Source organism: Marinobacter manganoxydans MnI7-9 (genome assembly GCF_000235625.1).
Lineage (GTDB): Bacteria > Pseudomonadota > Gammaproteobacteria > Pseudomonadales > Oleiphilaceae > Marinobacter > Marinobacter manganoxydans.
In genome coordinates, this window is sequence record NZ_AGTR01000014.1 from 1 (window position 1) to 57,532 (window position 57,532).

The following is a 57,532-nucleotide window of genomic DNA, read 5'->3' on the forward strand; positions in this document are numbered from 1 at the left end:
AGTATGGGGAAGTATTAGTCAATAAACCGGCAAGCTAGCTTCAATGAGTGGCATTTGTGTTACGAAAAATTGCAGTTTTACCTAAAGCCAATTTGTTTTAATACCAAAAAGGATAATAAAAAATGAAACCTAAAATAATTAGTAAAGTCTCGTTAGTGGCGTTCCTTTTACTTTCACTTGCTGCGAGCCTGGCCAACGCTCAATCTGAGCCGGTTTACAGTAGAGGCGACTGGGTGGTTGGGCTGAATGCCACTAGAGTTCTAACCGATGAAGATTTGCGATCAGCCTCTGCGGGGAGTGCCCCCGTTCCAAATTCCAACCTGTCTATTAACAACGATACGACCGTATCATTCGACGTGTCGTATTTTCTGAGTAATCAGCTGGCATTTAACATTTTTGGCGGCATTCCCGCTAGTGCGGACCTCCAGGGCGAAGAGTCTCTCTCCGGTCTTTTTCTTGGTCAAACAGATTATGGTCCGGTAATTCTTTCGCTTCAGTATCATGTTTTGACGGGTAGCAACTTCTCTCCGTACTTTGGAGCGGGTGTAGGACGGATTCTCTTTTTAGATGAGAAGGATCGCGCACTAACCGACTTCGACGTCGAAGATACATGGGCCCCTGCGGTTCAGGCTGGTTTTCGCTGGAGGATACACAATAACTGGTCGGCAAATTTTGACGTTAGATATGCACCCTTCGAGGCGGATATCACCGGTAACCTGGGCCCGGCCCCTGTTCAGGCAAAAGTGGAAGTGGACCCCACTATCGTGAGCATCGGTGTTGCATATCGCTTTTAAATGCCAAGTATACCAACCGTCTGCATTTGCTGGTCGCTTTCAGCAACCTGCTGATTGATAAAAAACCTGCAGCGTAAGACCAATGCGCCCCTTTTCCGCCAAGATTGCGGAAAAGGGGCAAAAACCAGCGGTTATTCAGATCTTCCTTAGGTATATAGCCCCAGCCTTATGCATCATTTAAAGGTCTCGTATCGTTTAGTCGAGTAGTATATAGCCATCAGGACCGGCACGTCCTTACTATAGAAAACCTTTTCAGTAGTCCCGCAAGTTTCATTTAATCGAGCAAGTGTCTTAACATTAATACCGCTCGTAACTATCGGTTCTTGATGTCCACCATCAATAAGCCGGAATCTTACTGTGTTTGATTTACACACCGCTTGAAGCTTGCAGTCTGAAAAGCCCTGTCTTGGCTGCCACCACCCATCCGCATGAAAAAGCATATGCTCAGATGAACCAAAACAAGAGGTCGACACCGAATGGGCGATGTTGCTTATGAAGGATTGAGTGATCGGAACCTCTACCCATAATGGCCGATAGAGACTTCGCTTTTTCTTTGTGGGTAAAATCAAGTTCATATTTTCGTCGGTAATTGCAAGGTGAGGTTATTAGTGGGACATATAGAGAATTATTTCACCTACATGGACTCCCCCTGCGGTCAAGCAACGCCATTTGAATCCGAAGCGGTTTGAGACTGCGGCTCTACATTCGGCCTCTTTGTGGGCGTTTTTGCCCGGGCCAGGATGATGATGCGTGTGAGCGGGGACCTTATTCGTTAGTCGGCTTCGCTGAGCCGCAGAAATAAACAGGTTCTCCCACTCTCGGTCTGACCGTTCCGTCATCGCTTGCCGTTGCAAGACTCTTCTGGCAGGCTTGTTCTGCCTGTCGTTGGTGCTCGGTTTTAGCCCTCCACAGGCTGTGTCTTAAACTCGGTTTGATTCATGAGTAGTGCCCATATAATCCGGGCGTTCTTGGCCGCCATCGCAACGGCGGCCCGCTTGTATCCACGTCGTTCCACCAGGTCTTTGGCCCAGTCACTGAGTCGATCATTCTTATCCGGTAATTTTGCAATCACTGCCCGGGTGCCATGGATCAGCAGCGTTCGCAGGTATTTGTCCCCGCGCTTGGTGATTCGGCCAAGTCGCACCTTGCCACCGGTCGAGTATTGTCGGGGCACCAGACCCAACCATGCGGCAAAGTGTCGCCCACTTTTGAACTGTCTGGGGTCAGGCGCACTGGCCAGCAGGGCTGTTGCGGTCTGTGGTCCGATACCCGGTATGGCCATAAGGCGCTTGGCCTGCTCATCGCTCCGGGCCATCGCTTCGACCTCCCGATCGTAAGCCAGGATTTCTTCATCGAGCTGTCGAATGCGTTGGTTGATGTTGTTGATTAAGCGGCGAGCGAGCATGGGTAAGTCGTTTTCGGCATCCTCCAGGATTTCGGGAACCCGGCGCCGTGCGGCGTAACGGCCCTGGGGAATGATCAGTCCGAACTCGGCCAGCAGCCCACGAATCTGATTGATCTGCGCGGTGCGTTCTTTGGTCAGTCCACGGCGAATACGATGCAGGCACAGTACGGCTTGCTGGTCTTCGGTCTTGATTGGAACAAACCGCATATTCGGCCGACCTACTGCCTCACAGATGGCCTCGGCATCGTTGTCGTCGTTCTTGCTGCTCTTGCGATAGGGCGCGACAAACCGGGGTGCAATGATTCGGACATCGTGGCCGAGTTTGGTCATTTCCCGAGCCCAATGGTGGGCACCCGAGCAGGCTTCCATGCCAATCAGGCAGGGTGGGAGCTGAGCGATATAAGGCAACAGCTTGGGCCGGTTCAGTCGTTTGCGAACCACGACCTTGCCGTGTTGATCGGTGCCATGAATACTGAACACAGTTTTCGCCAGATCGATGCCAATGGTTGTAACATTCATGATGACTCCTCCTGCTTTTGATTGAAGATGTCAGACACCTTCAATGTGGCACATCGATGCCGTGGGAGCAGGGGGAGTCCATATCATTCGCTATGGTGCTCTCGGTTTACCAGAGCAACAGTAATGTGTCTGGCTACGGGAAATTCCGCCGGTTGTGGCTCACGCATCCTTTGCGCTCACTGAAAGCTGTCGGTCGTAGGATATGATATCCATAGGCCGTATGAGTTGTGCATTGCTTTCGCAATTTTGGGCAAACTAAGGGCACAGCTCTACTCGGTCGTCAATTTCAATTTATGGACTGACCGCTCACCAAGGACTTCAGTTCAATATCCGGATCCTTCAACATTTCAGGATTGACCTGCCTGCGTTGTTGAACGAGGGTCTTGCCGACCATAAAAGCGATGGGCAGGTTGACCGCATCAACAGCAATGACACAGCCATCGCGGAGATAGAACACCGCAAATCCCTTGTCTTCCGGGCTTCCGCGCAGCACACGCTGATCATGATGTTGCGACAACCCCACCATCTGCAGACGCACGTCATATTGGTTCGACCAGAACCATGGAGCGCTGTTATAGGGTTTCTCCTCGCCCATCAGGGTTGCCGCCGCTGTCCGGGCCTGATCAACCGCGTTGGCGACAGATTCAAGGCGCTGCATCTTCTCGAAGAAAAGATTCCGGTGGCGGGTACAGTCGCCGATCGCCAGGATGGCGGGATCTTCTGTGCGGGTAAACTCGTCAACAATAATGCCGTCATCACAGGGCAGGCCGGCGGCCTCAGCCAGGGCGGTTTCCGGCACAACACCCACTGAAACGAGCACGATGTCGGCCGGTACAGTGCCGCCGCTCGCCAAGGTCACGCCAGCCACATGCCCCTGATCGCCCGCTTCGAAACCGGTTACCGCCGTGTTCAGCCGCAGATCCACGCCGGCGCTGCTGTGTTTGGTGTAAAAAAACTCTGAGATTTCCGGGCCTGTTACACGCTGCATAAGACGCTCGGCCGCTTCCAGTACTGTGACATTAACGCCTTTTTTGGTGGCACTGGCTGCCACCTCAAGTCCAATGTAACCACCACCCACGATGACCAGGCGCTTCCCCGGGAGCAATTCTTCACGCAGGGCATCCGAGTCAGCTATGTCGTGCAGATAATAAATGCCCTCCAGGTCAGCCCCGGGTGCGTTCAGGCTTCGGACGTGGGACCCCGTGGCCAGAACCAGTCGATCGTATTTCAATGTGCTCTGGTCCGACAGGCTGATGGTCCTGTTGTCCCGATCAATCTGTTCGGCACGCACACCAAGCCGCAACTGATGGCCGGCGTTCTCGTACACCGAGCGCGGCTTCAGGTACAGCGACGCCTGATCAACCTCTCCTGCCAGATAGTTCTTGGACAGGGGCGGCCGCTGATAGGGTGGATGTGGTTCTTCGCCCACCAGAATCACTTCCTGTTGATATTTTTTTTGCAGCAGGGTTGTCAGGAGCGCACCCGCTGCGTGCCCGCCGCCAACGATGACTGTCGTCTCTTTCTGTTGGTTTGCCATAGTCTGTCTCTGCCTGTTGTTCTCTGGGATCAGATTGATCAGAAGTCCGGATGCCAGCTGTGCGCCGGGATGCCCCCCGCAGCGCTAGCCGACCGTCTCCCCGGCATCCTCAAGTATCATCGCGGCGCCTTTCTCGCCGATCATGGTTGCCGGCTGATTGGTGTTTCCGCCGACCAGCGTCGGCATGATGGAGGCATCGACCACCCGCAGGCATTGCAGGCCATGCACGCGCAGGCGCGGATCGACCACCGCCATCGGATCAACACCCATCTTGCAGGTGCCAACCGGGTGGTACGCTGATTCACCGCTGCGCCGTACCCATGCGGCGAGATCGTCGTCATTCTGGAGCGCCGGCCCGGGCGAGACCTCAACCTCGTGGTGCGGGGCAAAGGCCGCCTGCGCCAGGATTCTGCGCACCAGATGTACCCCGCGTACCAGTCGCTCGACATCGGCGGACTCGGCCATGTAGTTGGGGTCGATCAGCGGCGCCGCAAACGGGTCGGCACTGTGCAGACCGACGCGCCCGCGCGACGATGGCCTGAGCCCGTAGATCATCACCGCGTAGCCATAACCGCTCATCGCGGTCTTCAGGTCTCGCCCGTGATCGTCGTACAGCATTGGCGCGAAGTGCAGCTGCAGGTCGGGTATCGGCTCCTCGGGCCGGGAGCGGATGAACCCGCCGGCCTCGGCGCCGTTGCTCGACAGCACGCCCCGCCGGCCGCTCAGATACGTCAGAGCGCCCCACAGCCCCTTGAGCCAGTAGCTCGGATGCATCGAGATGCTTTGGCGGCTGCGGGCGCTGACGCGCACGAACACGTCGATATGATCCTGGAGATTCTGCCCGACGCCCTCCAACGCATGGCGCAGTTCTATGCCATGCCGGGACAGTTCCTCCCGCGGACCGACCCCGGACAGCATCAGCAGTTGCGGCGAGTTGAACGCGCCGCCGCAGAGCACAACTTCGCGCCTGGCACGAACCTGCGTCTGCCCCGTTGTATCGCGGTATTCGACACCGGTGGCGCGGGTGCCTTCGAGTAGCACCCGGGTGACATGCGCGCCGCTGCAAACCGTCAGGTTGGAGCGCCCCGCAGCGGGTTCCAGATACGCCCGCGCATTGCTACAGCGTGTGCCGTCTTTCTGGTAGGCGTAGTAGAAGCCCACGCCCTCCTGCTCACTGCCGTTGAAATCTGTATTGAGCCGGTACTTCGCCTGGGTTGCCGCCTCGACAAACGCAATGCTCAGCGGATTGGTATAGCGCCGCTCGGCAACGTTCAGCGGACCACCCTGACCATGAAATTCTGCCTCATTCAGCGTAAGTTTGGGCTCGAAATGTTCCGATCGGCGGAAGTAGGGCAACACCTCGGCGTATGACCACCCGTTGCACCCCAGCCGTGCCCACTCGTCGTAGTCCCGGGCATGCCCGCGAATATAGACCTGCGCGTTCATGGCGCTGGAACCGCCAAGCATCTTGCCCCGCGGCTGAAAAAGCGCCCGGTCGTGCATGTGACGCTGCGGTTCGGTATTGAACTGCCAGTTGTAGCGGCGGCTGAACATCAGCTGCAGGAAACCCAGCGGCATGTTCACGAAAGGGTTGCGGCGGCTCTCCGGACCGGCTTCAAGCAGCAGCACAGAATGGCGACCGCTCTCCGACAGGCGGCTGGCGACAGCACATCCGGCCGAGCCCGCGCCAACCACGACATAGTCAAATTGTTCGGTCGTCATCCTGGTCAGCCTGTTCATTAACTTTTTGGTGTCAGCTGGACCATCAGCTCCGAATAGCCCCGCACGAAGTTGGACTGCACGCGCTCCGGCTCGCCGACGACTTCGATCTTGTCAAAGCGTTTGAGAATCTCTTCCCATAGGATACGCAGTTGCAATTCCGCCAGGCGGTTGCCCATGCAACGGTGAACACCGTAGCCAAATGACATATGGTTTCGTGCGTCCTTGCGATCGATAATGAAGTGATCGGGGTCCTCGAACTTGCGCTCGTCACGGTTGCCCGAGGCGTACCACATCACAACGCGATCGCCCTTTTTGATGGTCTGGCCGCCCAGCTCAACATCTTGCTTGGCGACTCGGCGCATATAGGCCAGCGGCGTTTGCCAGCGGATGATTTCCGACACCATGTTCGGAATCAGTTCCGGTTTTGCCTTCAGTTTTTCGAGCTCCTTTGGGAATTCGTTCATGGCCACCAGGCCACCACTCATTGAGTTGCGAGTGGTATCATTGCCGCCAACGATAAGCAGCGTCAGATTGCCGATAAACTCCATCGGGCGATTGATCAGATCTTTGGTGTCGTCGTTGCTCTGTAGCAGGCTGATCAAATCGAAACCGGGCTCTTCGCCCGCCGCGCGGCGCGCTTCTTTATCCCTCCAAAGCTTGGAGAAAGACCAGGCCATGTCTGCTGCGTCGTCAAACATGATCTCTTCATCGGCAAACTCGCCGCCGGTCGCCGAGGCTGCACCGGCCATTCGATCCGACCACTCCACCAGCTTGTGACGTTCCTCGTAAGGAAAATCCAGAAGGGTTGCGAGCATGCGACCGGTGAGTTCCTTCGATACAGTGGGCACCCAGTTGAAGGGCTGGCCCAGAGGCAGGCTGTCAAGCACATCGCCGGTACGCGATCGGATCAGCTCCTCCATTTCCTTCAGGTTCTTCGGTGCCACCACGCCCTGTACCGAGCTGCGCTGCACATCGTGTTTTGGCGGATCCATCGCTATGAACATTTCCACCGACAGTCCCTCTGGAGGGTCACCCAGAATGATTTGCGGCTCGGCGGAAAACAGGTCGTGACTCTTATCCACGAACATGATGTCTTCAAAGCGAGTCACCGACCAGAAGGGGCCGAAGGGGCTGTTCTTCTGGTAATGGACCGGAGCCTCATCACGCAACCGTTTGAAATAGGCGCGCCACTGATCCTGCCGATATAAAAACGGATTGCTGACATCGATGTCCTCAAGGGCCAGCGTGTTAACGTCCGGGATGGCTGATTCAACAAATTCGGGCACGGGCCGGCGTGGGCCGAAGGCCTTCTTCTTGGCGCCCATTAACAGTTTCAGCCCCTGGATCTGCCTGTGCATCGGCACCACCCTGGAGGTAGCATTAATCACTCGGGACTGAATGTCGTCAAATGTTTTGGACAGTGTTGGCATGCGTCCTCCTATGTTCACATCTGGAACTCGGGTAAATGCACGGTCATGCCGTCCATTTCATCAGTAATGACCACCTGGCAGCCCAGGCGCGAAGTGCTTGCCCGCTCCGGGGTCATTGACAGCATTTGCTCTTCCTCACCACCAGGCGTACCTGTCTTTCTGAACCAATCGTCCGAGACGATGACGTGGCAGGTACCACAGGCACACTCTCCCCCACAATCCCCGTCAATACCGGGAATCAGATTGTCAACGGCGATTTGCATTACCGAGGAACCAGCTTTGAATTCAGCGACATGTTCAGTTTGATCATGTTCTATAAAAGTAATCTTGCCCAATATTGTTCTCCTGCCAGTAGTTTTCAGTAATAGATATTGTCTGTCTAACGACACTCCTGTCAGGTCATTTCTTGACAAGCTGAGGTCATTTAAAGACAAAATGACGTTCATTCAGGACGGGGAAGATCAATGATGACGACGCAGAAGACGGGTGATTTGCAAAAACCCGGTCCCGGCATTCCATCGAATTACTCACGGCTCATTGCACGTGAGCTCGATTTAACAGCCAAACAACTGCCACGTCTGCTGCTCGGCACCGGGCTTGGTGTGACGCAATTCCTGAGCGAGGAAAGCCTGCTTACCGCAGCGCAGCAGGTGCGGATTCTGCGCAACGCACTGGATCTGTCCGGCCAGCCGGAATTAGGGTTATGGCTAGGCAAGCGACTGACCCCGGCAACCCATGGTGCGATGGGATTCGTGGCCTACAGCAGCCCCGACTTTCTCACTGCGCTGCAAGCGATTCATACTTTTCTGCCCACGCGCGCGAGCTTCATCCAACTGCATTTGCGGCAAGTCAACGAGCGCCTGGAATGTATTCTGGACTACCAGGAGTCGCTGGACGATGACATACAGCGGTGCCTGTCGGATGCGATGGTTAAGGCCCTTTTTGAATTTGGCGAGTTTATAATTGGTCGCCCTTTGCATGAGGCTGAAATATGCTTCGCTCATCCTGAACCCCCGTATCAGGCAATGTATGCCGATTTTTTGCCCGGGCAGATTCGCTTTGATTGCGACCAGTTAAAACTTACGTTGCCGATGTCGTTGTGTCGGGAACCGAATGCCTCCGCCAATCACGAAAACTATCGTCTGGCCTTGCAACAGTGTGAATCGATGCTTGCGCAACTTCAGTCGGATAAACCGAGCTATCAGACCCAGCTGAAGATGATGATGTTGTCCCGACCGCCCGGAACGCTCAGTGAAGACGAAGCAGCGGCCTCGTTGTTCATGAGCAAACGCACCCTGGCACGCAAACTCAAACAGGAACGCAGCGGTTTTCGGAAAGTTCGCGACGAGATTCTGTCCCAGCAGGCAGCGACCTACTTGCGTGACAGCCAGCTGTCAATCGAGGCCATTGCCGCGTTGATGAACTATCACGACAGTGCCAATTTCAGACGCGCCTTCAAGCGCTGGTTTGACCAGTCGCCTGAGCAATTCAGGCAAAATGTCAGATCACAAACCGTGCATCCGCATGATTAGCGATCATAAACAGAGGCTACTTGCGTTTGTGAAGCCAGAACCTATGCCTGACCCCCTTTATTGATCACACCGTCCATAGCGATCTGCCAGATCAAGTCGCCAATGGCGTCGAGTGAATGAGCCCCGTTCGGGTCGAACCAGGTTGCAACCCAGTTGAGCGCCCCAAGGCCGATCAGGCGGAGCAAACGGCCGTCAACATTCTTCCGGATCACGCCCTGTTCAATCATTGTTTCGAGGATCTCAGCCCACAGGGACTCGTATTGGTCACGCAGTTCGATGATTTCCTCGCGAGCCTCCGGGCCCAGCGCTCGCCATTCAAACAGCAGCACGTAAACCGCGTCCGAATCTACCAACAGGGCTCGCAGATGCGCTTTGATACAAAGACGCAACCGTTCAACCGGGTCATCCGAACTGGCGTAAGCCGACTCGACCTCTGCGGTAACCAGGTCCACCCCCCGGCGCATCAGCTCGACAAGCAGCGCTTCCTTGCTGTTGTAACGATAATACAGACTTCCGGGCAGCATATTGCAGGCCTCGGCAATCTCCTTGAGCGACGTCCTTTCAAAGCCTTTCTCACGAAAAAGCCGGGCTGCGTTAGACAAAACGTCGCCCTGGTCGCCCAGTTTGCTTGCAGGAGTCATCTGTCTGTTAACCATCGCTTAAGTATCTCCTCAGCAAGCCAGTTCGTTATTCATCAGAGCGGCCACCACCTGACTTGTTACACTGATCGTACGCCATTGCACGGGTGGCGTGCCATTTGCCTCAACAGATTCTTGACTTTTGGTTGGTTAACCAACCAAAATCCAGCAACAATGTTATTCGGAAGAAACTGACATGGCAATGACCTATGACAATCAGCTGTTTCCCGCCACTTCCACCCCTGCGCGAAATGCAAACCGGGGTGGGCATATCTGATGACGGAGTCGAACAGAGCTCAGCACAGTGACGCTGTGACGACGGCGTGGCAGTTTACCGAACAGGTTCCCCACGGCAGGGATCTGGGTATGCAGGTTGTCTCTGTGAACGGAAACCAGGTCTGCATGCGCCTGACCCCACAGCCGTGGATGTTCGCCGAAGAGGATACACAAGAAATCTGCACCAGCGTGCTCTACTCGCTGGCCGACTCCGCCGGAGGCTTGGCGGTATTCGCGGGGGCCCTGGAGTTGATGCCCATTGCCACGCTGGATCTGCGCATGGATTATCTGCGGCCCGCCATCGGCGACCGTGCCCTCTTGGCGGTGGCCACCTGTCGTCATTTAACGGACGAGGTCGCGTTCATCCATTGCGACATCCTCAGCGAGAGCGATAGTGCACTGTTAGCGACGGCAAACGCCACCTTCATGCGCAACACCCAGGGCCAGCGATTCCAGGCCGGTGGACGAAAAAAGGAGGGCGCATGAGCACGACTGGCGATTCGGCACAACCCATCTCAGGCCCTACCGAAAGCGGGAAAGAATGTTCCGACTGGCAGGCTCTGCTGGAGCGCATTCCCTACGCACGGCACCTTGGGCTTGAGGTTCAACGCGACGATGTAGGTCTAGTGGTTCATATGCCGTGTCGTGAAGCGCTCATTGGCAACTTTATGCTACCCGCCCTCCATGGCGGCGTGCTTGGCGCCCTGATCGAACTCACCGCGCGGGTCGCTGCGCAAAGCCAGGATACCGACAAACGTTGCCCACGCATTCTCGACAGCCACATTAACTACCTCCGCTCCGCGCAGGCCCGATCGACGTTCGCCAGCGCCGAAATTGTCCGGCAAGGCAGGCGGAGCAGCCTGGTCCGGGTGACTTGCTGGCAGGGCGATAAGCGCAAACCGATCGCCAGCGGTCAGGTTCAGTTGTTGCTCCCGACAATGGCGGCCAAAGAAGCAGATCTTCATGAACAATAAGCACAACAACCCTGAACGCGACCAATTCCAGGCGCCGGATGGCGCGGAGATCGCACTGTGGCGTTGGCCGCAATCCAAAGCGCGCCCCACGGTGCACTGGGCCCATGCAACGGGTTTCCATGGCCGCCTGTACCGCCCCCTCCTTGATGAGCTTGCCACGGACGTCAATGTCCTGGCCTGGGACATGCGGGGGCACGGGGCCAGCGCCGGTGCGGCGAACTTTTCGACATTCCGGGGCTGGGAAACCTACTATCGCGACATGATCGCTCTGCTGGATAGCCTGGACGAGCCGGTCTGGCTCGCCGGCCATTCCATCGGTGCCACCACCAGCATCATGGCCGCTGCCCGACGGCCAGACAAAGTGCTGGGCCTGATTCTGGCGGAACCGGTGATCATGGATCCGGGGCAGGGCCTGAAGCTGTGGCTGGCCAAGCTGCTACGCCAGTCACATCGGTTGTCACTGGCCGCCGGAGCCGCACGTCGGCGCCGGGTATTCGACTCGCACGCTGCTGCGCTGGACAACTATCGTGGCCGCGGTGGCTTCAAGACCTGGCCCGATGCATGGCTGGAGGCCTACATCCAACACGCTTTTCTGCCGCAGGACGATCAAGTTCGCCTGGCGTGTGCGCCGGAGTGGGAGAGCACCACCTTTGCCCATACCGAACACAACCCCTGGCCCGGTATTCGTCAGTTGCGGTGCCCGGTTATCGCGCTGGCGGCGGAGCGCGGGTCAACCTTCTCGCCGGCGGCGCGAAAACGCCTGCAGACCCTGCTGCCCCGGGCTGACGTCATGGTTCTTGAAGGTACGACCCACTTCCTGCCCATGGAGCAGAACGAAACCGTTCGCGATGCCATCCTGCAACTTGCGTTGTCCGGACACCGCGAGAACTGATACCCACACCTTGATTTTGCTAATCGGGACACCTGCCATGCGCTGTATGCTGACACTGTTTATCTCGCTGCTCATTCTGTCTGGTTGTCAGCAGTCTTCGGAACCGCCCCCACAGGCCCGCGCCCCTATCCCCTGGGTAAAAACAGTTGAACTAAAGGACGCCGGCCCAACAGCGCACAGATTTTCAGGAACCCTGCGAGGCCGCCACGAAGTTCCTCAGGCCTTTCAGATCGCCGGTCGGATTCAACATCGTTACATTGATGCCGGTCAACGCGTGGAAAAAGGCGACTTACTGTTCAAACTCGATACACGAGACCTTGTAGCAACGGCGGAGGGAGCCGCGGCGGATCTGAAGCGTGCAGAAGCGGCCCTGGCAATTACCACCAATGAGCTCCAGCGCCAGCAGCAACTTGTGGGGCGTCAGTTTGTCAGCGAACAAACCCTGCAACGCCTTGAGTTGGCAGAGCGTGAGGCGCGCAGCCAGGTGCAAACGGCTTCTGCACGCAATCAGCAGGCTCAGAATGCCTTGGGGTATGCGGAACTGAAAGCCGCCCATGCAGGCGTGGTCACTGAGGTCATCGTTGAACCCGGCCAGGTTGTGGGTGTCGGTCAAACCCTTGCCGTTCTGGCCGAAGATCAATCGCTGGAAGTCGAGGTTTTTTTACCAGAGGGCAGTAACCCGCCCAGGCGCGGTTATGTTCCTTTGCCCACTGGCGAACAGCTTGCTGTGAGCCTGAGAGAGATTGCCGGGGCTGCCGACCCCGCAAGCCGGAGCTGGCGTGCCCGATACAGCCTGGAGGGGCCCTACCCCTCGTCTTTAACTCTGGGTTCGGTGGTGAGTGTCCGGTTAGCACAGAAGCAAACCGCGCCCAGCCATCGCGTACCGCTGGGTGCCCTCGATGAGAGAGGGCAAACGCCACAGGTCTGGTTGGTCTCCGATGGCACGGTGAAGCCCCTTGCGGTCGAGGTGATCGATCTGGGTGAAGAGTATGCGCAGATCAAGGCCGATATCAACGCGGGAACGCCCATCGTCGCGTTGGGGACACACCTGCTCACGCCTGGCATGGCGGTGCAGGAGCTGGCTCAATGAGCTTACCGAATCTTTCCGCGCTGGCAGTGCGCGAGCGTTCGGTCACCCTCTTTTTTCTTTTGCTGTCCGTTGTTGCCGGTTTCTACGCGTTCTCCTCCCTTGGTCGGGCGGAAGACCCTGCGTTCACCGTCCGGGCGATGGTGGTTTCTGTCGTCTGGCCAGGAGCAACCCCCGAGGTGCTGCAGAATCAGGTCGTGGATCGTCTGGAAAAGCAAATTCAGGAGGTGGCGTATACCGATACCATTGAAACAACCATTCGGCCCGGGCAGGCCGCCATGGTTATCCGATTCCAGGATTCGACGCCCAGCGAAAAAGTGCCTGATCTCTTTTATCAGGTCCGCAAACGCATGCTCGATGAGCAATCCAACCTGCCCCGGGGGGTGATCGGCCCCATCGTCAACGACGATTTCGCGGATGTGTATTTCTCCCTGCTTGCCCTGACGGCACCTGGGCTGCCGATGCGTGAACTGACCCGCGAGGCAGAATCGATACGGGATCGCCTGCAACGGCTGCCCGGCTTGCAAAAAGCACAGCTCCTGGCGGAGCGTCCTGAGCGGGTGTATCTCGAATTTGATCAGGACCGGCTCAACAACCTCGGTTTGTCGGCAGAAGAGGTGTTGCAGGCGATAGAGGCCAACAACCGTCTTCAGCCTCTTGGCTTTGTTGATCTTGCCGGCCCGCGGGTTTATGTCCGCAGCAACATCGACCTGTCTGACCTTGAGCGCCTCACCTCAGTACCTCTGCGTATCGGAGACCAGCTTATCACCGTGTCTGATCTGGCCGAGGTGCGTTTAGGTTATGAAGATCCTTTGAGCTACATCGTCCGCTCCAACGGTGAGGATGCGATCCTGTTAGGTGTCGTCATGCGCGCGGGTGAAAATGGCCTGGAGTTTGGTGAGCGGCTGCGCGAGTTTGTCAGTGCCGAACAGGGCAGGCTGCCGCTGGGAATGTCAATACAGACCCTGACCGATCAGGCGGAAGCCATCACTCAGGCGGTTGATCTTTTTCAGGTCAAGTTTCTGGTTGCGTTGGTCGTCGTGATGGGGGTCAGCATACTGGCGATCGGTCTGCGCGCGGGTTTGGTGGTGGGCATTGCGATTCCTGTGACCCTCGGCCTGACTTTCTTGTTGATGAAAATGGCGGGCATAAACCTGGACCGCATCACCCTGGGTGCGTTGATTATCGCACTGGGTCTGTTAGTGGACGATGCGATCATCGCCATTGAAATGATGATCGTGAAGATGGAGAGCGGCTGGGACCGGGTACGGGCAGCCAGTCATGCCTGGAGCGTAACCGCCGCGCCCATGCTGTTCGGTACGCTGGTGACGGTGGCCGGATTTGTCCCCATCGGATTTGCCCAGTCCGGAGTGGGAGAATACACCGGCAACATCTTCTGGGTGCTGGCTTTTTCGTTGTTGATTTCCTGGGTGGTGGCGGTAACTTTTACGCCTTATCTGGGCGTCAAGCTCTTGCCCGATTACACCGGGCATATGGGCCAGGACCTTTACCAAAGCGCGTTTTATCAGCGGTTGCGTGGGGTGATCACAGCGTGTGTTCAGTACCGGAAAACCGTCGTTTTTATCACAGTGGGTTTGCTGGCGATCAGTGCTTTCGGGATGGCAACCCAGGTGCAGAAGCAATTTTTTCCCAGTTCTGATCGCCCTGAAGTTCTGATCAGTGTCTATGCTCCGCAGGGGAGCGCTATTGCCACCACGGATCAAAGTGTCAGACGCCTGGAAGCAATTCTGATGGACATGCCGGAGGTGAAAAGCCTTTCCGCTTACATCGGAGCCGGTGCACCGCGATTCTTCGTATCGGCCAACCCCGAGCAGCCGGACCCGGCATTTGCCAAGTTGATTGCCATTGGGGAGGACGTTGAAGGGCGCGATCGCATCATCTCGGCATTGGAAGCCAGAATCGCGGCGGGTGAATTTCCGGAGGCACGAGTGCGTGTAACGCGTTTGCTGTACGGTCCGCCGGTGGTCTGGCCGGTCAGTTTTCGTGTGCTGGGTCCGGAAGCCGATCAGCTCAGAGAGATCGCGCACCAGATCCGGACTCTCATGACCGGGCATCCGAACATCGTCATGCCGCATCTCGAATGGGACGAGCGCGTACCCACGCTCTATCTTGATATGGACCCGGAAAATCTGGGTTGGATGGGCCTGACCCCGGCAGAGGTTGCCCGGCAACTCCAGTTCCAACTTCGCGGAGTGGCCGTCACCGAACTGCGCCAGGGCATAAGGAGCGTTCAACTGGTGGCGCGTAATGCACGTGGCGAAGTGATCATGCCGGAAGATCTTGAGATCAAAACCCGCGACGGCCGCAAACTTTCCGTACAGCAACTGGGCAAGTGGCAGGTTCGTTACGAGGACCCCGTCATAAAGCGTTACAACCGTGACCCCTTCCTGGCCGTTCAGGCCGATGTAGAAGGTGCCCAGCCACCGGATGTCACCAAGGAAATCTGGAGTGCGATGACAGCCCTGCGTGAACAGTTGCCGGAGGGTTACCGTATTGAAATTGGCGGTACGGTGGAACAATCAGCCAAAGCCAATGCTTCAATCCAGACATTACAACCGGTGATGTTGGCGTTGATGCTGATCTTTATCATGCTTCAGATGCGTTCATTTATCGGCACATTGACTGTTCTTGCCACCGCGCCACTGGGGCTGATTGGGGCTGTGCTGGCTCTGCTGCTGTTTAATCAACCCTTTGGCTTTACCGCGCTGCTGGGGTTGATTGGCCTGGGCGGCATCCTGATGCGAAACACCATGATTCTGACGCAGCAGGTGCAGGACAACTTCAAAGCAGGAATGGCTGCCCGGGAAGCCGTTGTCGAAGCGGCAGTCCAGCGTGCCCGCCCCGTGGTACTCACCGCCCTGGCGGCCGTTCTGGCGTTTGTACCTCTGACCTTTGACCTGTTCTGGGGGCCGCTGGCTTATGTGCTTATCGGTGGCGTAGCGGTCGGCACTCTGATTACGCTATTGTTTGTCCCGGCGCTTTATGCCCTCTGGTTTCGGTTAAAGAGCGAATGCTTAGATTAGATCGGCCCCACAGTTTAGACTGGAACATGTTATTAGAGTGACTGACGAAATCACCCGGGAGGGCAACGCTTATAGCCCGCTCATCCGTGAAGTTCAGTCCGGGACATCATGCTGGCCCAGGCGATCCTTTATCGTGGCGCGGGCTTCGCCACCGTCTGGCCGCAGTTCCTGGCCATCGCCTTTGTCGGGGCTGCCCTTTTCGGGTTTGCTCTGGCACATTTCCGACGGACCCTGAACACCAGCCGCCTGGAAAAGCGCCAAGACGCGTTCAGATGCGCTGGTTTGGCAGGGTCCGCATGGCCCCTTTAACTATGAAAACACTCACTGAATCAGATACGCGCTTTATTGAACGCATGGGCCAGTTAGCCCAATCAGACGGGCTTTCTCGTATAGGAGGAGAAATCTGGGCGGTCCTCATCGTGTCTGATGACCCGGTCAGTTCGTCAGAGTTGGTAGGACTATTGCGCGTCAGTAAGACCAGCGTGAGTACGAATACCTGCTTTCTTGAACGGTTGGGCATTGTCGAACGTCGTTCAGCGTTAGGTGAACGGCAGGATTTTTTCAATTCGTCCCAACCCTTATGCTGCTTTCCTGGAAGGCCAGATAAAAAGATATCAGACCGCAAAATCGGTCGTCGCGGAAGCCAGGTCGACGATCACGAATGACCGCAATCGGGCCAAACTGGCTGAGCTGGAGAAGTTCTACGGCATGTATCATCACAGCTTGAATGATCTGTTGGAATATTTAAATGCTCAAGCCTCTGAGGTAGGAAAATAGGGCATCGCAGTGGCTTTGTGAGTGCAATCCACCCCTCCTGGTCAAAACGGCCTCCCTGACTGCAATCTTCCCTTCGATTTTCTCAGGCTGAAGCAAAAAGCCCTGGCTGTTGAACCAGGGCTTCTTGGGGTTACTGCTGTGTGGTTGGTGAGAGATAGGTGAGAGAAAGCTTACCTTGAGGGATTTCAAGATGGATAACGGTGTCTGCATTCAGCCCCAAAAGATTGATGATCGGGTTACAAAGGTTAGGAACCAGACTGCATATACCACTTACATTATTCGAGTTGAGCGTAATATCTCCTCGCACTTCAACGTCAATCGGGACCCTCTCGACATTAAGCAGTTGGATCTGTATGCGGCCATCCTGGAGAAAGGTCACAGGCCCTCTCAGCGTCAAGCGGTCACCACCCAGGTCCTGAATGGGATAGCTGCGCAGGTTATGGTCAAGCTCGGCCGGGCCAATGCTTGGGTTGAGGTAAGGTGCATCCAGATATACGTCCAGACTGAGCTCGAAGGTAAACTGGCCCTGCTCATTGGTGTATAGAAAGCCCGTCAGCGGTTTGACATTCCCCTTTTCATCCCTTGGGTATCTTATGCGCATCATGAGCGGACCGGTCGAGATACTTTCGTTAGCCTCAATGCCGGTGTCTGCAAGCCCAATGCTTGCAAATGCATCCAGTAACGCAGTATCTATTTTGACCCACACATCGCTGGATGTGGTGGCTAACACAGATGGCGAAATTTCCACCGGTACCCTGCCCTGGTCGTCCGGTGTTCCTGCCACGAAGGTATCAAGCATGGCTGTCAGATAAATGAATTTGTCTTCCCGGCAGCTTTGCCCGACTTCACATCCAATTTCAGCGTCAACCACAAGAGAATCTTGCTGAGGAGGATTCAGTGACTCGACTCCATTGGATGCCAAGCCTACCGCGTTGGCAACGCTTTCTCCTGTTTGAGAGCCGGCCTCAAGACCTTTTGTATAGTCCAGATCCGCATTGGCATCGGCCGCCGGCAGGTTTCTCAGCGGCAGGTAGGTGGCAGTCTTCTTCTCGATACCGGTGAAGTAGTTCACCAGCGCCGTGCCGCCCTCGGTTCTGTGGGTTGCATCCCATTTACCCTGGGTGAGCAGGACGGTTTGCAGGGGCAGCCCCGCAGTTGACTTTATCACTGAGTTGTCATCATTGGCGGCATTCAGCGTATAGCGGTAGAGGCTGCCTGTCTCCCACGGAACCAGGGGCGTAATGGTCAGGGACCGTGGCTCGGTCGTGAGGGTGTATTCGGAGGTCGCAATTTCCTCCCATTGGCCAGTATCCGTTTGCCTTTCAACCGTCAGAGTGATGCCGGGGACGATGGTTTGTGGGTCCATGTTAAGGGAAAAACGGACGATAATGGGCTTGTCGGTTTCGAGTTGACCAAGGGGGAGCAAGTCGTCATCGGCTTTGCCCCCGGCACAACGTCCCTGGTTGCCGGCGTTGATATCAATGCCGGCTTTGGCGCAGGGATAACCGGGCCGGGTTATCAGCGCAAGCGGCGACTGGTCCATTGGCGTGCCCGGCTCGGTCGGGCTGAGTTGGAACGGCAGGGCAATCTGGCTGGCAAAGGTGTTTCCGGCCAGGTCCCGCAAACCGGACCCGTTTTGCGACGAAGCCCCATTGGGATTGAGCCTGAGAACGTAGCTTGCGCCATGCACCAATGGTTCCGCCGGATGAATCACCACACTGCCGCCATCGGCCTTCAGGTTCGCATCAACCAGCACCCCATCCTTTTCCAGCTGAATGTTGTCGGAATTGATAGATGATGGGAGCAGCGGTTCGTTAAAGTAGATCACCAGATTGTCGCCCGGGCGAAGCCTGGCCTGATTGTCAGTGCCGGGCACCCAGCTCGTGATGAAGGGCGCTTCGGTGTCCGCGAAGTCGGCCTGCAGCGGGGCATCTTCGACGTTGCGGAAGCCGTTCAGCTTGAAGGAGATCAGGCCTGAGGCCGTGTCAATACCCATCACGTCCGGCTCAATAACGCCAACGGCTTCGATGCTCAGCTTGCCGTCCTCGACGATGGCGGTGCCCACGAGCTGCACGTGCATGAGCTGTTGGCCAAGGGCGCCGTTGGCAACAGTGTTCCCGGTATTCAGGGCCATATCGATGTAGAGCTCGAGCACCCGGGGTGCATCCACTGCATCGGTATAGGGGTTGGGCATCAGGAAACCATTGGCATCCGAGAGAAAGCGAACTTCGACGGCTTCGGATTCGAACCCGGCCGGCACGGCGCCGGCGACCTTGACGACCACGGAGCTTCCGGTGAGCAAGGTGCCCCGGTCGATCCTCAGGGGAATGCTCTGGCCCGCCGCTTCAAATTTGGGAATAAAGCCCAGTTCCGCGAACACGGTGCCGGTGACACTGGTCGGGTTGTTCGGGCCCAGAAGAAGGGAGCTCAGGTTTACCGAGTTGTAATCGGCACCGGTCAGTGGCAACTGGCCGGGTATGCTTTCAGCTACCTGGCCCATGATCTGGCGCTTGCCCGTCGGGGAGCGGGAATCGATCGGGTTGAAGGTCAGTGTGTGATCTTCGGACAGGGCATCATCGAGCAGAGCGCTTTTGATGCCGGTAGTCACGGTCAGGTTATAGGTCAGGCCCGGATCCAGGTAGCCTTCCGGATCCACCGTGACCCGGTGGCCCTTGGCGTATACTTCGGCATTCACCGGTTCACCGTCCTGGTCCGTCAGGCGGATGGTCTGGCCGTAAACCACCGATTGCGGGTCGAGGGGCTCGGTAAACTGAAGCCGGAATGTCGTAAAGTCCGTGACGGGGTAGTCGTTCCCTCCGTCCGGAATGGCTCGCGCCAGTTCAAATCCGGTGCCTTCGGTCTGGCTCAGGATAGGGCCGGATGTGGCCGGTTCTGTCCTGAATCTGATGCCATCTGCGGTCAGTGACACCGGTGTGCCGCCAGCCTGAAGGCCCTCTGAGGTCAGGGTGTAGCTGGTTCCCGGCGCAAGCGCCTTGTCCGGCTTTGCCGCAAGCCCCATCTTGTCTTCATCAGTAAACATCACGTCGGTGAGGGTAACCTCGTTTCCGGTGGCATCCTTCAGGATCAGAGAATCGGGAATGTCAGTCAACGGTGTGTCGATGGACTTGTTGAAACGCAGGAAAACAGGTGCCGTTGTGGGAACGGTGGACGTGACATCGGGCTGATCACTGCCTGACGACATTGAGTCAGCCGGATAGGCAAACATTAGCGAGCCGGGTGTTGAGCTTTGGGTCATTGTTTGCTCGTCACCGCCACAGCCTGCGAGTAACGTGGTGACACTCAATGCAATAATTGTTCTTTTCATGCCGCACCTCTTCAGAATTTCAGCGTAACTGAGCCGCTGAACACGTGAATATCGCCATCCGCAGTAACGTCTTCTTCGTTTCCGTTGAAATCAACAATGGTGAAGTCGCGCTTTTGCAGCATCTGATACTGGTAACCGAGGTCCACGCGAACGGGGTAGGCCAGAAAACGGGTACGGTTGTACGTTGCACTGAGGCCAAGTCCAATAGAGATCTTGTCGGTATCCAGGTAGTTAACTTCCCGGTTTCGAGTGGTTTTCAGGGGGGATTCTCTGTAGGCGACACCAGTAAGGAACATGAAGTTATCATTTAACCTGTACTCGCCACCGATACGAGGGACCAGGATGTCGTCAAACTGCATCCGGGCAGCGGGGGAAAGGCTGGCCTGATCCTTAATGGTGTCGCCGGCAAATTCGTCCTCCAGTTCTGACCAGTTCTGTTGTTCGATACTGCCGCCAATGCGCCAGCCGTCACCTTGATACTGAGTGCCGATGACCCAGGTTTCCGGCTGAAAGGAGTCGATCGTCGTGACCGCAAGGGCAAGTCCCGGGTCGGGAATCGTCTGGCTGACAATGATGTTTGCATCGACGCTAGTGGAAGATGCTGATTTTGCCCGGTAGGCCAGGGCCGTTTCCCAGCCGCTCAACCAACAGCCATTTTCAGGGCAGAAGGTTTTGCCCCAGTTGATGGAGGTACTGACAATTGACTTTACAGAGGGCTCGGCATTAACAGACAGGCGCTCACGCTGTGTCTCACCGGCGAGGTTCGATATCGCATCGAGGTCGGCTTTGGCTTCAAGCGTGATCCTTGCCGAAATGCCGGCATCAATACCACGCCAGATAGTGGTGGCAGCACCGATATTGAGGAACAGGGGCTCCTTGCCGTACTCCAGGAACTGGCCGCTTTCCGATGTATTTGAAGAAAAAGCCAGCAGTTCCTTGCCGTATTTCTCCACTCCCGCGATGAAGCCAAGATAGATCGGATGGTCAGAACGAGTCATTGAGGTGAGATTGGTTTTCATGCCGATCAGCACATGCTGGCTCGGAGAATCGGCGAGTATATCGCTATTGCGCTGAGGGCTTTCCGCCCTTAGTTCCTGTTCAGCATGAAGCAGGCCAACGGTCAGCTCACCCTTGGGATCTTTTGTCAGATATGCAGGGTTATAGTAGGTGGCAGACACCTGATCATTGAACATTGAGAGAGACTGAGCTGTGGCCACGTCGACCGCCATTACCCCGTAGGTGGTGCCGATGTTGCCCATGCTGGCCTGGGCAGAAAGAGAGAATCCTGCGGAAAGTATTGCAACTGTAAGGGATATCGCCCTTACCGAAAACCGGGGGAAGATCGCCATTAATACACTCCATAGCTCTTTGTTTTTGTCTATACGCCGGTGCTTCTGTCTGGGGAAAGGCACACGTTGGTTTCGGATAGGAGTATATGTTGCTTGTCCTTTCAGGAATCTGGCTTTCTTGACGCAACTTAACGGCAGTAGAGCCAGGCATTGCCATTGCCGGAAGTTGAAATGCATGATTGACATTTCGCACTTTGCGACTTTTTAGAGTGAGTCTCGGGCTTATCGGTACTGGGGATCTCGAGGGTTGTCAAAACCTATAACTTGTAAAGAGACCTGTATAAGCAGGGGTTACATTCCAGACAGGTCCAGCGCGAACATTAAAATGGAATCGATCAGCCTAACTCAGCCTCAGCAACAGCCGGCAAATCCAATAAAGCGATCAGTGGGCATGCGCTTCTGCGTTTTACAATATATTCATGCTCTCCTCCCCCGGTAGCCGCACCAGAGCGGCGCGGCTACCCGTGATATCAATTGGCGACATCATTCTCCCGGCTTTACCGGATCCCGGTACCCCGCCATCATCTTCATCATCCAGCCCGGGTACTCCTCGGGCAGGCGGCTGACTTCATCCAGGGCTACCAGTTCATCGTCGGACAAGCGGATTTGGGCCGCGCGGATATTGTCCCTGAGCTGCTCGGGCCGCTTGGCGCCAACGATGATGCTGGTCACAGGCTTCTGGTGTAGCAGCCATGACAGGGCAATCTGTGCCACATTGACCGGTTCGCCGTCGATCTGTTTGCCATCGGCAATCTCCCGCATAACCTTGATGACTTCGCTGCCCCGCTCGCGGTTGACGGGCGGAAAGTCAAACTTGGCGCGCCGGTTTTCTTCGGAAACGTCCGGCCCCTCGTATTTACCGGACAGGTAACCCCCGGCCAGTGGGCTCCACACCATCAGACCGACGTTCTCAGATTCCAGCATCGGAATAATATCCCGCTCCAGATCGCGACCTACGAGGGTGTAGTAGGCTTGCATGGATATGATCGGGCACAGGTTGCGGGCCCGGGTGATGCCGATGGCTTTCATCACTTGCCAGGCGGCCCAGTTGGACAGGCCCACGTAACGCACATGGCCTTGCTGCACCAGGGTGTTCAGTGCCTCCAGAGTTTCCTCGATCGGTGTGGCCGGGTCAAAACCGTGGATCTGGTACAGGTCAATATAATCCGTTTGCAGGCGCGCCAGGCTCGCCTTGCATTCGCTCATTATATGGCCGCGGGAAGCACCACGGGCATTGGGGCCAGCCCCCATGGGGCCAAGCACCTTGGTCGCCAGCACCACATCTTCGCGGCGAACGCCGAGATTCTTCAGGGACTGGCCGACGATGCGCTCACTGGCGCCGAAACCATAGATGTTGGCGGTATCGATAAAGTTGATCCCCGCCTCCAGGGCGATCTTCACGAGTTCGTCGGCCTGTTCCTGCTGCAACTGGCCGATCAGGCCCCAGATGTCCTCATCGCCGCCGAAGGTCATGGTGCCCAGGCACAGTTCGGATACGAACAGCCCCGAGTTGCCCAGCGACTTGTAGCCTGGACGATTGTCTCCATCGAACAGTGGTAAACTCTCAGTTGCCATGTTGCACCTCATCATGCTTTTCGGTTGGTGTTCCAGAATTCACTGTAAATACTGCCGGTTTCGGTTTGTTTGCACTCGCTTGTGTTACTGGGTGAAGATGGCCTTGTAGAAACGCATGGTGCCATCCCAGGAACGGCTGGCAGCCTCTTCATCATAACCAACCGGCATGCCGAACTCCTCGGCGATCTTGTCGGCGCCTGGGTTGGTGAATGAGTGCAGTACTCCGGGAAAGCTCACCAGTGTCAGGTCGACTTCGGCATCCTGCATCTCCTTGACCAGGCCCGCGACCTGATCCGAGGGGACCAGCTTGTCGGCACCGCCGGTGTACACCTGGATCCTGGCTTTCACGGACTCGGGTTCAGCCGTGAGGGGGCTGCCGAGCGCGCCGTGGAAGCTGACAACGCCGTCCAGATCGACGCCCATGCGCGCCATGTTGAGAACCACGGCGCCGCCAAAACAATAACCCTGTGCCGCAATTCGGGACGCATCAACACTTTCGTGGTTCTTCAGGATGTCCATCGCCTTCATGAAGCGCGCCTTGACCTGACTCATGTCCCGAGTGGCTTCCTGCATGAACTTCTGGGCGGTATCGGGATGGTCGGCTTGTTTGCCAGAGCCATACATATCCAGCGCAAACGCCGTATAGCCGGCCGAGGCAAGTCGTTCTGCCTGATTCCGGGCAAATTCATTGTGCCCCCACCATTCATGGACCACCAGAACCCCCGGACGCTTTTGCCCGAATTCATCATCCCAGGCCATGTAGCCGGTGAAGGTCTCGTCGCCGACTTGATACTCGATGGTTCTGGTTTGCGTTTCTGCCAGTACCTGCGTACTTGCAACAGTGAGTGACAGCGTGGCTGCTGCCAGTGCTGTTTTCAGGGTGCTCATCATCTGTTTGCTCCTTTTCGCTCGTTATGAGTCAATTTGCGTAGCGATTCTGTACATCAAAGCGCGATTCCTGTCCCGTCGTTACTGGCAGCGGGCGCGCAGCAGTCGCGTTGCGGCATCAAACACGGCGAGGTCTTCTTCGGTGCGCGCGGCAAGGTGGGCCCCTTCCAGCATCGCCAGGGTCGCCTGCGCTTCATCGGCGGGACCCAGGATGGCCGAGACGGATCCATCCCTTTGTCCCAGTTCAAACGTTGCCGTAATCCACTGCAGAACCATTGCGCGAACGGCGCCGACTCTGGCAATAACGGTGTCGGACAGGCTTTCGCGGCAGGTCGAAAAGGCAACGCACAGACACACGGTCTGGCCATCATGCAACGCCCCGCGGTACAGGGCAATGAGTGCCTTGAGGCGCGCGCCAGCGCTGGCATGGGCTGCGTCTATCTCGGTCAGACCCTGCTGCAGACTGGTCTGATAGCGCTCGATCAAGGCTTCGGAGAGCTTCGCCTTGGTGGGGAAATGATAATGGATCGAGGCCTTTCGAATGCCGATGGCCTCGGCCAGATCCGCGTAGCTGAACCCGTCAAAGCCCCGTGACCGGACGGTGTGCTCGGCAAGATCCATCAGGGCTGTTCTGGTATCACGGTTCATGGTTGTTCACCTGTCTGCCTTTTCAATCCCGCTATTGCCGGGCTTATACCCTCGGTGCCCCGGCAAATCGCAGGTGCCCCGTTTTCATCCAGATCTTGGCGCCGTCGTCCCCGGCCGTCACGGACAACCTGTGTCCTTCAGGGAGGCGCAGCCAGTCATGCCTGGCCAGCACCTCGCCATCCCTGATAGCCGAACCTTCGACCACCAGCAGTTCGATTCCGCCGGGCGCCTCAGAGGTCAGTGTCGCCCCCGCATCGAGCTGGCTGTAGGTCACGATCTCACGATCGTCCTCATGCAGCTTTGCGGTGGCAACGCCGCCCACTGGGGCGCCCAGCTCGGCCTCCATATTCTTGCTGAACTGGGTGCGGTCGGCCAGGTCGAACTGCCACAGTTTCACAAATATCGTGCAGCCCGTTTCAGAGCCCGGAATATGTGACGTGGTTGGGGGGTTGCGCACGTAGGTGCCAGCAGGGAAGTCACCGTGCTCGTCCTGGAACACGCCATCGAGTACGATGAATTCTTCTCCACCGGTATGGGTATGCGCCGAGAAATGACTGCCCGGCGCATAACGCACGATGGTCGTGGCGCGGGCAACTTCGTCCCCGATCCGGTCCAGCATGCGCCGCTCCACCCCTTTCATGGGCGAGGGCTGCCATTCAATCTGGTCGGAATGCATAACCACCGGTTTGGAGAAATCTGCATTGATCTCCATGTTATTCCTCCCTTTTGTGCCCTTCATGTTTTCAGCGCTTACATTAAATCCGAAGGTTTCGGATTACCCGGCAATTGAAGGACGGGCTGCGACTTTTGCGCGCCAGGCCTGGAGATTGGTCAGGGACTCGGGAATGTCCACCTTCGCGAAATCCGCAAACCCCAGGCCGGCAAAGGCGGTGATGTCTGCGACCGAGAAGCTGTCGCCTGCGAGAAACTCATTGTCCGCCAGAACGCTGTCAAGATAGGTCATGGTTGCGCTGGCAATTTCTTTCTGTTTATTACCCCATTCAGCACACTGCCAGGTTTCCAGATCCGGACCAAGCCCGGGGGTCGCGTGATGGAAATAGGCACCCACGGCATTCATCAGACCGTTTTCTGCCCGCAGATTCATCATTGCGATACGGGCACGCTCCGCTGGGGTTGTACCCATAAGGGACGGACCATCAAAGACGCCGTCGATATATTCGGTGATGGCATTGCACTGGGCGATGCAGGTGCCGTCGTCAAGTTCCAGCATGGGCACGGTGGCATCCGGGTTTTTCGTCTTGAACGCCTCGGAACGGTGCTCGCCGCCCATGACATCGACCGGGACGAATTCCACCTGGTTTGTTGCGCCTTTTTCTGCCAGAGCGATGCGAACGCGGAGCGGGTTCGGGAAGCCTTCGATATCGTAGATTTTCATTGATTGCCTCTGTTGGTCATTAAACATGCGCCAATTAATCCACCTATTAGTAGGTAGATGTGCAAGAGGCAATTTGATTGTTCTGCTTTTCTTTGCGCTGTTGACAAGACATTCCAAACGCCAAGAACAGCCCGGGCCTTCTTGCAGTACATAGCCAAACCAAAAAGCCAGCTTCTCAGTTAGACGATTTGATAAATATCGAAGTGTTTTTGTTGAAAGAAGCGTGTGCGAAAGAGCAGCCGTGAATGTTCGCTTATGTTTACTAGCGAACCTTTGGCAAGTCATCCCAGCTGGTCGTATACGCCGGCGACAAATGCCCCCGCCGCATCGCGTAGGCCGCAGGCCCTGCCTCTCTGGCCATGTAGACCGTCGCCCTGGACTTTCGGTTGATCGTATCCATCACCACCATCAGGCGCTCCGATCTGCCATTGTCTGGCACCTGCTCCGGGGCCGCTTGGAATAGATCCTCTTGAAGCCCCACTTCTTCCACTAGCTCCCCCAACATAACGCCGGCCTTTGCGTAATTAAATCCTTCCCGGTACATCGGTCGAAGCAGGTTCAGGGCCTGCTGCACAATAACCCGGGAGTCCTGGCTGGGCTGGATGAGCTTCACGCTGGCACTGCGTGAATACTGCGGTGCCGTCGTCTTGAACGGATTCGTTCGAATGAACACCATCAGCTCTCCCGCATACTGCTGACCTCCCCGAAGTTTTTCGGTAGCGCGAGTCGCAAAGTGCACCACGGCTTCTTCCAGGTCGCTCAGTTTTTGAAGGGGCTGACCAAATGAACGGGAGCACATGATTTGTTTCTTGGGCGGTGGCACTTCATACCACGGCACACAGGGAATGCCGTTGAGTTCGCGGGCCGTGCGTTCCAACACGACAGAGAACTGTTTTCTGAGCGTTGCCAGATGGGTATCCGCTAACTGTAACGCCGTGACTATGCCCATGGCCTGAAGCCTGGCACGGAGTTTTCGCCCGACACCCCATACGTCCTCAACCGGTACGCGAGCCATCAGCCGCCGTTGCCGGGCGGGGTCCGTCAGATCGACTACGCCGCCGGTTGCCGGGTACTTCTTGGCGGCATGGTTGGCCAGCTTGGCCAGGGTTCGCGTAGGTGCAATGCCCACACAGACTGGCAAGCCGACGTTCTGATAAACCGTGTTCTTGATCTTCCGCCCAAAGTGCTCGAAAGACACCACCCGGTCAATGCCGGTCAGGTCCAGAAACGCTTCATCGATGGAATAGACATCTACTCGCGGAGCCAGGGCTTCAAGAGTGGTCATAACCCGTCTGCTCATATCGCCATAGAGGGTGTAGTTGGAGGAGAACACCTGGATGCCGTACCGGCGAATTTCCGGTTTGATGTGATGAACCGGCACGCCCATCTTGATCCCCAGCGCCTTGGCTTCTTTGGAACGGGCGACGACGCAGCCGTCGTTGTTGGACAGCACCACAACCGGTGTATGACGCAGATCCGGACGGAACAGCTTCTCGCAGGAGGCATAGAAGTTATTACAGTCCACCAAGGCGAATACGGCTGTCTTCATCCGGCTTTGGCCTGTTCCCGGTACAACGCAGCCCCGAGAGCGGCAAAGTAACACTGAAAGGCGTCATTTATCCGCTGGCGATGCTCGCCCTGCGGATACAGACCCGCCTTGGCTTCATGAGAGTGAACGGTTCCGTTTACCAGAAATCGGTTACGCGGCTGGCTGTCTTCAATGAAGGCTTCAAAGGCGCGAGCGCACAGCTCCTCCGGCTTGGTGTAATAAACCGTTCTCAAGTGCTGATCGGCCATCAGGGAGGCCCTGAACAAAGTGCTGGGTGCAGTGCCGTCCTCCGTCAGCATGATGGCCTGGAAGCAGGCGCCTAGCCGTTCATTCAGTGGGTGGGGTTTACTGCTTACGCTGTTCAGCCAGGCACTGGAGGCGAAGGCAAAGCCGAACGGTCCGGCATTCCGGTAAGCTTTGCCACCCATGTAGTGATCAAAGGCGTGAAACCACTCATGAGCGAGGCTACCTGCACCGGCGTTCTTGGCCAGCGCCAGCTGCCGGGTGGCAGGGATATAGTGCGCCGCCACGCCCAGCCGGCCGCCGATGCCATACTGCAGGCCCAGCGTGCTCCTTAGGGAGATCAATGGTTCCGGTCCTCGCAGGATCGTCATCAAATCACACAGCGCCTGATAAAACCGGCCGGCTGCCCGGCCCCGCTCCTGGGGCGTCACCCAGCGTCCGACCTCGATGCTGCGAAAATCGAACCGTCGTCTTACGGTGACAAAGGATACTGCCGATTCAGGTGTCATCCCTGGCCTCCCCGCTTGAGTGACCGAATGACGTTGGTGACCACCCCAAACACCTCCATCACCATATCGCCCTCGACGGTAATAGGCCGGTACGCTGAATTCCTTGGAAGGAGGCGAACAGGCGGTGGCGTCAAATGCAACTGCTTGACCGTCATCTCGCTTTCCAGGCTGGCGATGATGATGTCTCCGTGCTTGGCTCTCAGCGACCGGTCCACCACCAGGACATCGCCGGGATAGATGCCAGCCTCGATCATGGACTCTCCCTGAACACGCACGAAGAATGTGGCCGCAGGATGCTGGATGCAGAGCTCGTTCAGATCGATGGTTTTCTCAATGTAGTCCTCCGCCGGAGATGGGAAGCCAGCCGAGACCCGTTCCAGAAACATCGGAATGTTCAGGCGGGAGAAGGATTCAAAGTCACCAAGCAGAATGCAGGACATGCTTTACACCGAATACTGTTTGAATATACAGTATTTTGGAAAGATAATACGTATGGGTCAACCCATCATTGGGCACAGTGTTTTATACTCGGACTAATACAGCTGCCAGGAAGGCGGGAGGAGTCTGTATGAAAAGCGTAGTACTGATGTTTGTTGGGGGCTTAGTGGGAGGCCTGATTGGGCCAGTGACAGCACTGGTGAGTGTGGCAGCCGGTTACGTGTTAGGTCGCGCTCTGACACATTCGGTCGCACCGAAGCCGAGTGAGGAACAGTCGCACTGTCGTTAACGCAGCCCCTCGTAGCATTAATCCTTCACATGCTCCCGAACAAGCTCTAGCGCTTCTTCCATGTGCTCAAACCGGTGACTCCCGCCCTCAAAGCTGTGTACCGAAAAATAACCCCCAAGCTCCCTGACGGTGTCGTTCCACGGAAGCAGTTCATCCCCCTGATCCAGCAGTACTAACCCGCTGCCATAGTGGGTGAAAGGATAGTAGCTAGAAACCACTTCGTCCGTCAGTTGATAGGCCTGCCCCTGATGATCGACACCCGGCCCTATCCAGGACTTGAGAGCGTGGGCAGGCTCCGTCACCGGGTTGATGGCAACAAACGGAATACCCGCTTCGGCTCCCAGAATACCCGCCAGCCATCCTCCCATCGAAGTCCCAACCAGAAGATCCGGGTTCACTTGCATCAGCTTGTCCAAGCTCTCTTCGATAACGTCTTCCGAGCCTTGGGTGTAATCGATGTCGTGACCATAGACAGGACCAACCCTGGCGAGCGTTTTGAGTTTGTCGCTGTTGATATCGAAGCGGCTGGCGAAGCCATGGAGGTAGTAGATTTTTGGCATATCCTTCACTAGGGACGCTATATTTTTCCTGACCTTAGCACCGTTGGCGGGTAAATGCCTGCTTCCTAGCCCAAGCGCTATCCCCTCGCACCGCCGGATAAAGAAAGGGGTGTGGCCGCAACGTGCTCACACCCCTCACTGTCGTTTTCATCTGCCTCATCCATGAGCTTCGATTGATGGCCGCCAATACACGTTGCTTCCAAGCCGCCCAAAACCGATTGGCTGGCGCTTTCGGTAGGCCTTCCGCTGATTGTCAGCCATGGCACTCTGGGCATCTGCGTCACGAACATAGCGGGCAAGCGTCATGGCAGGGGTGGCACCGTAGCGCGCGCCGGGGGAGGCGCAGGTCCAAATGTGCCGGAGTGCAAGCGCCGCATCAGGGTCTACCCTGTCGAGATAAGCCAGACCGTAGGCGCAGGCCTCCAGAGTTAGGTCGGCGTGGTCGCACAACCTTGCGGTTGCTGTCGGCTTACCCCACGTATCATAAGTGTAGGTTTTGCCAATGTCGTGCAACAAACCAGCGACGAAACCGAGCTCCTGAAGCTCCCAAGGCATCTCGGGTTCATTGGCCTCCGTCATGACCAGTACGTTCTTCGCCACCTCTAGGGAATGAGCCAGCAGACCGCCGGGCTCACTGTGGTGGTAATTCCTGCTCGCCGGAGCTTTCAGGAAAACCTCCAATCTGTCACGGCGCTCCAATACTCGCTTTATGAACATCTGTAATGGGGCTGACCGCAAAGACCGTACCGCAGCAACCAGCTGATCCAATGCCTCCGGCTTAGGGCAGAACGTCCGTGGCAAAGTCTGCAGTGCAGGCAAGCCGGCAACGTCTGCCTGCAACGGGCGGCGGATATCGGTCAGCAGGATCTCACTTTCCTCCGCACCAACACACACTTGCCCTTTGACCACGACCAGATCCATGTGGCCCAAATGCTCTGGAATCAATATAGAACCAATTACCGCCAGAACCACGATGTCGCTGGCACAGCTGCTCAACCGAAGTTTCAGATACGGAATGCCTTCATCATCAAAACAGGCAACACGCCCCGTCAGTCGGTAGGTGCCTTTAAAAGTTTCCTGCATCAACGGGCGTAGATCATTCAGTTTCATCACCTACCTCCTTATCGTTTTCGATGACCCGACTCTGAATCAGGCGCTCAAAGGCGCTGCCATCCATGCGAGTCAGGTTCGGGATATAGCGGGAATACACTTTAAACAGCATTTCCGTTGAGGAATGGCCCAGAGTGCGGGCGACCCATTCCGGGTTTTCACCCGACGCGAGGAGTAGCGTCGCCGCTGTATGCCGGGTCTGGTAGGGACGGCGTTTCTTCAGCTTGAGGTGTTCCAACAAAGGGTACCAAACACGCTTGGTCACGTTATTGTGGTCCAGTGGCTCTCCCAGCCGGTTACAGAATACGAACTTGCTGAACTTGCCGGTGGCCTCGTACTGGGATTTGAGTGCCTGGTACACGGGGCCAAACATGGGAATTTCCCGTTGAGAGCCGTCCGTTTTTGTGTACTCGGTTTGGCCGTGGATGAGTGTTTCACGTACCAGGATTTCCCGCTTTTCGAAATCCACGTACTCCCACTTGAGGCCATCAACCTCCCCCGTTCGCATGCCGGTGTAAAAACGCACCAGGTAGTAGTTGTGGTAATCCTCTCTGACCGTTTCGAGGATCTTTTCTACCTCATTCAGGGAGAAGGGCTCGATGTGTACCTTCTGCTGTTTCAGCGGCTTGATATTCAGATAGGGATTCGTGAAGTCAAACCGCTCCGCCGCCTCCGTCAGAATCATTCGCAGAATGGTCATGTGGCTGTTGATGGTCTTGGGCGACATCAAACCACTCGCCCCCCTTCCCTTCCGCCGAGCCATCTTGTTACGTGCAGCCAAAATGTCTGGCTTGGAAATCTCGCCTACCCGTTTATTTTTGAAAGCTGGCTTCAGAGAGCTAGCCAGAATGGATTCCACATTACGCGTGTGGGAGTTCCGCCACTGGATTTTCGATTCGAGAAACCACTGGTCAGCGAAGTCTGTGAACAGAGGAGTATCTGATTCTGACTGACCAAGAACACCCTCACCATTTGTGGGAAGGACCCCAGCGTCCTCAAGCTTTTTGAGGTTTTTGCTTCCCGGAAAGAACTCGGCGTAGTCAAAATCCCCGACCAACATTTTGGCTTCCATTCGCTGGATCAATGTCTCCAGCTGTTTACGGTTGCGGGCGGTGTCACTCAATAGAGTCTGCTCCCTGCAGCGTATTCCTTGGTACCGGAAATCGATAAAGAGCTTTTTTGTATCGACTCGTGCTCGCACCTTAGCCATGACAAACACCTCCGCTCGCCATCGGGATGGCCAGATTGTTCTGAGCCATGCTGAGCATGTCCTCCTCGATGATCTCCCAGATGTAGAGGATTTTTCGGCCGCCAAATGGACGAATATAATGTTTACCCTCCAACAGGACGCTGTCTTTCAGACACTGACGGATGGTCCGGGGGTCATACTTGATACGCTCTGATAGCTCTTCAGTTGTCAGGTACGTGTTGTTCATGAGAACATCTCCTTTCGCCAATCAATGATCAGTTGATAACTTTTGTTATCACTTGATCACCAATATACGCCACATAGCGATAATTGCAAGTGGCGTTTGATTATTTGTTTTATCAAACGAGCAGAGAGATGATCCGTTTCCATTTGAAGGAATTGATAGCAGATAAGGAATTTGCCGAGAAACGACGAATCACTATTGGTGAAATTGCTAAGGACACCGGCATCAACAGGATGACACTGTCGAAAATCATCAACCACCCCGGCCACAGCACAGTGACGGACAACATTGATAAGCTATGCACTTATTTCGACTGTTCGGTTGAGCAATTAATCACGCACATCAAGGAAGTCTCGGACGAGTCGGAAGGATCTGAAGGCGAAAAGTGACTCTCTTTCTTGGCATGCGGGCAGAAGCTAATGCCCCGTGCCCCAGAAGACTTACGGTCAACAACGAAGAGGGGCCAAAATATCCAAGTCGGAAATTGGCACGCATAGGGCACGATGAGGGCACGGAGAAAATTTCAGACTCAGAAAACAAAAAAGGCAGACCAGTAACCAACTGATCTGCCTTTCTTTTATGTGGTAGCGGGAGCTGGATTCGAACCAACGACCTTCGGGTTATGAGCCCGACGAGCTACCAGACTGCTCCACCCCGCATCAAAACTGGTTGTTTACCGGGCTACCCCGATCAACGTGCGCGTATATTAATGATTGGATTCAAAACTGTCAATCGATATCTTCGAAAAGGTCTGCCCGGTACTGAAGCTCTTCGGGCTCTGGGGCAGCGTGATCTTGATAGAATCCCACTGTTTCAATCACTTCCTGAACAGGTCGAAAGGAGCGGCGGTGTTCAATGGTTGCTCCGAGGCGGCGCAGGGCCTCCAGATGGACCGGGGTCGGATAACCTTTGTGCTGCGCCAGGCCGAACCCGGGGAAACGCGCTTCCAGCGCTTCCATTTCCCGGTCACGGGTTACTTTGGCAATAATAGAAGCGGCGCTGATGGCAGCCACCCGACTGTCGCCTTTGACAACCGGTTCCGACGGCCAGCGCCACTTGGGACAGCGATTACCATCCACCAGAACGTACTCAGGCACCACAGCCAGCCCCGACACTGCGCGCTCCATAGCCAGCATTGTGGCCTGGTAGATATTCAGCCGGTCGATTTCGTGGGACTCGCACCGGCCAATGCTCCAGGCTTTGGCATCCTCGAGAATCTGATCGTAGAGGGCGTTGCGACGCTTCTCGGTCAGCTTCTTTGAGTCAGCCAGGCCTGCGATTGGCCGGTCCGGATCCAGAATGACCGCCGCAGTCACGACGGCCCCGATGAGCGGCCCCCGACCGACCTCGTCCACACCGGCAAGCAAGGAACCGTTGTAACGACACTCGAAGGGTGGCAAAGGGCTCTTGGGCATCAGCGGGCACCCTGCTCTATCAGGTCTGAGATCGCCTGAGCGGCTTTTTCATCAGCCCCCTGCTTCAGTGAATGGTGCAACTCGGTAAAAGCTTGGTTAAGCCTCGCCCTCTCTTCTTTGTTCTCGAGTCGCTCAAGCACTGCTGCACCCAGACTCTCAGCCGTGGCGTCGTCCTGAAGCAGCTCTGGAACAAGCTGGCGCTTGGCGAGGAGATTGGGCAATGCGACATGAGGCACCTTCACCAACTTCGACAGAAGAGCATAGCTGAACCCGCTCAGGCGGTACCCTACAACCATCGGCTTTTTAAGAAGCATCGCTTCGAGTGTTGCCGTTCCAGAGGCCAAGAGCACAACGTCGGACGCGGCCATCACATCTCTGGAACGCCCACGTACGATGGTAACCGGAAGCTTCACCTTCAACGCATCGACCAGATCGCGCACCTGCTTCTCCCGGTCCCGGTTCACGCAGGGGATCACCAACTGTAGATCAGGTCTTCTTTCCTGTATCCAGCGAGAGGCTTCAAGAAACAAGGTACCAAGTCTCTCCACTTCTCCTGCACGACTACCGGGAAGAACCGCCAGTACGGGTGCGTCCGCATCTATTCCCAACGACTCCCGCATCTTGAGGGTATCCGGCGCCATGGGAATTCGATCTGCCAGTGGATGGCCCACGAAGGCCACAGGCACCTGATGCTCCTCGTAAAACCTTGCCTCGAAAGGAAACAGGGTCAACATCAGGTTGACCGATTTGGCAATTTTGAAGATCCGCTTCTGCCGCCAGGCCCAAACCGAGGGGCTGACATAATGCACGGAAAGAATGCCGGCCTCGCGGCAGCGCCGTTCGATCGCAAGCGTAAAATCCGGAGAATCGATACCGATCACAACATCCGGTGGCGTGGCGAAGAAATAGTCCAGGAGCCGGGCCCGGATGCTGAACAGTTCACGAATTCGTCCAAGAACCTCCACCAGCCCCATGACCGAAAGACGTTCCATCGGCACCAGGGAATGAAATCCCTCCGCAACCATTTCCTCCCCGCCAATGCCGACGAACCGGGCCTGGGGATAGCGTTGGCGCAGCGAACGGATCAGGCCGGCACCGAGGATATCCCCCGATGCCTCACCGGCGATGATTCCGAATGTAATTTTACGCTCGCTGATGGTCGCGTGAGAAAGATCTGTCACCGACAGGCTCCTGCCGGGTTAGCGGATGATGCCGCGGTGAGCTCCACGCAGGGAGTCAATGAGGGGACGTATTTCTGCAACATCGGAGTAGGACTTCTCAAGCTCTTCGACGGCCTGTTCGGTTGTCAGCCCCTGGCGATAGATCACCTTGTAGGCGCGGCGTAAAGCCAGCAAGACATCCTTGCTGAAACCACGGCGCTTGAGGCCTTCCACGTTCATGCCGTGTGGCTGGGCGGACTGACCGCTCGCCATCACATAGGCCGGAATGTCCTTGAGTACGATGCTGCCACCAGCCGCCATGCTGTGGGGACCAATATGACAGAACTGGTGCACCATGGTACCACCGCCCAGAATCGCGAAATCGCCGACCGAAACATGGCCCGCAAGGGTGGCACAATTGGCCAGAATGGTGTTGTCACCGACGATACAGTCATGAGCGACATGCACGTACGCCATCAAAAGATTGCCACTGCCGATACGGGTTTCACCCCGGTCCTGGACCGTGCCCCGATGAACCGTGCAATTCTCGCGAATCACGTTGTTGTCGCCAATCACCAGTGTGGTTGGCTCGCCCGCGTATTTCTTGTCCTGGCATTCCTCGCCGATACTGGAGAACTGGAAAATACGGTTATTCCGGCCGATAACCGTCGGCCCCTTGACCACCACGTGGGACAGGATCTCGGTACCCTCGCCGATTTCCACATCGGGGCCAATGTAGCTCCAGGGCCCGACAGTAACGTTGTCCCCGAGCCTGGCTGACGGGTCTACAATCGCCTGAGGATGGACACCCGACCAGTCATTTGTCGCCATCAAACTTCTCTCTCAGCGGTCAGAATCTCTGCCACGCAGACGACTTCACCGTCGACCAGGGCGCGACACTCGAATTTGTAAATACCCCGTTTACCGGAGATGAGTTCCGACTCCATGCACAGTTGATCTCCCGGCAAAACCGGGCGCTTGAACCGTGCCTTGCTTGAGCCGGCGAGGTATTGTACCACGCCGTCAGAAGGTTTCCGGCCCACAGTCACAAAACCGAGAATGCCCGAGAGCTGGGCCATGGCTTCGATAATCAGGACGCCCGGCATGATCGGGTTGTTCGGGAAGTGGCCCTGAAAGAATGACTCGTTGAACGAAATATTCTTGTAGCCCTTGATCGATTTTCCTTTTTCGACCTCCGTTACCCGATCCACCAGCAAAAACGGGTATCGGTGCGGCAGGTATTCCAGAATTTCGTCGATGTTCATCATGTTGATCGGCCTCAGCCCTCTAATTTCTTTTCCAGTTCTTTGACCCGTCGCGCCAGCGCATCCAGTTGCCGGAAGCGCACAGCATTCTTGCGCCACTGACGGTTGGTATCGGCGCTGGTGCCAGATGAATAGACTCCGGGCTCACGAATATCTCCGGTCACCAGAGTCATACCTGTCAGATGGACCTGATCCGCAATCTCGAGATGGCCGGCCACGCCCGAGGCGCCACCAAACACGCAATGCCGACCAATACGAGTACTTCCGGCAATACCAACCATGGCCGCCATGGCGCTGTGATCACCGATGCGAACGTTATGGGCAATCTGGATCAGGTTATCGAGCTTTACACCGTTGCCAATCACCGTGTCGTCCAGTGCACCGCGATCAATGGTGGTGTTTGCACCCACTTCTACATCATTTCCGAGCACAACCCGACCGAGTTGCGCGATACGATGCCATACGCCCTTCTCATTGGCGAAGCCAAAACCGTCGGAGCCAATAACGGCGCCGCTGAGGATGTGACAACGCTCACCAACGACCACATCGTGGGCCAGAGTCACCCGTGGCCGGATTAAAGTCCGGGCCCCGACCCTGGCGCGGGCGCCAATAACCGAGCCGGCTCCCACGACGACTTTCTCGCCAATGTCAGCCCCTGCTTCCACCACCACATTAGGACCGATACAGGCATCGTCAGCGATGCTGGCCGACGGATCGACCACAGCAGTCGCGTGAACGCCGGGCAAAGCAACAGGCGCGGGATCAAACCAGTGGCTCAGCTGAGCATAGCCGAGGTAGGGATTGTCCAGTAACAGGACGTTGGTCGGAGCATCCTTCGCCGAGGCCGGCGAAGCAATAACCGCCGAAGCACGTGTATCCGCCAGATACTTGCCATAGGAAGGGTTAGCGAGAAAACTGATCTGGCCGGGCACGGCGGCCTGCAACGTCGCCAGCCCCGATACCCTGATATCAGGATCACCGCGCAGCTCCGCACCCAGGGCATTGGCAATATCCCCCAGGCGATAGGACCTTTCTGTCATTGCGTGCTCCCAAGCAACGATCAGGGCACCGGGGTGCCCGTCACAGATTAACGGTTCAGTTTTTCAAGAAGCTGAGAGGTCAGGTTCATTTCAGGCTTCACATAGACAACAGCTTCGCTGGGCAGGATCAGATCGAGATTGTTCTCTTCAAGAAGCTCCTTGACCGCCGCGTCCACCTCGGGACGGGCCTGCTCCAGAAATGCCTGCTTACGCTGATTCACCGTTGAATCGAGCCGTTGCTTCAGGAAGTTGAACTCTTTTACCTTTTCCTGGAACTCACCGGCCAGCTTGTTGCGCTCGCTCTCATTCATCATGGCACCGTCTTTCTCCAGGCGCTCCTGGAGCTTGCGGGCCTCTTCCTGAGCTTCGCGCACCCGGGCCTCATCGCCCGTAAAATCCTTCTGGAGGGATTCGCTGAAGGTCCTGGCATCGTCTGAAGAGAACAGTGCCTGACGCAGGTCGACCACACCAATTCGGGTTTCAGCCATGGCCGGGAATGAAAACGCCATAACCATGGCGGCGAATATCAACATGAATCGGGACATTGGTTTTCTCCTGATTTTCATCCGTAGGTTGTTATTATCCATGCGCTAGAAGGTCTGGCCCAGCGAGAACTGGAATACCTGGGTGTCATCACCCGGCTTGTCGTTCAGCGGCTTCGCCAGACTGAAGGCCAGCGGGCCAACAGCGGTAATCCACTGGAAGCCAATACCGGCGGACATTCTGATTTCGCTCAGTTCCGGATCGAAACCGCGCGCAGTGTCGAACACCTGACCTGCGTCCAGGAAAAACGCCGTTCTCATGGAGCGGGTATCACCGGCAAAGGGCGTGGGGAATATCAGCTCAACACCACCTTCAGTGAGCAGGTTACCGCCGAACGGATCCGGGCGTGAGAGGTCGTTGACGTTGTTCGTAGCAAGGAGACCCAAGGAGTTGGCCCGGTACCCCCGAACCGATCCGTAGCCCCCTGTATAGAAGTACTCGTAAAACGGCATCTGGGTCCGATCTCCGTAACCATCACCATAACCGATCTCTGAACGCGCCCGTAAGATCCAGCGATTATCGTCAGTCACCGGATAGTAGAAATCGGTCTTGTGTGTCACCTTGTAAAAGGTCAGATCGCTGCCCGGCACTGCTACGTCAAGCGACAACGACTGGCTATGGCCATCACTGGGCAGAACACCCCGGTTGAAAGTACTGCGGCGCCAGCTGCCGAAGAGGAAGAAGTTATTGAACGAATCCCCTTCCTCATCAATGAACTGAATGACCTCCTGTGAGGTGAACCGGCCTTCCTTAAGATTGGACTGGGTAAACCCGGCCCCAAAGTTCAAACGGGTGATATTGTCCGTGGGATAACCGAAGGTGATACGGCCGCCATATTCGTCCAGCAGGAAGGCGGAGATATACTCTTCCTCATAATCGGTTTGCCGGGCAAAAAGACTGTAGCCACGGCTTACGCCGTCAACCGTGTAGTAAGGGTCCAGGTAGGAGACGTTTGCGCTTTTGACAAACTCACTCACGTTGACACCGAAAGAGACGCGCTTCCCGGTACCGAAAAAATTATTCTCGGACACGTTGGCGCCAAGAATCACCCCGGACTGCTGCGAGAAACCGACGGAAGCGGAAAGACTGCCCGTCGGCTGTTCTGCCACGGAGTAGTTCACATCAACCAGATCGTCGGTGCCCGGAACTGGTACCGTCTCAACATTCACCATCTCGAAGAAGCCGAGACGCTCCAGTCTGGTCTTGGAGAAGTCGATACGATCCGAAGAAGCCACGCCCCTTTCCATCTGCGTCATTTCCTGGCGGAGAACGTCGTCACGAGTCGACACGTTGCCCTCGAAATTGATCCGTCGCACATAGGCCCGTTTGCCCGGCTCAACAAAGAAGGTGACGGCGGCTGTGTTGTTTTCTCCCGGCTCGGGGACGGCATTGACGTTGGCGAAGGCGTAGCCTTCCCTTCCGAGCCGGAATGCCAGGGATTCGGAAATTGCCGTCATGCGGGATCGGGAGAATACGTCGCCCTCCTCAACAGGAATCAGCGATCGCAGCTCCTCTTCACCCACGATCAGCTCACCACGAAGGTTAATCTCGGAAATGGTGTACTGAGGCCCCTCATTCAGGGCAATCGCGATGAAGACTTTTTGTTTGTCAGGCGAAATGGATACCTGGCTGGACTCGACGTTGAAATCCAGATAACCACGGTCAAGATAGAACGACCGCAGCGATTCAAGGTCGCCACTCAGGCGCTCTCTCGCGTACTTGTCCGAGTTTGTAATTGAGTTCCACCAGCTCGTGGTCTGCAGCTCGAACAGCTCTTGCAGTTCTTCGTCACTGAAGTCCTTGTTGCCGATCAGGTTGATATGGTGGATCGCAGCGACCGACCCCTCATTGATATCCAGGCGAATCGCAACGCGGTTTCTGGGCAGCTCCTCGGCCGTTGCCTTTACCCGGGCGTTGTAGCGCCCCTGGGCAATGTAAGAGCGCAGAATTTCCAGTTCCAGACGTTCAAGAGTCGCACGCCGGAATACCTGGCCTTCCTGAAGCCCGGCGCCAGCGAGGGCATCCATCAACATCTCGGTTTCAATGTTCTTGTTGCCCTCAATCTCGATATCGCTGATGGAGGGTCGTTCACGAACCGTCAGGATAAGCACACCGGCATCCCGGCTGGCCTCAATGTCGGTGAAAAGACCGGTCCGGAACAGCGACTTGATCGCATCAGCCAGCTCGGTCTCGTCCACCTGCTCGCCAATATTGACAGGGAACGCGGAAAAAACAGTACCCGCAGATACCCTCTGCAGGCCTTCCACCTCAATATCCGCAACAGTGAACTGATCAGCAAATGCTGGCTTCAGGCCGGACACGGCTACAGCGAGGCCAACGGCTACACCTAGAAGAGAACGTCTCATTCAAATATTTCGCCTGGTTAATGCGCGTAAGGAGCTCGCAATTCTCACAACCGCATCAGGTCGTTGTAAAGAGCAAACACCATTAATGTGAGGATCATTGCCATACCAATTCGTAATCCAAACGCCTGAGCCTGCTCGGAAAGCGGCTTCCCACGGAGAGCTTCGATGGTGTAGTAAACGATATGACCACCATCTAGCACCGGCACAGGCAGAAGGTTCAGAATGCCCAGGCTCACGCTCAGATAGGCAAGAAAACGCACGAAGTCTTCGAACCCGGAACTGACACTGGCTTCAGCAACCCGGGCAATGGTAATTGGTCCACTGAGGTTGGTGGGTGACAACAGGCCGGTGACCATCTTCTTGATGGCCACCAGTGTCAAGCGGGTATCCGCCCAGGTTTCGCTGAGGGCGACCGGAACGGCGGCGAATGGGCCGTAGCTGACATCACGCAGCACCTCTTCTGGCCATGAGATAGCTTCCACACCGGCACCGACAAAACCGATTGACTCACCACTTTCCTGAGTCTTCGCTTCCGGTGTCACGCTGACGGATTGTTCCGCACCATTACGCTCGATGGTTACCTGAAGTGTCTGCTCCGGGGCATTGCGAATAAACTCGACCAGCTCAAACCAGCTACTGATCGGCTCGCCGCCCACGGCCACAATGCGATCCCCGGGCTGCAGGCCGGCAGCCTGAGCGCGGCCACCATCGGAAATCTGCCCCAATACCGGCGGAACAGCCGGGCGCCATGGCGTAATGCCGAACTCGGCTAACGGATTGGGAGTATCGTCACTCAGGCCCCAACCGGAAAGCTCACCGCTGACTGTACCGCGGGCGCCATCTTCCGATACCTCCATGGAAATCAGACCGTGCTCGCCGGTCCGCTCCAGAATGCGCATATTCACATCGCGCCACGAACTGACGCGATGGCCATCCACAGCGTGAATCTCCATACCCTCCTGAAGACCTACCCGCTCGGCCACACTCTCGTCAGCGATCTGCCCGACAATGGGTGCAACATGGGTAACGCCAACCACACTCAGCAGCCAGTAAGCAAAAATGGCGAACAAGAAGTTGGCCACGGGACCGGCCGCCGCAATGGCAATACGCTGGCTCGGAGGCTTGGAGGTAAAGGCCTGATCTCTCAGCTCCTCAGGAACTGGCCCTTCCCGCTCATCCAGCATTTTTACATAGCCGCCCAGAGGAATGGCGGCGACGGCAAACTCGGTCCCATGCTTGTCGTACCAGGAAAACATCGGTTTCCCGAAACCCACGGAAAAGCGAAGTACTTTTACGCCACAACGCCGGGCAACCCAGAAATGACCGTATTCGTGAAGGGTCACCAGGATGCCCAGGGTAAGCGCAAGTGCGAGGACGGTTTCAATAATCTGCATAGCGTTCCTGATTGAATGGCTTCAGCCGGGCAGCATTCTGCTGCGACTATCAGACAGTTAACAGACCTATCTGTTCCCGTGCACAAGCCCGTGCTTCTTTATCCTTGGCGAAGATAACGTCAAAGTTGTCGGCGGGCTCAACGGCGGTCACAGCGAGCGTTCGCTCTATGATAACGGGGATATCCGAAAAACACAGGCTACCCTCAAGAAAAGCGGCAACAGCCACTTCATTGGCGGCATTAAGAACCGCCGGGGCAGTGCCGCCCGCCTCAAACGCTTCGGCAGCCAGGCGCAGGCAGGGGAAACGCACCAGATCTGGCCGCTCAAAGTGAAAGCGGCCGATCGCGAACAGGTCCAGAGGCGGGGCACCAGCGTCAATACGCTCCGGCCAGGCCAGGCCGTTGGCAATCGGTGTTCTCATATCGGGACTGCCAAGCTGGGCCAGAACGGAGCCATCGGCATATTCAACCATCGAGTGGATAATACTCTCAGGGTGGACATGCACCTCAACTTTCTGGGGCGTGGTGTTGAACAGCCAGCAGGCTTCAATGAGCTCGAGGCCCTTGTTCATCAGGGTGGCCGAGTCCACGGAAATCTTCTGCCCCATGGACCAATTCGGATGGGCACAGGCCTGGGCGGGCGTTACCGATCGAAGATCCTCGGCAGAATGTTCCCTGAACGGGCCCCCGGAGGCTGTCAGAAGTATACGAGTGATGCCGGCACCGGCAGGGTCCCGGACCTTGTCGGCCGGCATGCACTGGAAAATCGCGTTGTGCTCAGAGTCGATCGGCAGCAATTCTGCCCCCGCTTCGGCCACGGCATCCATAAACAGTTTGCCGGACATCACAAGCGCTTCTTTGTTGGCAAGCAACACCCGCTTTCCCGCCCGCACCGCCGACAGTGTTGGCGAAAGACCCGCTGCCCCGACGATAGCCGCCATCACAGTATCAACACCGGGGGTGGAGGCCACCTCGCACAACCCTTCCAGCCCGCCAAGCACGCGAGTTTCAGGCAGGTCTGCCAGCAATTTTGAGAGGACATCGGCCGCTTCAGGGTCAGCCATGACCGCCACTTTCGGACGGAATTCACGGCAGAGGACCGCGAGCTCTTCCGCACGGGTACTGGCCGTGAGCGCATAGACCGAGAAGCGGTCAGGGTGGCGCCGAACAACGTCCAGGGTACTGAGACCGATGGAGCCGGTCGCCCCGAGAACACTGATAGAGCGGGTTACCATAGTCACCAGTGCCCGGTTGTCAGCCAACCAAGTTGGGTAATAATCAATGCAAATACCGGAATGGCCGCCGTCAGGCTGTCGATCCGGTCCATGATGCCACCGTGACCGGGTAACAGCTGACTACTGTCCTTGATGCCACGGTGCCTTTTGAGCATGCTTTCCAGCAGATCGCCCAACACTGAAACAAGACCCGTGGCGAGGCTGGCAACAATTAGCAGCGAGGTCTGAACCGTCCCCGCCGAAGCCAGCCAGCTGACAACCAGGGCAAAAACCCCGACGGCCATCAGGCCGCCCCAAACGCCCGCCCATGATTTGCCAGGACTGACACGGGGCGCCAACTTTGCTTTACCAAACGCCCGACCGGCGAAGTAAGCACCGATATCGGCAACCCACACCACACAGAATACGTAGAGGATGAGCAGCAGGTTGTTGGTACTGTCACCAAACTGGAAACCGCCGGTTCGCAGGTGATTAAGGCCCACCCACGCCGGCACCAGAACGAACAGCCCCATGACGGCTCTTGCGGGGAGACTGCCCCATTTTTCGGAGCCGCCGGGATAACTGCGAACCAGAAGAAAGCACACGCCCCACCAGAGCAACGATAACCAGAGGACTGCCACAAACGGAACGTTCAGCAGACCGTAGAGAAGGATAGCGGTGGCCAGTGCGTAGCCAACCCGACCGGCAGGACTCTCAATACCGGACATATTCGCCCACTCCCAGGCGCCCAGGGTAATGATGGCGCCGGTAAAGAGCGCAAAACCCAGGGGCGGGAGGAAAAAGATCCCGCCAATGGCGATAGGAGCGAGGATCAGTGCGGTGATAATTCGGGTTTTTAACACGGTTGACGTCGCTATCGTTCGTTATTGTTGTACAGCCTTGGCCGCTATCTGATCATCCGTCTGGCCAAAGCGACGCTGTCGGCCGGCATAGGCCTGCAGGGCCTTGAGCATCTCTTCCTGCTGGAAGTCAGGCCAATACACCGGCGAAAAGTAGAGCTCTGTGTAAGCCAGGTGCCAAAGCATGAAATTGCTGATTCTTTGCTCACCGGCGGTACGAATCATCAGGTCCGGCATTGGCAGGTCACCGATGCTGAGGTGCTGCTGAATCAGGTCATCGGTGATGTCAGAGGGTGCCAACTGCCCGGAACGGACCTGCTCGGCCACCTTGCGTGTGGCCTGCGTGATATCCCAGTGACCACCATAGTTGGCGGCAATTACCAGGGTCATCCGGGAGTTGTTGCGGGTCAGCTCTTCAGCCGCCTCCATGTGTTCACGCAGTGAGGTGCTGAACGCTGACCGATCACCGATAATGCGCAGGCGGATATCGTTCCGGTGAAGTTTGCGAACCTCGCGCTCAAGGGCGAACAGAAACAGCTTCATGAGCGCCGACACTTCGTCCTTGGGCCGACGCCAGTTCTCGCTGGAAAAGGCAAACAGCGTGAGCACTTCCACGCCTTCACGGGCACAGGTTTCCACCACTGCCCTGACCGCATCGACACCGGCCTTGTGCCCAGCCACTCCCTTGAGCCGACGGGCCTTGGCCCATCGATTGTTCCCGTCCATGATGATGGCCACATGCCGGGGCCGACTGTCTGCCGACACCGGAATCTCTGCGGATACAGTTCCCGTCATGAAATCCCCTGTGCGGCCGGAGCGCCTCGGTGCTTCGGCCTTTCAATTCGCTTGCAAGTAGGTCCGGACGGTTAAACCGCCATCAGGTCTTCTTCTTTGGCCTTGAGCATCTTCTCGACTTCTGCAATGTAGCGGTCAGTCAGCTTCTGAATATCGTCCTCGCCCTTGCGCTCGTCGTCTTCGGTGATTTCCTTTTCCTTCAGCAGATCCTTGATCATGCTGTTCGCGTCACGACGCGCATTACGGATGGAAACACGACCGTGCTCGGCGTCTGCTTTTGCCTGCTTAACCATTTCCTTACGGGTTTCTTCTGTCAGCATGGGCATCGGGATACGGATGATATCGCCGCTGGTCGCCGGGTTCAGGCCAAGGTCTGATGCCATGATAGCTTTCTCGATGGTCGGCATCAGGTTTTTCTCCCAGGGAGAGACCGTCAGCGTGCGGTTATCCTCGACGTTGACGCTAGCCACCTGCTTCAGCGGCGTCTCCTGGCCGTAGTAGTTCACCATGACACTATCCAGGATAGAGGGGTGGGCACGGCCGGTGCGGATCTTGTTGAACGCGGAGTTAAGGGACTCCAGGCTCTTTTTCATTTTCTTTTCGGCTTCTGCTTTGATGTCGTTGATCACTTCAGCATCCTCAATTCGTTCGTCATGTCATTCTGTAATCTGGCGCCACGATCCTGTGGGGCCGGGACAGCGATTCATTCGATCAGTGTACCTTCTTTCTCGCCAGTTACGATGCGAGTAAGGGCGCCGGCACGGTTCATATCGAACACCCGCAGCGGCATGCCGTGGTCACGGGCGAGACAGATGGCTGTCAAATCCATCACACCCAGTTTCTTGTCCAGAACCTCATCATAGGTGAGGTAGTCGTATTTCTCTGCACTGCTGTCGAGGTGCGGATCCGCTGAGTATACGCCATCCACTTTCGTCGCCTTCAGCACCGCGTCGGCCTCGATCTCAATGCCACGCAGACATGCAGCGGAATCGGTCGTGAAGAAAGGGTTACCGGTACCGGCGCAGAAGATCACGACATCGCCATCCTTCAGATCCCGTACCGCGCGACGGCGGTCGTAATGCTCCACGATGCCGCTCATGGGGATCGCGGACATCACACGGGTCCGGATGTTCGAACGTTCCAGAGCATCACGCATGGCCAGACCGTTCATCACGGTGGCCAGCATGCCCATATGATCACCGGTAACCCGATCCATGCCGGCCGCATTCAGGGCTGCGCCACGGAACAGATTGCCGCCGCCAATCACCAGGCCAACCTGCACGCCGATGCCAATCAGCGCACCGATTTCCAGTGCCATGCGGTCAAGAACTTTGGGATCAATACCGAAATCGTGCTCTCCCATCAGGGCCTCGCCACTGAGTTTGAGCAGAACACGCTTGTATCTGGGCTGGGTTTTCGATGATGTCGGCATGATGATCCCCTTGTCGTCTGTTGGCTGCTATCCGGCGTGGTACCCGTTGCAGGCTTGTATCTGACATACTCCTCATAAAAAGGGGTATCTCAGATACAAGCCCGCCACGAGAGCCGGGAATTCCCGGCTAACGTGGCAGACTCAGGTGATACAGTGGCTCAAAGCCCGCTGCATCGAACGAAGGATCAGGCCTTGCCTGTGCCGGCTGCAGCAGCAACCTCGGCAGCAAAGTCCACTTCTTCCTTCTCAATGCCTTCACCCACTTCCAGACGAACGAAGCCAACCAGCTCGCCGCCGTTGGACTTGATCAGCTCGCCCACGGTCTGGTCCGGGTTCTTGACGAAAGGCTGCTCAACAAGGCTGTTCTCCTTGAGGAACTTCTTGATGCGGCCACCCATCATCTTTTCGACGATCTCGGCAGGCTTGCCTTCCATATCCGGCTGGGCCTTGATCACATCCTTCTCTCTTTCGAGTTCTTCAGCCGGCATATCTTCCGGCTTGCCGACACGCGGGTTAACGGCAGCTGCGTGCATGGCGATGTCACGGGCAACTTCAGGATCACCGGCAGTCAGGGCGACAACCGAAGCGATCTTGTTGTTGCTGTGAACGTATCCACCAACAACCGGGCCTTCAACCTTGACGACACGACGAACAGTAATGTTCTCGCCGATTTTCTGAACCAGCGCTTCACGCTTGGATTCCAGATCGCCTTCCATCAGCTTGGCTACGTCGGTTTCGCCATTTTCAAACGCAACGTTCAGCACGTCGTTGGCAAAGTTCAGGAAGTTGTCATCGCGAGCAACAAAGTCGGTCTCGGAGTTCACTTCCAGAATAAAGGCAACGGTGTTGTCGTCAGAGATCTTGATCAGTGAAGCGCCTTCAGCGGCGGTACGGCCGGCTTTCTTGGCAGCTTTCAGACCGGATGACTTGCGCAGCTCTTCGATCGCAGCGTCAACGCTGCCTTCGGCTTCAACAAGTGCCTTCTTGCATTCCATCATGCCAAGGCCGGTACGCTCACGCAGCTCTTTGACCATTGCAGCGGTAATTGCAGCCATGTTCAATCCTCTCAACTGTTCCGAATTCGGTGGGGCGGTGTGCCTCGGAAAACACCAGGCACACCTTACATCTAAACCGTGAAGGTAAAACGTTACTCAGCGGCTGGAGCAGCGCCTTCAGCGTCTTCGCTGACTTCAACAAACTCGTCAGCACCGGCACCAGCAGACTGGGCTGCTTCCATGCAGGTATCAGCAACGGCTTTCACGTAAATCTGGATCGCACGGATAGCGTCATCGTTGCCCGGGATCACGTAATCGACACCGTCGGGATCACTGTTGGTATCAACAACACCGATGACAGGAATACCAAGCTTGTTGGCTTCCTTGATGGCGATACGCTCGTGGTCAACGTCAATCACGAACATCGCGTCCGGCAGGCCGCCCATGTCCTTGATACCACCAATGGAGCGCTCAAGGCGGTCCATTTCACGGGTACGATCCAGTGCTTCTTTCTTGGTCAGCTTGTCAAAAGTACCGTCCTGACTCTGGGTTTCCAGGTCACGGTAGCGACGGATAGACTGACGGATGGTCTTGTAGTTGGTCAGCATGCCACCGAGCCAGCGGTGGTTAACGAACGGCTGACCGGCACGCTCGGCTTCTTCCTTGATGATCTTGGCCGCGGCACGCTTGGTACCAACGAACAGGATCTTGTTCTTGTTCTCTGCCAGCTGCTGAACAAATTTCAGCGCGTCGTTCATGGCAGGAACAGTCTGCTCAAGGTTGATGATATGAATCTTGTTACGGGCGCCGAAGATGAACTTCGACATTTTCGGGTTCCAGTAGCGGGTCTGGTGACCGAAGTGAGCACCTGCCTTCAGCAGGTCACGCATATTTACCTGAGCCATGATAGTTACCTTTTTAGCTTCGGGTTAGTCCTCCACGTATCCGATTACCCCAACCTGACTCCTTTAAAAGCAGGACCAGGCACCCTGGGATAACGTGCCGACACGTGTGTGAATTTGCTGGATTCGTTTCCAGCGGGCGCGTTTATACCATATTCGGCCCGACAAACGCCATTATTTTTGACGGCGAGCTTCCTTGTACCCGGGCAGCAGGCCCCTTAAAATGCCGGTTTGGCACAAACAACGGGAAACCCAATGCAGGTATCGATCAAGACACCGGAAGAAATTGAAAAGATGCGCGTCGCTGGCCGCCTGGCGGCCGAAGTGCTCGAGATGATTGGCGATCACGTCAAGCCCGGCGTTTCCACCGAAGAGCTCGACCGGATTTGCCACGACTATATTGTAAACGAGCAAAAGTGCATTCCGGCACCACTCAACTACAAGGGGTTTCCGAAGTCCATCTGCACGTCGGTCAACCACGTTATCTGCCACGGCATTCCGTCTGAGAAGAAAATCCTCAAAGATGGAGACATCCTTAATATCGATGTCACCGTAATAAAGGATGGCTACCACGGCGACACCAGCAAGATGTGGATTGTCGGCAAGCCGAAACCTGGCACCGAGCGGCTGATCCAGATTACACAGGAGTGCCTCTATAAAGGTATTGAACTGGTCAAGCCGGGAACCCGTCTGGGCGATATCGGGCATGTGATTCAGCAGCACGCCGAGAAACACCGCTATTCCGTGGTTCGAGATTACTGTGGCCATGGCATCGGCGCAGTATTCCACGAGGAGCCTCAGGTAATGCATTACGGCAAACCCGGCACCGGTCTGGAGCTGCAGGAAGGTATGACGTTTACCATTGAGCCAATGATCAACCAGGGCAAGTACCAGACCAAGCTTCTGCCGGATGGCTGGACCGTCGTTACCAAGGATCACAAACTCTCTGCACAATGGGAGCACACCATCCTTGTGACGGCGGACGGTCATGAGGTCTTGACCAAGCGAAAGGAAGAGTCCTTCTAAGTGGACCAAAGCGAGCTGGAATCCCGCATCAGTAATGACCCATCTCCGGTTACGGCGGCCCGGGAGCTGTTAAAGGGCAGGTATGACGCCGATGCCGAGGCCTTTCGACAAGGCGCCGATGTGCGCGCCCTTGTCCGCTCCCGGGCTGACACGGTCGATACAGTTCTCAGATTGATCTGGAACCGCTACCCCTTTTCCGATTCACCGGACATTGCCCTGATCGCCGTCGGCGGCTATGGACGGGGTGAGCTGCACCCGCATTCGGACATCGACCTGCTCATTCTCACCCGTGCCGGCATCGAAGACAGTTGGCACGAAGACCTGGGCGCGTTCGTTACCCTGCTGTGGGATCTCAGGCTGGATATCGGCCACAGTGTTCGCAGCATCGAGGAAAGCAAGACAGCCGCCCGCGAAGATATCACCATACTGACCAACCTGCTGGAAACGCGCACGATTGCCGGCCCGGATGAACTCCGGTCAGATCTGAGCGAGCAAGTCTATTCCGATGATGTCAGCACCGACCGCGACTACTTTATTGCGAAGCGTGAGGAGCAGCAGCAACGGCATCAGAAATACGGCGATACCGAATACAACCTCGAACCAAACGTGAAGGGTTCCCCGGGCGCCTTGCGGGACATACAGACGATCGGCTGGATTACCAAGCGACATTTCGGACTGCAGAACATCGCTGACCTGACCCGCTTCAGCATTCTTACCGAGGAAGAGCATCAGATTCTGTTCCAGGGTGAAACCTTCCTCTGGCAACTGCGATACGGCCTGCAGCTGCTCGCTGACCGGAATGAAAACCGGCTGCTGTTCGATCATCAGCGAGCCCTGGCCCAGATGCTCGGCTATAGAGATGAAGGTAAGCGGCTCGGCGTCGAATTGATGATGCAGGCCTACTATCGCACCGTCCTGGCCCTCGCCGAACTGGCGGATGTGATTCTGCAGTATTACGACGAAGCGATTCTGGGTAGCCCATCGGAAGACGCCATCCAGCCCATCAACAAACGTTTCCAGATTCGTAACTACTATATTGAAGCGGTCAACAACCAGGTCTTCGCCTACGCGCCCTATGCCATCATGGAAATCTTCGTTCTGATGGCTCAGCACCCTGAGATAAAGGGCATCCGGGCCACGACGATCCGCTCGCTTCGGGCCCACCGGCATTTGATCGATGATGCGTTCCGATCTGATCTGGCAGTGACTACCCTGTTCATGGAGCTGCTCAGAACGCCCCATGCCCTGGATCAGACGCTGTCTGCCATGAAGAAGTACAACGTGCTCGGGCGCTATCTCCCGGAGTTTGGCCAGATCATTGGCCAGATGCAGCACGACCTTTTCCACATTTACACCGTGGATGCCCACACCATGCGGGTCATCCGCAACATGGTAAGGCTTGGCAGCGCGGAAGCCCGAACCGAGTATCCGCTGGCATCCCGCCTGATTCACCGGCTGCCGAAACTGGAAACCCTCTATATTGCCGGCATTTACCATGATGTGGCCAAAGGCCGGGGTGGCGATCACTCGGAACTGGGTGCCATCGATGCCGAAGCCTTCTGCCAGCGGCATCACCTGAGCGAACGGGACACCCAGCTGATTTCCTGGCTGGTGGAAAACCACCTGCTGATGTCCATGACAGCCCAGCGCAAAGACATCTCCGACCCGGACATTATCCACGGATTTGCCAGGGCAGTGCCGAGCCAGGCGCACCTGGATTACCTGTACGTTCTAACCGTATGCGACATCAGCGCTACCAATCCCAAGCTATGGAACACGTGGCGGGCCTCGCTGTTGCGCCAACTCTATATCGAGGCCAAACGGGCTTTGCGTCGGGGCACTGAAACGCCCATCGACCGACAGGAATGGGTTCGCGCTACCCAGTCGGAAGCCCGGGAAATCCTGCATGCCCAGAACATGACCGATGAACAGATCGACGCCATCTGGGACACCGTGGACGAAGACTATTTCCTCCAGGACTCGACCGTGGACATCGCCTGGCAGACTGCTGCCATCATCAGACACGGCGACAATACGGACCCGCTGGTGCTGATTCGAGACACGCGGGGCGGCCCGACGGACGGCTACTCCCAGATCATTATCTACATGAAGGACCGGGTTGCCCTGTTCGCTGCGACAACGGCGGTCCTCGAACAGCTGAACCTGAACATCGTGGACGCGCGCATCAGCTCAAGCGAGGGGCCCTACTCGATCAGTTCCTATGTGGTACTTGATGAGAAGGGACAGCCTCTGGGCATCGACCCTGCGAGAAAAGAACGGGTGCGTTTGCGCCTGATCGAAGAACTGGACGACCCGGATGACTATCCGGACATCATCCACCGGCGCACGCCACGCCAGCTCAAGCATTTCGCTTTCCCGACGGAAGTGACGTTCTCGAATGACACCATCAACCAGCGCACCGTAATGGAAGTGATCACGCCCGACCGCCCGGGGCTTCTGGCCCGCATCGGCCAGGTGCTGCTGGAGCACCGGGTACGCCTGAGCAACGCCAAGATTGCCACCCTGGGCGAGCGCGTGGAGGACGTTTTCTTCGTGACGGACGAACACGGCGAGCCCATCCGGGAGCCGGCGGTATGCCAGGCCCTGCAGCAAGATCTCTGTAAAATGCTGGACGACATTCAATGAATCCGAACCTCGACAGACTTCACCCCTACCCTTTTGAAAAGCTTGCCAAACTAAAGGCAGGCATCAGCGTGCCCGATCATCTCCGGCCGATTTCCCTGGGGATTGGAGAGCCGAAGCACCCGTCGCCCGATTTCGTCAAACAGGTCATTGCGAACAATCTGGACAAGCTTGCCAATTACCCCACCACCCGGGGTACGGATGAACTCCGCGAGGCCATCAGTGGCTGGGCAACCCGCCGATTCAATCTGAAGGCCGGCAGCCTCAGCGCGGCGAACAACATCGTGCCGGTAAACGGCACACGTGAAGCCATCTTTTCCCTGGTTCAGGCTGTCGTGGATGCCACCAAGCCTGCCACCGTAGTCAGCCCCAATCCGTTTTATCAGGTTTACGAGGGAGCCGCCCTCCTTGCAGGCGCGACGCCCGTATACCTCCCCTGCGATGGCTCAAATGGCTTCATTCCCGATTTTGATTCAGTGCCCGAATCCATCTGGCAAGAATGCCAGATACTGTTTCTGTGCTCCCCGGGCAATCCCAGTGGTGCTGTTATCTCCCGGGAGGCGCTGACCAGGGTGATAGCCCTGGCCGACAAACACGACTTTATCGTTGCTTCCGACGAATGCTACTCCGAACTCTATCCGGAGGAAGGCAACGCGCCGGAAGGCCTCCTGCAAACCTGCGCCGCCATTGGCCGGGATGACTACGCCCGCTGCGTGGTGTTCCACAGCCTGTCCAAACGCAGCAACCTGCCCGGCCTGCGATCGGGTTTCGTAGCCGGGGATGCCAGCATTCTTGACGGCTACCTGAAGTACCGCACCTATCACGGCTGCGCCATGCCCATCCACAATCAGCTGGCGAGCATCGCCGCCTGGAGCGACGAAGACCACGTTCGGGAGAATCGTGCAGCGTACCGCGCCAAATTTGAGGCAGTGGTCCCCATCCTCCGGGAAGTTATGGATGTTGATTTTCCGGATGCCGGGTTTTACCTGTGGCCGATAACTCCGATGGACGATGAAACGTTTGCCCGGGAGCTCTCGGCACAACAGAACGTGCACGTGTTGCCTGGGCGATATCTTTCCCGAACCGTGGATGGCCATAATCCCGGAGAAAACCGTGTCCGGATGGCCCTGGTCGCCCCGCTGGAAGAGTGCGTAGAGGCAGCGGAACGCATTGTTGAATTTGTTAAGGCGAACAAGCCATGAAACTGTACGGCATCAAAAACTGCGACACCGTAAAGAAGGCCCGGAAGTGGCTGGACGAACAAGGTATCGACTACGAATTCCACGACTTCAAGAAGGATGGCCTGCAGAGTGATTTGCTGTTCCGCTGGGAACACGCGGTCGGATGGGAAACCCTGCTGAACCGCCGTGGCACCACCTGGCGCAAACTTCCGGAGGACGTTCGTGATACCATTGACGCCCAAAGCGCTCACGAGATCATGCTGGAGAACCCATCCATTATTAAGCGTCCCGTTGTCGAAAACGGCGGTGATGTGCGCGTAGGTTTCAGTGCAGACGAATGGTCCGCATGGCTGGCCTGAATCTCGGGCAAACCAGATCCAAACTTTAATTTCAGGGGTCTTCAGGCATTGCCCTGGCCCCACATTCATAACAGGAGCAACCATCAGATGAGCTTTGCATTCGGTATCGGTATCGGCACCCAGAACAACCAGGGCGAGTGGCTGGAAGTGTTTTACCAGCAGCCGGTCATGACACCCGATAACACCCTGATGGACGTCATCTCCAACGCCCTTGATTACAAGGGTGGTAACCAGGCGATCAGCGCGACCGCCGAGCAGCTCAGCCAGCTCGCCAACGCCTTGCGTCAGATCGGCCAGACAGGCCAGGCATCACTGGCGGACAAAGCAGCCGCCAGCAAGCGCCCGGTGGTTGTCACAGTACTCGAAACAGATGACACCGCGTCCAGCACCCCGGAGGTTTACCTCAAGCTTCACCTGATTTCTCATCGCATGGCCAAACCTCACGGATTGAAGCTGGACGGCATTTTTGGCCTGCTGCCGAATCTGGCATGGACCAGCGAAGGCGCGATCGATCTGAACGAACTGTCCGACCGCCAGCTTCAGGCTCGCCTGGAAGGCCGCACACTGGAAGTCAAATCCGTGGATAAATTCCCGCAGATGACCGATTACGTGGTACCGAAAGGTGTCCGCATTGCCGATACCGCCCGGGTTCGCCTTGGCGCCTATGTGGGTGAAGGCACCACGGTCATGCACGAAGGGTTTATCAACTTCAACGCCGGCACCGAAGGCACCAGCATGATCGAGGGCCGTATTTCCGCCGGCGTCATGGTTGGCAAGGGGTCTGATCTGGGCGGTGGATGCTCCACCATGGGCACCCTTTCCGGTGGAGGCAACATCATCATTGCCGTTGGCGAGAACTGCCTGATCGGCGCCAACGCCGGTATCGGCATCCCGCTGGGCGACCGTTGCAAGGTCGAGGCCGGGCTGTACATCACAGCCGGCACCAAGGTTGCGCTGCTCGACGACAACAACGAGCTGGTTGAGGTGATCAAGGCCCGCGATCTGGCCAACCAGACAGACCTGCTTTTCCGCCGTAACAGCCAGACTGGCGCGGTGGAGTGCAAAACCAACAAGTCTGCCATCGAGCTGAATGAAGAGCTGCATGCAAACAACTGATTCCCCGACCCTCGAACTTGCCGTTGATCTGATCCGCCGGCAGTCTGTCACGCCAGACGATGCCGGCTGTCAGGAACTGATGATGTCGCGCCTTGCGCCTCTGGGCTTCACCGGCGAGAACCTGCGCTTTGGCGATACCGATAACCTCTGGGCCCGAAAGGGCTCCGAGGGGCCGGTGCTGGCCTTTGCCGGCCATACCGATGTGGTACCAACCGGGCCGGAAAAGAACTGGTCGCACCCACCCTTTGATCCCGTGATCAGGGATGGCTACCTCCTCGGCCGTGGCGCCGCGGACATGAAGGGCAGCCTGGCAGCCTTCGTAACCGCATGCGAGCGCTTCGTTGCAAGCTACCCGGACCATCGGGGTTCCATAGCCCTGCTGATTACCAGTGACGAAGAGGGGCCAGCCCAACACGGTACGGTCAAAGTGGTGGAAACTCTCGAAGCCAGGAACGAAAAGATCGACTGGTGTCTGATTGGCGAGCCGTCCAGCACCCGAGAAGTGGGTGATGTGATCAAGAATGGTCGACGGGGCTCTCTGCATGGTTACCTGACCGTGCATGGGGTTCAGGGCCACGTAGCCTATCCGCACCTGGCCGAGAACCCGGTTCACCTGGTTGCGCCTGCCCTGGATGCGCTGGCAAAGGAATTCTGGGATAACGGCAACGACTTTTTCCCGCCAACCACCTTCCAGATTACTAAGCTGGAGGCCGGTACGGGCAGCAACATTATTCCCGGTGAATGCCTGGTGCACTTCAACTTCCGCTACTGCACGGAAAACACTGCAGAAAGTCTGGAGGAACGGGTGGTAGCCATCCTGGACCGCCACAACCTGAAATACGATCTGCAGTGGCACCTCAGTGGCCGTCCGTTCCTGACGGACAAGGGCGCACTCGTGTCTGCCAGCCAGAGCGCCATTCGCACGGTGACAGGCCGGGAAACCGAACTTTCAACCTCCGGCGGCACCTCGGATGGTCGCTTCATTGCACCTACCGGCGCGCAGGTGGTCGAACTTGGCCCCATCAATGCGACGATTCACAAAGTGGATGAGTGCGTAAAGGCCGAAGATTTGAATACCCTGTCTGAAATCTACGAACAGATTCTGATCGAACTGCTGGCATAAAAGCAGGAGCCGGAATCCAACGAAAAGGGATCAGATGAAACCTTCATCTGATCCCTTTTTAATGCGCCACTTTCAATAATGAGGGGGAGGTGTTTCGTCCTGCTCTGACTTGATATTGGACGGTGAAACATCTTTCAACTGTTTGTGCAGCAGCCGCTTGGCCTCCCACAACTCACGGATATCCATTTCCTGCTTGGCAACCTGTTCGCTCAGGGTATTGATAACGTCGTCCTGAAAGGCCAGCCGCGTTTCCAGCTCGTCCAGTCGGGTTTCCAGATCGTTCTGGCTCATCGGGTATTGGTACTCCCCTGGGTAGTTCTCTCTAGAATGTGATTGATGACACTGCTTATTCCGTTGCTTGGTCAGCGCTCGGGATAATCTGGTATCATGCCGCTTTTGCCCGCCAGCACTCCCGTTTTTCGGGGTACTGTCGGTTTTCACCGGCCGGATGTGCGATTTTACCCGATATCCGGTTTTTATCGTTAGCGTTACAAGAATGGAGAAATTTCAGTCAATGCGTAATCCATCCAAAGCGATCCTTTTTTCTCTCCTGATCGCCATCCCCGCACCGCTGGTGCTTGCCCTGTTGCTGTCTTTTACACCAGAGCCTCTTCGCCTGATCGCTGCAGGTCAGCTTATTGAGGCCCTCGGTAGCACTCGTGGCATCGCAGCCTACATTATTACGCTGATCGTTTTCGGCATTGCGGGCTTCCTGGCCATTGCGCTTTCAGTCAAGAAACCGGCCGAACAGCAAAGCCCATCCCGGCCGAGCAACCGTGCCCCCAGCCAGAACCACAATGATGACGATGATGATGGCTATGACGAAAGCAGCCCTGAGGGTGATGAAGAAGGCACCGTAAAGTGGTTCAACGTCAAGAAAGGCTTCGGCTTTATCGTGCGTGACAGCGGTGACGAGGTATTTGTTCACTTCCGGGCGATTCGTGGCCGTGGGCGCCGGGTCCTGCGACAGGGTCAACTGGTCCGCTTCAATGTTGTGGAGGCAGACAAAGGCCTTCAGGCCGACAACGTATCCATCCTGAGCGATTGAATCGCCCACTGAAAACAAAGAGGCAGCCCAAGGGCTGCCTCTTTCAGTTCCAGACGACCTGTTGCTCGCCCCGGTGGTCCAGACGCCACCATTTCTCATCCTCTACCGGCTCGCCCTCTTTCCAGTCTCCCGGACTGCAGCGAATCTCGGTATCCATGGCACGCCAGGCACTGCGCGCGCAGTCAAGGTCACTGTTCCAGGGCACCCTTGGCCCCTCGATGACCACTGAGGTGAAACGTTTGCCAAATGCCCCCGGATAAAGCGATATCCGCAGTCTCTCGCCCTCGAAGCGGGCAAAGCCCTTGATCACGCCTGTTACCTCAACGTCATCCAGTTCCAGTTCTTCAAGGTGGTTCTCAAGCCACCCGGAAACCGCCCCCGGCTCCAGATCACGAATGTAAATTTCCAGATCCTGCACCCGCTGAATCTCCATCCTGATTATTGCAATGCCGCACATAGTGAACCGGCCCGGGCCGCGCTGCAACCCAGCGTTCCAGTTCCTGCCGCAAATCTTCAGTGCTCAGCTGCCGGAGCTTGCCGGCGGCTTTACGCTCATGCCAGGCAACCTCTGCAGCCACACGATGAAGCTGAATTTCACCAAGCGAAGCCTCGATGTTGTCGATCGGCTCTTTCCGCGCCAGGGCAACCAGGGACTGACGCCTCAGAGTATCAGCCTGTCCAGCCAGGGCCACCGCCTCGGCCGGGCCTCTGCGGGCAACGAGGTTCAGCCGGGCGGCCGCCCGTTCCAGCCACTGCAGCATTCCGCCCGGCGTGCTCACGCACCGGCTCCGGCGAGAAGCAGCAAACCGGATCGCCGACCGAGGCACCTGCACATTCCACTGCTTCTCGATGGCGGCCTGGTGGGCTGTCAGAATGGCCTGACGCTGAACCACGCTTGAAACCGGCATATCAAAGGTGTCGAGGGTGCGGCCCAGACGATGCTGCAGCGCCAGGGCGGCACTGCTTTCGCGAGGCTCTTCAGGCCCCAGCAGAAGTATTGGACCTGCCCATTGAAGTACCAGCGCTGACGCCAGCCCATCAGGAAGATCCATCAGCGCAATCAGGTCCGCTGGCGAGATATTGTCCAGTACCAGTACCGGCCAGCGTGGCCCTTCCTCTCCCGGACCGCCCTCCGATGAAAGCGCCGGAAGAACCGGAAGATCACTGGCCATGATCTCCGCTTCACGCCTGAGATCCAACTCAACGTAATCCTGCTCCAGTACCGGAAGCAGCGATTGCAGCCAGGCGGTCTTGCCCGCTCCACGCTCGCCACGGACCCAGATCATGGCTGACGGCGACGCCGCCAGACCGATCGCGACATCCTCAGCCAGCTCAACCCATGCGGAATCCGTCACTACCACGGGCGCTCTCTGGAAGTTATCAATCGGCGCCGGCTCCCGCTCCCCGGACGAATCGGGCCAGCGTGGGACCAACTCAAAAACCGCCACATAGGCTTTTTCCTGCAGCCGCTCCGCGTGGCGAACCAGCGCCCCCAACAGTTGAGACCATCCGAGCCATGGCGAATCGTTGGTTTCCCGGGCCGCCGCGAACCAGTACATCAATTGGGAAGATAATTGCCCTTCGCCGCCCACTTCCGTCACGATCGGTTGTTCGCACTGAATGGTGCGGGTGAGTTCGTCCATATCCACGCCGCAGCCACGCAGAAAGCGGGCTATAGCGGGTGCGGAGTCCAGCAGGGCAAGCAGGTAATCTTCAA

55 protein-coding genes and 1 tRNA gene (1 of these 56 cut by a window edge) are annotated in these 57,532 nt (G+C 56.7%); 16 read left to right on the top strand and 40 right to left on the bottom strand.

Going from position 1 to position 57,532, the window contains the following annotated elements; translation table 11 throughout:
* Positions 1-122: 122 nt before the first annotated feature.
* Positions 123-794 (top strand): OmpW/AlkL family protein, encoded by a 672-nt coding sequence (locus tag KYE_RS03090; RefSeq protein WP_008170303.1) that lies wholly within the window; start codon positions 123-125, stop codon positions 792-794.
* Between the two features lie 898 nt (positions 795-1,692).
* On the opposite strand, the gene KYE_RS03095 is transcribed toward KYE_RS03090, so the two are convergent.
* From KYE_RS03095 to KYE_RS03115, 5 genes are all read right to left on the bottom strand, one after another.
* Positions 1,693-2,718 (bottom strand): IS110 family transposase, encoded by a 1,026-nt coding sequence (locus tag KYE_RS03095; protein ID WP_008170306.1) that lies wholly within the window; start codon positions 2,716-2,718, stop codon positions 1,693-1,695.
* 286 nt (positions 2,719-3,004) lie between these two features.
* Positions 3,005-4,255, bottom strand: coding sequence for an NAD(P)/FAD-dependent oxidoreductase (locus tag KYE_RS03100; RefSeq protein ID WP_008170308.1), 1,251 nt, complete (start codon positions 4,253-4,255; stop codon positions 3,005-3,007).
* Positions 4,256-4,339: 84 nt separating this feature from the next.
* Positions 4,340-5,977 (bottom strand): GMC family oxidoreductase, encoded by a 1,638-nt coding sequence (locus KYE_RS03105; RefSeq protein WP_023011694.1) that lies wholly within the window; start codon positions 5,975-5,977, stop codon positions 4,340-4,342.
* A gap of 17 nt (positions 5,978-5,994) precedes the next feature.
* Positions 5,995-7,407 (bottom strand): cytochrome P450, encoded by a 1,413-nt coding sequence (locus KYE_RS03110; protein ID WP_008170310.1) that lies wholly within the window; start codon positions 7,405-7,407, stop codon positions 5,995-5,997.
* A gap of 14 nt (positions 7,408-7,421) precedes the next feature.
* Positions 7,422-7,742, bottom strand: a complete 321-nt coding sequence (locus tag KYE_RS03115; RefSeq protein WP_008170311.1) for a 2Fe-2S iron-sulfur cluster-binding protein — start codon at positions 7,740-7,742, stop codon at positions 7,422-7,424.
* 129 nt (positions 7,743-7,871) lie between these two features.
* Between KYE_RS03115 and KYE_RS03120 the strand changes: the two genes are divergently transcribed.
* Entirely contained in the window at positions 7,872-8,939 is a 1,068-nt protein-coding gene (locus tag KYE_RS03120; RefSeq protein WP_008170312.1) for an AraC family transcriptional regulator, read from the top strand.
* 41 nt (positions 8,940-8,980) lie between these two features.
* Here KYE_RS03120 and KYE_RS03125 read toward each other — a convergent pair whose 3' ends face one another.
* Positions 8,981-9,595 carry a TetR/AcrR family transcriptional regulator gene (locus tag KYE_RS03125; RefSeq protein WP_008170313.1) on the bottom strand — a complete coding sequence of 205 codons (615 nt, stop codon included), beginning with the start codon at positions 9,593-9,595 and terminating at the stop codon, positions 8,981-8,983.
* Between the two features lie 258 nt (positions 9,596-9,853).
* Here KYE_RS03125 and KYE_RS03130 point away from each other — a divergent pair, with 258 nt between their 5' ends.
* From KYE_RS03130 to KYE_RS03150, 5 genes are read left to right on the top strand one after another with little or no spacing between them, the layout of a single operon-like run.
* Positions 9,854-10,339: a PaaI family thioesterase gene (locus tag KYE_RS03130; RefSeq protein WP_008170314.1), complete on the top strand. Its 486-nt coding sequence runs from the start codon at positions 9,854-9,856 to the stop codon at positions 10,337-10,339.
* Complete coding sequence (locus tag KYE_RS03135; protein WP_008170315.1) at positions 10,336-10,827, top strand: PaaI family thioesterase; 492 nt, start codon at positions 10,336-10,338, stop codon at positions 10,825-10,827. Before KYE_RS03130 ends, KYE_RS03135 begins: the two co-directional genes overlap by 4 nt.
* Positions 10,817-11,719 carry an alpha/beta fold hydrolase gene (locus KYE_RS03140; protein WP_008170317.1) on the top strand — a complete coding sequence of 301 codons (903 nt, stop codon included), beginning with the start codon at positions 10,817-10,819 and terminating at the stop codon, positions 11,717-11,719. The genes KYE_RS03135 and KYE_RS03140 overlap by 11 nt, the downstream gene beginning before the upstream one ends.
* Positions 11,720-11,765: 46 nt before the next feature.
* Positions 11,766-12,809: an efflux RND transporter periplasmic adaptor subunit gene (locus tag KYE_RS03145; protein ID WP_227497740.1), complete on the top strand. Its 1,044-nt coding sequence runs from the start codon at positions 11,766-11,768 to the stop codon at positions 12,807-12,809.
* Positions 12,806-15,850, top strand: a complete 3,045-nt coding sequence (locus KYE_RS03150; protein WP_008170321.1) for an efflux RND transporter permease subunit — start codon at positions 12,806-12,808, stop codon at positions 15,848-15,850. Before KYE_RS03145 ends, KYE_RS03150 begins: the two co-directional genes overlap by 4 nt.
* 93 nt (positions 15,851-15,943) lie before the next feature.
* Here the strand turns inward: KYE_RS03150 and KYE_RS22120 are convergent, their stop codons facing one another.
* On the bottom strand, positions 15,944-16,069 hold the full coding sequence (locus KYE_RS22120) for a hypothetical protein (protein ID WP_264622537.1): 126 nt from the start codon (positions 16,067-16,069) through the stop codon (positions 15,944-15,946).
* Positions 16,070-16,161: 92 nt separating this feature from the next.
* Between KYE_RS22120 and KYE_RS20980 the strand changes: the two genes are divergently transcribed.
* Positions 16,162-16,515 (top strand): GbsR/MarR family transcriptional regulator, encoded by a 354-nt coding sequence (locus KYE_RS20980; RefSeq protein WP_227497733.1) that lies wholly within the window; start codon positions 16,162-16,164, stop codon positions 16,513-16,515.
* A 242-nt stretch (positions 16,516-16,757) separates the two neighbouring features.
* On the opposite strand, the gene KYE_RS03165 is transcribed toward KYE_RS20980, so the two are convergent.
* From KYE_RS03165 to KYE_RS03230, 14 genes are all read right to left on the bottom strand, one after another.
* Positions 16,758-19,952: an Ig-like domain-containing protein gene (locus tag KYE_RS03165; protein WP_039881818.1), complete on the bottom strand. Its 3,195-nt coding sequence runs from the start codon at positions 19,950-19,952 to the stop codon at positions 16,758-16,760.
* 11 nt (positions 19,953-19,963) lie between these two features.
* Entirely contained in the window at positions 19,964-21,301 is a 1,338-nt protein-coding gene (gene aupA / locus KYE_RS03170; RefSeq protein WP_008170331.1) for an alkane uptake protein AupA, read from the bottom strand.
* A gap of 483 nt (positions 21,302-21,784) precedes the next feature.
* Positions 21,785-22,876 (bottom strand): aldo/keto reductase, encoded by a 1,092-nt coding sequence (locus KYE_RS03175; protein ID WP_008170333.1) that lies wholly within the window; start codon positions 22,874-22,876, stop codon positions 21,785-21,787.
* An 84-nt stretch (positions 22,877-22,960) separates the two neighbouring features.
* On the bottom strand, positions 22,961-23,767 hold the full coding sequence (locus tag KYE_RS03180) for a dienelactone hydrolase family protein (RefSeq protein ID WP_008170335.1): 807 nt from the start codon (positions 23,765-23,767) through the stop codon (positions 22,961-22,963).
* A 78-nt stretch (positions 23,768-23,845) separates the two neighbouring features.
* Entirely contained in the window at positions 23,846-24,412 is a 567-nt protein-coding gene (locus KYE_RS03185; RefSeq protein WP_008170337.1) for a TetR/AcrR family transcriptional regulator, read from the bottom strand.
* 43 nt (positions 24,413-24,455) lie between these two features.
* Entirely contained in the window at positions 24,456-25,124 is a 669-nt protein-coding gene (locus KYE_RS03190; protein ID WP_008170339.1) for a cupin domain-containing protein, read from the bottom strand.
* 63 nt (positions 25,125-25,187) lie between these two features.
* Entirely contained in the window at positions 25,188-25,808 is a 621-nt protein-coding gene (locus KYE_RS03195) for a glutathione S-transferase family protein (protein WP_008170341.1), read from the bottom strand.
* 262 nt (positions 25,809-26,070) lie between these two features.
* Entirely contained in the window at positions 26,071-27,357 is a 1,287-nt protein-coding gene (umuC, locus tag KYE_RS03200) for a translesion error-prone DNA polymerase V subunit UmuC (protein WP_008170345.1), read from the bottom strand.
* The gene (locus tag KYE_RS03205; RefSeq protein WP_008170346.1) at positions 27,354-28,109 is read right to left on the bottom strand and encodes a CLCA_X family protein; all 756 of its coding nucleotides are present in this window, start codon (positions 28,107-28,109) and stop codon (positions 27,354-27,356) included. Before KYE_RS03205 ends, umuC begins: the two co-directional genes overlap by 4 nt.
* Entirely contained in the window at positions 28,106-28,549 is a 444-nt protein-coding gene (umuD, locus tag KYE_RS03210; protein ID WP_008170348.1) for a translesion error-prone DNA polymerase V autoproteolytic subunit, read from the bottom strand. The genes KYE_RS03205 and umuD overlap by 4 nt, the downstream gene beginning before the upstream one ends.
* Before the next feature lie 304 nt (positions 28,550-28,853).
* On the bottom strand, positions 28,854-29,396 hold the full coding sequence (locus tag KYE_RS03215) for a YqiA/YcfP family alpha/beta fold hydrolase (RefSeq protein ID WP_039881819.1): 543 nt from the start codon (positions 29,394-29,396) through the stop codon (positions 28,854-28,856).
* Positions 29,397-29,552: 156 nt separating this feature from the next.
* Complete coding sequence (locus KYE_RS03220; protein WP_008170352.1) at positions 29,553-30,506, bottom strand: TraI domain-containing protein; 954 nt, start codon at positions 30,504-30,506, stop codon at positions 29,553-29,555.
* Positions 30,493-31,716: a tyrosine-type recombinase/integrase gene (locus KYE_RS03225; protein ID WP_039881820.1), complete on the bottom strand. Its 1,224-nt coding sequence runs from the start codon at positions 31,714-31,716 to the stop codon at positions 30,493-30,495. Before KYE_RS03225 ends, KYE_RS03220 begins: the two co-directional genes overlap by 14 nt.
* A complete protein-coding gene (locus KYE_RS03230) occupies positions 31,709-31,942 on the bottom strand; it encodes a hypothetical protein (RefSeq protein ID WP_008170356.1) in 234 nt (77 codons plus the stop codon). The genes KYE_RS03225 and KYE_RS03230 overlap by 8 nt, the downstream gene beginning before the upstream one ends.
* 89 nt (positions 31,943-32,031) lie before the next feature.
* On the opposite strand from KYE_RS03230, the gene KYE_RS03235 reads away from it, so the two are divergent.
* The gene (locus KYE_RS03235; protein WP_227497735.1) at positions 32,032-32,328 is read left to right on the top strand and encodes a helix-turn-helix domain-containing protein; all 297 of its coding nucleotides are present in this window, start codon (positions 32,032-32,034) and stop codon (positions 32,326-32,328) included.
* A gap of 193 nt (positions 32,329-32,521) precedes the next feature.
* Here KYE_RS03235 and KYE_RS03240 read toward each other — a convergent pair.
* The 16 genes from KYE_RS03240 to rpsB all read right to left on the bottom strand — a co-directional run bounded on the left by KYE_RS03240 (position 32,522) and on the right by rpsB (position 47,322).
* Positions 32,522-32,598: transfer RNA gene (locus KYE_RS03240), tRNA-Met, on the bottom strand.
* Between the two features lie 69 nt (positions 32,599-32,667).
* A complete protein-coding gene (gene rnhB / locus KYE_RS03245) occupies positions 32,668-33,354 on the bottom strand; it encodes a ribonuclease HII (RefSeq protein ID WP_008170361.1) in 687 nt (228 codons plus the stop codon).
* Positions 33,354-34,535, bottom strand: coding sequence for a lipid-A-disaccharide synthase (gene lpxB, locus KYE_RS03250; protein ID WP_008170363.1), 1,182 nt, complete (start codon positions 34,533-34,535; stop codon positions 33,354-33,356). Before lpxB ends, rnhB begins: the two co-directional genes overlap by 1 nt.
* Positions 34,536-34,553: 18 nt before the next feature.
* The gene (gene lpxA, locus KYE_RS03255) at positions 34,554-35,345 is read right to left on the bottom strand and encodes an acyl-ACP--UDP-N-acetylglucosamine O-acyltransferase (protein WP_008170364.1); all 792 of its coding nucleotides are present in this window, start codon (positions 35,343-35,345) and stop codon (positions 34,554-34,556) included.
* A complete protein-coding gene (gene fabZ, locus KYE_RS03260) occupies positions 35,345-35,782 on the bottom strand; it encodes a 3-hydroxyacyl-ACP dehydratase FabZ (protein WP_008170365.1) in 438 nt (145 codons plus the stop codon). The genes lpxA and fabZ overlap by 1 nt, the downstream gene beginning before the upstream one ends.
* Positions 35,783-35,793: 11 nt before the next feature.
* Positions 35,794-36,819, bottom strand: a complete 1,026-nt coding sequence (gene lpxD, locus KYE_RS03265; RefSeq protein WP_008170366.1) for a UDP-3-O-(3-hydroxymyristoyl)glucosamine N-acyltransferase — start codon at positions 36,817-36,819, stop codon at positions 35,794-35,796.
* 47 nt (positions 36,820-36,866) lie between these two features.
* The gene (locus KYE_RS03270) at positions 36,867-37,364 is read right to left on the bottom strand and encodes an OmpH family outer membrane protein (protein ID WP_008170367.1); all 498 of its coding nucleotides are present in this window, start codon (positions 37,362-37,364) and stop codon (positions 36,867-36,869) included.
* Positions 37,365-37,409: 45 nt separating this feature from the next.
* Positions 37,410-39,728, bottom strand: a complete 2,319-nt coding sequence (gene bamA / locus KYE_RS03275) for an outer membrane protein assembly factor BamA (RefSeq protein WP_008170368.1) — start codon at positions 39,726-39,728, stop codon at positions 37,410-37,412.
* A gap of 44 nt (positions 39,729-39,772) precedes the next feature.
* Complete coding sequence (rseP, locus tag KYE_RS03280) at positions 39,773-41,122, bottom strand: RIP metalloprotease RseP (protein WP_008170369.1); 1,350 nt, start codon at positions 41,120-41,122, stop codon at positions 39,773-39,775.
* Between the two features lie 49 nt (positions 41,123-41,171).
* A complete protein-coding gene (ispC, locus tag KYE_RS03285; protein WP_008170370.1) occupies positions 41,172-42,356 on the bottom strand; it encodes a 1-deoxy-D-xylulose-5-phosphate reductoisomerase in 1,185 nt (394 codons plus the stop codon).
* A gap of 2 nt (positions 42,357-42,358) precedes the next feature.
* Positions 42,359-43,198, bottom strand: a complete 840-nt coding sequence (locus tag KYE_RS03290; RefSeq protein WP_008170372.1) for a phosphatidate cytidylyltransferase — start codon at positions 43,196-43,198, stop codon at positions 42,359-42,361.
* A 21-nt stretch (positions 43,199-43,219) separates the two neighbouring features.
* Positions 43,220-43,990, bottom strand: coding sequence for a polyprenyl diphosphate synthase (gene uppS / locus KYE_RS03295; RefSeq protein WP_008170374.1), 771 nt, complete (start codon positions 43,988-43,990; stop codon positions 43,220-43,222).
* A 71-nt stretch (positions 43,991-44,061) separates the two neighbouring features.
* A complete protein-coding gene (gene frr, locus KYE_RS03300) occupies positions 44,062-44,619 on the bottom strand; it encodes a ribosome recycling factor (protein WP_008170376.1) in 558 nt (185 codons plus the stop codon).
* A 74-nt stretch (positions 44,620-44,693) separates the two neighbouring features.
* Positions 44,694-45,422 (bottom strand): UMP kinase, encoded by a 729-nt coding sequence (gene pyrH, locus KYE_RS03305; RefSeq protein ID WP_008170379.1) that lies wholly within the window; start codon positions 45,420-45,422, stop codon positions 44,694-44,696.
* 185 nt (positions 45,423-45,607) lie between these two features.
* Positions 45,608-46,477 (bottom strand): translation elongation factor Ts, encoded by an 870-nt coding sequence (gene tsf, locus KYE_RS03310; protein WP_008170381.1) that lies wholly within the window; start codon positions 46,475-46,477, stop codon positions 45,608-45,610.
* A 92-nt stretch (positions 46,478-46,569) separates the two neighbouring features.
* Entirely contained in the window at positions 46,570-47,322 is a 753-nt protein-coding gene (gene rpsB / locus KYE_RS03315; protein ID WP_008170383.1) for a 30S ribosomal protein S2, read from the bottom strand.
* Between the two features lie 252 nt (positions 47,323-47,574).
* Between rpsB and map the strand changes: the two genes are divergently transcribed.
* From map to dapE, 6 genes are all read left to right on the top strand, one after another.
* The gene (gene map, locus KYE_RS03320; protein ID WP_008170385.1) at positions 47,575-48,345 is read left to right on the top strand and encodes a type I methionyl aminopeptidase; all 771 of its coding nucleotides are present in this window, start codon (positions 47,575-47,577) and stop codon (positions 48,343-48,345) included.
* On the top strand, positions 48,346-50,991 hold the full coding sequence (locus KYE_RS03325; RefSeq protein WP_008170387.1) for a [protein-PII] uridylyltransferase: 2,646 nt from the start codon (positions 48,346-48,348) through the stop codon (positions 50,989-50,991).
* A complete protein-coding gene (gene dapC / locus KYE_RS03330; protein ID WP_008170389.1) occupies positions 50,988-52,190 on the top strand; it encodes a succinyldiaminopimelate transaminase in 1,203 nt (400 codons plus the stop codon). The genes KYE_RS03325 and dapC overlap by 4 nt, the downstream gene beginning before the upstream one ends.
* Positions 52,187-52,528 (top strand): ArsC family reductase, encoded by a 342-nt coding sequence (locus KYE_RS03335; RefSeq protein ID WP_008170391.1) that lies wholly within the window; start codon positions 52,187-52,189, stop codon positions 52,526-52,528. The genes dapC and KYE_RS03335 overlap by 4 nt, the downstream gene beginning before the upstream one ends.
* 87 nt (positions 52,529-52,615) lie before the next feature.
* Positions 52,616-53,644 carry a 2,3,4,5-tetrahydropyridine-2,6-dicarboxylate N-succinyltransferase gene (gene dapD / locus KYE_RS03340; protein ID WP_008170392.1) on the top strand — a complete coding sequence of 343 codons (1,029 nt, stop codon included), beginning with the start codon at positions 52,616-52,618 and terminating at the stop codon, positions 53,642-53,644.
* Positions 53,631-54,767, top strand: a complete 1,137-nt coding sequence (gene dapE / locus KYE_RS03345; protein ID WP_008170394.1) for a succinyl-diaminopimelate desuccinylase — start codon at positions 53,631-53,633, stop codon at positions 54,765-54,767. The genes dapD and dapE overlap by 14 nt, the downstream gene beginning before the upstream one ends.
* A gap of 72 nt (positions 54,768-54,839) precedes the next feature.
* Here the strand turns inward: dapE and KYE_RS03350 are convergent, their stop codons facing one another.
* Positions 54,840-55,058 (bottom strand): SlyX family protein, encoded by a 219-nt coding sequence (locus KYE_RS03350; RefSeq protein WP_008170396.1) that lies wholly within the window; start codon positions 55,056-55,058, stop codon positions 54,840-54,842.
* A 223-nt stretch (positions 55,059-55,281) separates the two neighbouring features.
* Here KYE_RS03350 and KYE_RS22215 point away from each other — a divergent pair, with 223 nt between their 5' ends.
* Positions 55,282-55,815, top strand: coding sequence for a cold-shock protein (locus tag KYE_RS22215; protein WP_008170398.1), 534 nt, complete (start codon positions 55,282-55,284; stop codon positions 55,813-55,815).
* A gap of 43 nt (positions 55,816-55,858) precedes the next feature.
* On the opposite strand, the gene KYE_RS03360 is transcribed toward KYE_RS22215, so the two are convergent.
* On the bottom strand, positions 55,859-56,233 hold the full coding sequence (locus tag KYE_RS03360; protein ID WP_008170400.1) for a hypothetical protein: 375 nt from the start codon (positions 56,231-56,233) through the stop codon (positions 55,859-55,861).
* Positions 56,205-57,532 carry the 3' portion of a hypothetical protein gene (locus tag KYE_RS03365; RefSeq protein WP_008170402.1) on the bottom strand. Its footprint extends 97 nt past the window's final position, so only the last 1,328 of its 1,425 coding nucleotides appear in the window; the start codon falls outside the window, past its right edge; it ends in the stop codon at positions 56,205-56,207. Before KYE_RS03365 ends, KYE_RS03360 begins: the two co-directional genes overlap by 29 nt.

Bases quoted from the DNA above. Each gene is read 5' to 3' on its own strand.
- KYE_RS03185 (WP_008170337.1), bottom strand. From the start codon at position 24,412: ATGAACCGTGATACCAGAACAGCCCTGATGGATCTTGCCGAGCACACC.
- map (WP_008170385.1), top strand. From the start codon at position 47,575: ATGCAGGTATCGATCAAGACACCGGAAGAAATTGAAAAGATGCGCGTC.
- lpxD (WP_008170366.1), bottom strand. From the start codon at position 36,819: ATGACAGAAAGGTCCTATCGCCTGGGGGATATTGCCAATGCCCTGGGT.
- KYE_RS03125 (WP_008170313.1), bottom strand. From the start codon at position 9,595: ATGGTTAACAGACAGATGACTCCTGCAAGCAAACTGGGCGACCAGGGC.
- KYE_RS03100 (WP_008170308.1), bottom strand. From the start codon at position 4,255: ATGGCAAACCAACAGAAAGAGACGACAGTCATCGTTGGCGGCGGGCAC.
- KYE_RS03145 (WP_227497740.1), top strand. From the start codon at position 11,766: ATGCTGACACTGTTTATCTCGCTGCTCATTCTGTCTGGTTGTCAGCAG.
- aupA (WP_008170331.1), bottom strand. From the start codon at position 21,301: ATGGCGATCTTCCCCCGGTTTTCGGTAAGGGCGATATCCCTTACAGTT.
- KYE_RS03165 (WP_039881818.1), bottom strand. From the start codon at position 19,952: ATGAAAAGAACAATTATTGCATTGAGTGTCACCACGTTACTCGCAGGC.
- KYE_RS22120 (WP_264622537.1), bottom strand. From the start codon at position 16,069: ATGTGCCAGAGCAAACCCGAAAAGGGCAGCCCCGACAAAGGCGATGGC.
- tsf (WP_008170381.1), bottom strand. From the start codon at position 46,477: ATGGCTGCAATTACCGCTGCAATGGTCAAAGAGCTGCGTGAGCGTACC.
- bamA (WP_008170368.1), bottom strand. From the start codon at position 39,728: ATGAGACGTTCTCTTCTAGGTGTAGCCGTTGGCCTCGCTGTAGCCGTG.
- dapD (WP_008170392.1), top strand. From the start codon at position 52,616: ATGAGCTTTGCATTCGGTATCGGTATCGGCACCCAGAACAACCAGGGC.
- uppS (WP_008170374.1), bottom strand. From the start codon at position 43,990: ATGACGGGAACTGTATCCGCAGAGATTCCGGTGTCGGCAGACAGTCGG.
- rseP (WP_008170369.1), bottom strand. From the start codon at position 41,122: ATGCAGATTATTGAAACCGTCCTCGCACTTGCGCTTACCCTGGGCATC.
- ispC (WP_008170370.1), bottom strand. From the start codon at position 42,356: ATGGTAACCCGCTCTATCAGTGTTCTCGGGGCGACCGGCTCCATCGGT.
- KYE_RS03220 (WP_008170352.1), bottom strand. From the start codon at position 30,506: ATGAAACTGAATGATCTACGCCCGTTGATGCAGGAAACTTTTAAAGGC.
- KYE_RS03090 (WP_008170303.1), top strand. From the start codon at position 123: ATGAAACCTAAAATAATTAGTAAAGTCTCGTTAGTGGCGTTCCTTTTA.
- umuC (WP_008170345.1), bottom strand. From the start codon at position 27,357: ATGAAGACAGCCGTATTCGCCTTGGTGGACTGTAATAACTTCTATGCC.
- rpsB (WP_008170383.1), bottom strand. From the start codon at position 47,322: ATGGCTCAGGTAAATATGCGTGACCTGCTGAAGGCAGGTGCTCACTTC.
- pyrH (WP_008170379.1), bottom strand. From the start codon at position 45,422: ATGCCGACATCATCGAAAACCCAGCCCAGATACAAGCGTGTTCTGCTC.
- KYE_RS03110 (WP_008170310.1), bottom strand. From the start codon at position 7,407: ATGCCAACACTGTCCAAAACATTTGACGACATTCAGTCCCGAGTGATT.
- KYE_RS03225 (WP_039881820.1), bottom strand. From the start codon at position 31,716: ATGGCTAAGGTGCGAGCACGAGTCGATACAAAAAAGCTCTTTATCGAT.
- KYE_RS03350 (WP_008170396.1), bottom strand. From the start codon at position 55,058: ATGAGCCAGAACGATCTGGAAACCCGACTGGACGAGCTGGAAACGCGG.
- fabZ (WP_008170365.1), bottom strand. From the start codon at position 35,782: ATGATGAACATCGACGAAATTCTGGAATACCTGCCGCACCGATACCCG.
- KYE_RS20980 (WP_227497733.1), top strand. From the start codon at position 16,162: ATGAAAACACTCACTGAATCAGATACGCGCTTTATTGAACGCATGGGC.
- lpxA (WP_008170364.1), bottom strand. From the start codon at position 35,345: ATGGCGACAAATGACTGGTCGGGTGTCCATCCTCAGGCGATTGTAGAC.
- rnhB (WP_008170361.1), bottom strand. From the start codon at position 33,354: ATGCCCAAGAGCCCTTTGCCACCCTTCGAGTGTCGTTACAACGGTTCC.
- KYE_RS22215 (WP_008170398.1), top strand. From the start codon at position 55,282: ATGCGTAATCCATCCAAAGCGATCCTTTTTTCTCTCCTGATCGCCATC.
- KYE_RS03135 (WP_008170315.1), top strand. From the start codon at position 10,336: ATGAGCACGACTGGCGATTCGGCACAACCCATCTCAGGCCCTACCGAA.
- KYE_RS03140 (WP_008170317.1), top strand. From the start codon at position 10,817: ATGAACAATAAGCACAACAACCCTGAACGCGACCAATTCCAGGCGCCG.
- KYE_RS03150 (WP_008170321.1), top strand. From the start codon at position 12,806: ATGAGCTTACCGAATCTTTCCGCGCTGGCAGTGCGCGAGCGTTCGGTC.
- KYE_RS03190 (WP_008170339.1), bottom strand. From the start codon at position 25,124: ATGGAGATCAATGCAGATTTCTCCAAACCGGTGGTTATGCATTCCGAC.
- KYE_RS03105 (WP_023011694.1), bottom strand. From the start codon at position 5,977: ATGACGACCGAACAATTTGACTATGTCGTGGTTGGCGCGGGCTCGGCC.
- KYE_RS03215 (WP_039881819.1), bottom strand. From the start codon at position 29,396: ATGCCAAAAATCTACTACCTCCATGGCTTCGCCAGCCGCTTCGATATC.
- umuD (WP_008170348.1), bottom strand. From the start codon at position 28,549: ATGTCCTGCATTCTGCTTGGTGACTTTGAATCCTTCTCCCGCCTGAAC.
- KYE_RS03205 (WP_008170346.1), bottom strand. From the start codon at position 28,109: ATGACACCTGAATCGGCAGTATCCTTTGTCACCGTAAGACGACGGTTC.
- KYE_RS03270 (WP_008170367.1), bottom strand. From the start codon at position 37,364: ATGTCCCGATTCATGTTGATATTCGCCGCCATGGTTATGGCGTTTTCA.
- KYE_RS03130 (WP_008170314.1), top strand. From the start codon at position 9,854: ATGACGGAGTCGAACAGAGCTCAGCACAGTGACGCTGTGACGACGGCG.
- KYE_RS03095 (WP_008170306.1), bottom strand. From the start codon at position 2,718: ATGAATGTTACAACCATTGGCATCGATCTGGCGAAAACTGTGTTCAGT.
- KYE_RS03335 (WP_008170391.1), top strand. From the start codon at position 52,187: ATGAAACTGTACGGCATCAAAAACTGCGACACCGTAAAGAAGGCCCGG.
- KYE_RS03175 (WP_008170333.1), bottom strand. From the start codon at position 22,876: ATGGCAACTGAGAGTTTACCACTGTTCGATGGAGACAATCGTCCAGGC.
- KYE_RS03180 (WP_008170335.1), bottom strand. From the start codon at position 23,767: ATGATGAGCACCCTGAAAACAGCACTGGCAGCAGCCACGCTGTCACTC.
- dapC (WP_008170389.1), top strand. From the start codon at position 50,988: ATGAATCCGAACCTCGACAGACTTCACCCCTACCCTTTTGAAAAGCTT.
- dapE (WP_008170394.1), top strand. From the start codon at position 53,631: ATGCAAACAACTGATTCCCCGACCCTCGAACTTGCCGTTGATCTGATC.
- KYE_RS03230 (WP_008170356.1), bottom strand. From the start codon at position 31,942: ATGAACAACACGTACCTGACAACTGAAGAGCTATCAGAGCGTATCAAG.
- KYE_RS03120 (WP_008170312.1), top strand. From the start codon at position 7,872: ATGATGACGACGCAGAAGACGGGTGATTTGCAAAAACCCGGTCCCGGC.
- KYE_RS03195 (WP_008170341.1), bottom strand. From the start codon at position 25,808: ATGAAAATCTACGATATCGAAGGCTTCCCGAACCCGCTCCGCGTTCGC.